We start from the raw sequence: 56,840 nt of genomic DNA on the forward strand, positions 1-56,840 counted from the left end.
CGGCCCCGGCCGGTGGTGGGCTTTTCCGGACAACCCCGGAAGCGGTCCTCGATCATCCGTTAGGGGAGAACGGGAGGGGTCCGTTTTCCGGGCGCCGCGCTCTCCTGCGGAAACGCGGAAAAGGATCTGAAGAATCCGTGCAAGGCGCCGCCGTGCCCGAAACGGGGGGTTCAGGCGTCTCTCGGCCGTGCGGCCGGAACCCCCTGGTACGGAATTCGCGTTCGTGCCATCGTCTTTCACCGGACCGGGGGGGGGCCGGCTCGGCGCGTGCCGCGCGGACAGTTGCGTCCCTCTCGGCCTGCACGACGATCTGTTGGCTCATCGAGAGGATGACAACGTGCGTCGCAAGGCAGTCAAGTTCCTGGCTCTCGCCCTTTCCACCGCCGCGTTCGGCATCGGAGCGGCCACCACCGCCCACGCCGGCGACTACCTGCAAGACGGGGTCCGCATCCGCGCGACCCCGTACACGAGCGACACCCGGGTCAACGGCCTCGGCTACAAGAGCCAGACGATCACGCCCATCTGCTTCACGGAGGGCACCACCGTCGACAACTGGAAGTACTGGACCAAGCACAAGAACAACAACACCGGCGTGGTCGGGTACAGCTCCGAGACCCTGCTCGCCAAGTGGGCCTCCACGCACTGCTGACCCACGGCCCGCTCGGTTCGACCAGCACCGTTCGACCAGCTCGGCGCACCTGGCGCCGGGGCCGCTGGAATCGGCCCCGGCGCCGGGTTCGCCCGGCAGTTTAAGGCCGCCCGCACACCACCGAAAGGTCGATCGTGCCGCGCTCCATCCGGCCCTCCCGCCGCCCGCTCGGGACCCTCGGCGCGCTGTTCCTCGCCGCCGCCCTGACCGCCTGCTCCGGCGGGTCGGCAGGCTCCGGCGACTCCGGCGGGAGAAACGCCGCGTCCCTGCCGGGCGGGGAGCCGAAGGTCTCCGTCACCCCGCAGCAGGACCCCGCGGGCGCCCGGCTTCCGCTCGACGCCTATGCGTTCGACAAGGACCAGATGAAAATCATGCAGCAGGCGCAGGACATTCTCACCGACGCCTGCATGCACCGGCTCGGATTCTCCGCATTCAAGAATGCGAACACCTATGTGAATGCCGGCGGCGGGCGGGGCAGTACCGGAATCGGCCTGGTCGACGCGGAATACGCGAAGAAGTACGGCTACCGGACGGGCTCCATGCCGGACCGCCCCAGGGACGCCCAAAAGCAGGACCCGAACGAAGCGGCAGCCCTTTACGGCCCGCAGGACGGTGCACCCGCGCGCCCCGGCGCCCCGGAGGGCGGCTGCTCGGGCGAGGCCACCCGCAAGCTGTACCCGCAGAGCGGCAAGGCCGGCACCCGGCTGCTCGACGAGCTGACCCAGCAGTCCAATGACCGGGCCCGCGGGGACAGCCGGGTCGTGGCCGCCATCAGGCAGTGGAGCGCCTGCATGCGCGACGCCGGGTTCCAGGTGAAGACCCCCTGGGAGCTGCAGGCCATGGAGGGCACCCGGTGGACCGGTCCGGTCACCGCCGAGGAGATCACCGCGGCCACCACGGACGTCGGGTGCAAGCAGAAGAGCAAGCTGACCGACACCTGGACCGCCGTGCTCGCGGCCTACCAGAAGACCGCCGTGGAGAAGAACAAGGAAGGGCTGGACCAGGAGAAGAAGCAGCTGGCCCAGCAGGTGGAGACCGCCGGGAAGGTCCTCGCGGAGGGCGCGGCGTGACGCGCCCCGCCGCGGCCCTGGCCACAGCGGCGGGGGCGGTGTGCGCCCTGCTGGCCCTCACGGCCACCGGGTGCACCTCGTCCGCCGCCGGTACCTCCCCCGCCGGAGGGACGTCGAGCGCGGCCACTCTGGTGGAGCCGTCCCCCGACGTGCGCCAGGCCTACGAGGCCTACTGGACGGGCCTGTTGGCGGCGGGGCAGAAGGCCGATCCGGACGACCCCTCGCTCGGGCAGATCGCCACGGGCGGCCAGCTGGAGAACGTACGCGCCATGCTGCGGCACTACAGCGAGGGCGGGAAGGTGCTGCGCGGCGAGGTCGGGCACCGCATCGACGGCATGAACGTCTCCGGCGAGCAGAGCCGCGTGCTCCAGGACTGCGTGGACCTCGACCGCTGGCTCATCCACGACCGCGCGAGCGGTGAGATCACCGACCAGCTGAAGGACAAGCCCTCCCAGCTGTCCGCGTTCACCCTCGTCCGCGAGCGGCTGGGCGCGCCCTGGAAGGTCACGTCGGTCTCGGTGCTCGGCACCTGCTGACCCCGGCCGCCGAACGGACGAAGTGAGTTTCACGTGAAACATCAAGAGCCGCCGCCGGAGCAGGAGTCGGACCCGGACGGCGAGCACGGCGGCGTACTCGGCTCCCTCGGTCGGCGGCGGCGGATCCTGGTGTGGGTCGTCGCGGGCGCCGTCGCCCTGACCGGGGCCGGGGTCGTGCTGGCGGCGACCATCCGCTCCCCCGCCCAGGTGGCCGCCGATGCCGCACCGCCGCCCGCGTCGGTCCTGGCCGACCGGGTCGAGCGCCGGGTGCTGACCTCCTCCGTGGTCGTACGGGGCACGGTCGCCGCCGAGCAGTCGCTGACGGTGTCGCCGGGAGGCGGCGCCGCCGCGGCCTCGGGAGCGGGCGGCAAACCCGTGGTCACCCGGGTCAACAAGCAGCCCGGCGCATCCGTACAGGCGGGCGAGGTGCTGGTGGAGGTGTCCGGCAGGCCGGTGTTCGCGCTGGCGGGGGCGCTGCCGGTGTACCGGGACCTCAAGCCCGGCGCGACCGGCAAGGACGTCGGGCAGTTGCAGGAGGGCCTCAAGGCGCTCGGCCACCCCGTCGGCAAGGATCCGGCCGGCACGTACGGCGCCGGCACCAAGGCGGCGGTCACCGCCCTGTACGCCGCCCTCGGCTACACCCCGCGGCCCGCCGATCCGGGCGACGCCGAGAAGCTCCAGGCCGCGGAGGACGCGGCCGACGCCGCCCAGCGGGCGGTGACCACCGCGAAGGCCGCGCTGGCCAAGGCGAAGGCGGGCGGCGGCTCCGACACCTCGGAGGCGCAGCAGCAGCTCTCCTTCGCGCAGGCGGACCTCGCCAAGGCCAACGGCCGCCTGGAGTCGGCCCGTTCGGCGGCCGGCCCGATGGTCCCGGCCGACGAGCTGGTCTTCGTGAAGGGCTTCCCGGCGCGGGTCGACGCGGTCAAGGCATCGGTGGGCGACCCCGTCCCGGACGGGTTGCTGACGCTGTCGGCGGGCGCCACGGTGATCCGCTCCTCACTCCCGGCCCACCAGAAGGACCTGGTCAAGGCCGGGATGAAGGTGGAGGTGCTGTCGGAGGCGACCGGCCTTTCCGCCACCGGGACCGTCGCCTCCGTGGCCACCGCCCCGACACCCGCGGCGGCCGGCCCGGCGGCCGGGGCCGGATCCGGGACGGGGGCCGGCGCCGGCGCCCAGGGCGGGGGCTCCGGCGAGAACCCGGCGGGCGGCGGGCAGGAGCCCGGCGGGTACGCGCTGACGGTAACCCCCGACCAGGCGCTCGACGCCCGGCTCGCCGGACAGGGCGTACGGCTCACGGTGACCGCGGCCTCCTCGGGCGAACCGGTGCTGGTGGTACCGCTGTCCGCGGTGTCCGCGGGCGCCGACGGCCGGACCACCGTCACGGTGCTCGGCAAGGACCCCGCGGCCGTGGACGGCCGGCGCCGGGTGGAGGTCCGGGCCGGGATGTCCGCCGACGGAATGGTCCAGGTCGAGCCGGTCGGCGGCGCGGCGCTGGGCGACGGCGACCGGGTGCTGGTCGCCCAGGCGAAGCCGTGAGCGAGGCAGCCGCGAGCGGGGCAGCCGCCGGCGAGGGAGCCGCGAGCGGAGGAGCCGCCCGCGAGGAAGCCGCGAGCGGGGCAGCCGCGAGCGGAGGCGCCCCGGTCGTGCGCTTCGAGGGCGTCGGCCTGACCTACCCCGGCCCGCCGCCGGTGCAGGCGCTGCGGCCGTGCGGGCTGACCGTGGAGCGCGGGGAGTACGTGACCGTCGTCGGGCCCTCCGGCTCGGGGAAGTCGACCTTCCTGAACGTGGCCGGGCTCATCGACGCCCCGACCACCGGCCGGTACCTGCTCGACGGGATCGACACCGGCGCCCTGCGCGACCGCGACCGGACCGCGCTGCGCGGGCAGCGCATCGGGTTCGTCTTCCAGTCCTTCCACCTGCTGCCGCACCGCAGCGCCCTGGAGAACGTCCTGCTCGCCATGGTCTACAACGGCATCCCGCGCGCGCAGCGCGCCGCCCGGGCCCGTACGGCACTGGAGCGGGTCGGCCTCGGCCACCGCAGCGGCCACCTGCCGACCCGGATGTCCGGCGGCGAGCGCCAGCGGGTGGCCATCGCCCGCGCCCTGGTCTCCGAGCCCTCGCTGCTGTTGTGCGACGAGCCCACCGGCAACCTGGACACGGCGACGGCCGGGGCGGTCCTGGCCCTGCTGGACGAACTGCACGCCGACGGGCTGACGCTGCTGGTCATCACGCACGACCCGCACGTGGCCGCCCGCGGCCGGCGCACGGTGTCCATCCGCGACGGCGTGCTGAGCGAGGTGGTCCCGGCATGAGGCGCGGCAACGGCGGCGACCGGGCTGCCCGCAACGGGATCACCCCGTCCCGGCTGTCGCTGCGCGACCTGCTGTCGGAGGCGCTCGCCGGGATGCTCCAGCGGCCGGCCCGCTCGGCGCTCACCGGGCTCGGCACCGTCCTCGGGGTCGGCACCTTCGTGGCGATCCTGGGGCTGACCGCCACCGCCTCCTCGCAGATCGACAGCCGCTTCAACGCGCTGACGGCCACCGAGGTCGGCGTCCAGGACACGGCGGGCGGGAGCGACCCCCAACTGGCCCGGCAGGTGCCGAACGCCTTCCCGCGCGATGCCGACGCCCGGGCGGGCGCCCTCAACGGGGTGCGCGCGGCCGGTGTGTTCTGGCCGGTGCCGCTCGGCGACACGACCGTACGCTCTGCCCCGGTCGCAGGGGCGGCCGGCGAGCGGATCCCGGTGGTCGCCGCCTCGCCGGGCCTGCTGCGCGCGGCCGGGCTCGCCCTGGGATCGGGGCGGGCGTACGACGGCTTCCACGACGGGCGCGCCGAGCAGGTCGCGGTGATCGGCGCGGCGACGGCGGCCCGGCTCGGCATCACCACGCTGGAGAGCCGGCCCGCGGTGTTCATCGGCGACCACCCCTTCACCGTGATCGGCATCGCGGCGGGCGCCGAGCGCAGGCCGGACCTGCTGCTGTCGGTGATCGTGCCGCGGGGCACCGCGGAGAAGCTGTGGGGCCCGCCGGACAACGCCCAGCGGGCCCGGATGCTGGTGGTGACCCGGCTGGGGGCGGCCCGGCAGGTCGCCGCCGAGCTGCCCCTCGCGCTGCGCCCGGACCACCCCGACTGGCTGACCCCGGCCCCGCCGCCGGATCCGCGGACCCTGCGCGCCGGGGTGACCTCGGACCTCGACCAGCTGTTCCTGCTGCTGGCCGCGATCTGCCTGGTCATCGGGGCGGTGGGGATCGCGAACACCACGCTGGTGGCGGTGCTGGAGCGGACCGGCGAGATCGGGCTGCGCCGGGCGCTCGGGTCGCGCGGGCGGCACATCACCGCCCAGTTCCTGGCGGAGTCGGCCGCGCAGGGGGCGGTGGGCGGCCTGGTCGGCACCACCCTGGGCACGCTGACCGTGGTCGGGGTGTCCGCGCTGCGGGACTGGACCCCGGTGATGTCGCCGCTGACGGTCGCCGTGGCGCCGCTGATCGGCCTGGTCACCGGGATCCTGGCGGGCCTGTACCCGGCCTGGCGGGCCTCGCGCACCCAGCCCGCCGAGGCCCTGCGCCGCTAGTGCTGTGGCCGGCTCAGAGGTCCAGGTCCTCGCCCAGGGCGGGGGTGAGGACGGTGTACGGCTCGTCGGCGGCCGCGTCGAGGAAGCGGGCCAGTTCGTCGGGCTCGGTGGCGTAGAACCCGTCGAGGTGGAAGCCGTCGTAGTGGATCGGTATCGCGGTCCTCGCCCCGAGCAGGCGCGCTGCCACGGCCGCCTGCCGGGCGTCGAGGGCGGCGGGGAAGGGGCTGGGCGGCTGGCAGTGCGGGAAGCAGACCGTCGGGCCGTTGATGGGTGTGAGCACCGCGTCGAAGGGGCCGTGGCGGTGGGCGGCGCGCCACCAGTAGCCGTGGAACATGCTGTCGCCCAGGTGGATCACCCGTTTGCCGTCGGCTTCGACCGCCCAGGAGACCTGGGGGTCGCCGAGGGTGTCGACGGCGGGGACGGCGGCGATGGTGAACGGGCCGATCCGGGTGGTCTCCCACAGCCCCATGGGCCGCCGGGGCAGGCCGTGGGCGGTGAGTTCGGCCTCCGCCTTGAGGGTCCACAGGTTCTCGTGGTCGTCGCCGCCGAAGGACTCGGGGTGCAGGACCGGGCCGCCCGGGCGCAGCGCCCGGGCCAGGGCGCCGGCGTCGGTGTGGTCGCGGTGGAGGTGGGTGCACAGTCCGGCGAGTACGTGGCCCTGTGCGCGCGGCGGCGTGACGGCGGGCAGCGGCGCGGAGAGCGCGGTTCCCTCCAGGACCCCTTCGGGCCGGCCGAGCAGGTCGATGACCAGGCTCTCCCCTTGGGATTCGAGTTCCACTCCGGCCCATCCCAGCCAGCGGATCCGCATGCGGTTGTCCTTTCCGTGGACGACTTGGCGTACGATCGTTCGCCAAAATAGCAGACGAGCGTTCGCTAAGATGAGAGCCATGAGGAAGTCAGCCGAAGAGGCGCAGCGCACCCGCGACCGCATCGTCGGCGCCGCGGTGACCCAGGCGTCCGGCCAGGGACTGGCCGGCTTGACCATCGGCTCGCTGGCCGAGGCGCTCGACATGAGCAAGGCGGGGGTGGTCGGCCCCTTCGGCTCCCGGGCCGCACTGCAACTGGCCGCCCTCACCCGGGCGGTGGACATGTTCACGCAGGCCGTGGCGGTCCCGGCCCGCGCCGCCGGTCCGGGCCTGCCGCGCCTGACCGCGGTGATCGACGCATGGTGCGGCTACCTGGCCGACAGCCCGTTCCCCAACGGCTGCTTCGTGACGGCCGTCTCCTGCGAACTGGACGGACAGCCGGGCGAGCTGCGCGACCACGTCCGCGAGGCGGTGGCCCGCTGGCGGCGCTTCCTGCGCGAGGAGGTCACGGCCGCCCAGGCCGCCGGGGACCTGGCCCCGGAGCTCGACGCCGACGACCTCGTGTCCACCCTGGCGGGCATCGCCATGGCCGCCAACCAGGAGATCCAGCTCCTCGGCGACGACGCGGCGGCCTCCCGCGCACGGCGCCTGATGCGCGCCGCCCTGGACCCGGCACCCCGCCGATAACGGCGAAGGCACGTCCCCGGCGGCGAGCGCAGAGCTCGCACCGGGAACGTGCCTCTTTCCTCGTGGTGGGTCCTCGCGGTGGCGGGAGGGCGATCCGGCCTTCCGGTCAGTCCTCCTCCACCGGGCCGGTGCCGCGGTGGCCCAGGCCCGTGCGGGCGGTCGTGGGGATGATCCCCAGGCGGCCCGCCTGGAAGTCGTCGAACGCTTGCTGCAGCTCCTGGCGGCTGTTCATGACGAACGGCCCGTAGTGCGCCATCGGCTCCCGGATCGGGCGCCCGCCGAGGAGGACGACCTCCAGGTCCGGGGTGTGGGAGTCCTGGGAGGCGTCGGCCCGCAGCGTGATCGAGCCGCCGTCGCCGAAGACCGCGGTCTGGCCGGTGTGGACGGGACGCCGCTCGGTGCCCACGCTGCCGCGGCCCGCCAGCACGTACGCGAGGGCGTTGAAGTCCTCGCGCCACGGCAGGGTGAGCTGCGCGCCCGGGGTGAGGGTCGCGTGGATCATCGTGATCGGGGTGTGGGTGATGCCGGGGCCGGCGTGGCCGTCGAGCTCACCCGCGATCACCCGGAGCAGGGCGCCGCCGTCCGGGGTGGTCAGCAGCTTGACGTTGCCGCCGCCGATGTCCTGGTAGCGCGGGGGCATCATCTTGTCGGAGGCCGGGAGGTTCACCCACAGCTGGAGGCCGTGGAAGAGCCCGCCGGACACGACGAGGGACTCCGGCGGGGCCTCGATGTGCAGCAGGCCCGAGCCGGCGGTCATCCACTGGGTGTCGCCGCCGTTGATGACACCGCCGCCGCCGTTGCTGTCCTGGTGGACGAAGGTTCCGTCGATCAGGTACGTGACGGTCTCGAAGCCGCGGTGGGGGTGCCAAGGGGTGCCCTTGGGCTCGCCCGGCGCGTACTCCACCTCGCCCATCTGGTCCATCATGATGAACGGGTCGAGGTACTGGTAGTTGATCCCGGCGAACGCACGGCGCACCGGGAATCCCTCGCCCTCGAAGCCGCCCGGGGCGGTGGCGACGGCCAGCACCTTGCGGGCGGCGGTCTCCGGGGTCGGCTCCGCGACGCGGGGGAGCGTCAGCGGGTTCTCCACAGTCACTGCAGGCATGTCGGGACCTCCTTCTGCCTCGAGTTTAGTTGAAACTCGAACTTCCTGCCACCCGTGCAGAACGGCGGGGGCCCCGGAGGAATTCCCCGGGGTCCCCCATGGGTCCGGAGCTGCCGTTACGGCGTGAGCACGAAGGAGTTGTACGGTCCGAGATCGGCCTCGGTGGCGGCGCCGGCCGACAGGAGCCAGTCGCACCGGTCGCCGTTGCTGCCCTTGCACAGCCAGAGCTTCCAGCCGTCGGTCTGGTTGTTGAAGACGGTGTGCACGCGTCTGGGAAGGCAGGGGGGCAGACCCCCCGTGGTGCGCCCCCTGCGGGGTCGATGGTGCGGGTGGGTGCGTGGGGGGCGCGATGCTTTCGGGCACGGCCGAAAGGTGGGGGCCGGCGCCGCCGCCGTTCCGTCCCGGCGGAAGGTCTGGCCCGGCGGGGCGGGGCCGCCGCCGTTCGGGCGCGGCAAAAGGTCGGGCCCGGCGGGGCGGGGCCGCTGCGCGGAGCTGCTCCCCCCCCCGCCCCTTCCCGAAACCGGGGCCTGCGGCCCCGGCCCCCGCCGGGCGCCCGGGCTCCGCCCGGCACCCCGTTCCGGGCGCTCCGCGCCCGGTGCGCTCAAACGCCGCGCGGGCTGGATTTGCCCGGCCTGCATGGGGTGCGCTCAAACGCCCGCGCGGCCGGATTTGCCCAGCCTGCATGGGGTGCGCTCAAGCGCCGCGCGGGCTGGGTTTGCCGGTTCGCGCGGCATTCGAAGTGGGGGTCCGGCCGATCCAGCCCCGCCGGCGATTGAGGCGCGGGTCTGGGGCGGAGCCCCAGAAGGCCGCCGGCACCGCCCGCGCCCGGGACGGGGGTCCGGCCAGTCCGGCCCCGCCGTCGGGCCTACCGACTAGCCGTACATGCGGCGCATCGCGAAGTCGACCATCTGCTCGACCGCCTTCGCGTCGAAGACCATCCGGTGGTCGCCCTCCATGTCGAGGACGAAGCCGTACCCGGTCGGCAGCAGGTCGATCACCTCGGCGCCGGTGATCACGAAGTACTTGGACTCCTTGCCGGCGTACCGGCGGAGCTCCTTGAGGGTGCTGAACATGGGGATGACCGGCTGCTGCGTGTTGTGCAGCGCCAGGAAGCCCGGGGTGTCGCCGCGCGGGCAGTAGACCTTCGAGGTGGCGAAGATCTGCTGGAAGTCCTCGGCGGACAGCGACCCGGTCGTGAAGGCCCGCACGGCGTCGGCGAGCGACGGCGGCGAGGGCTCGGGGTACAGCGGCTGTTCGCCGTACCCGCCGGCCGTCTGCTGCGGGGCGGCGTACTGCTGCCCTGCGCTCACGTTCTGGTCGTAGCCGTACATGGACCGAAGCCTACCGATCGCCCCGCGCCCCGTGGACACGCATTCCCGCCAGGCTTCCCCCGCTTGACGCTGGTCACAGTGATCGGGCAAGGGTTGCGTCTTATTACCGACGGGTAGCATCATGACGTTACCGATTGGTATGTACGAGGAACCCGTCTTCCCGAGCCTTAACGGAGCCGTCGCCATGGGGCACTACAAGTCGAATCTCCGCGACATCGAGTTCAACCTCTTCGAGGTGCTCGGCCGCGACAAGCTGTACGGCACCGGCCCGTTCGGCGAGATGGACACCGAGACCGCCAAGAGCATCCTGTCCGAGATCGCCCGTCTCGCCGAGAACGAGCTGGCCGAGTCCTTCGCGGACGCCGACCGCAACCCGCCGGTCTTCGACCCGGCCACCAACACGGCCCCGGTCCCGGCCTCCTTCAAGAAGAGCTACAACGCCTTCATGGAGTCGGAGTACTGGCGCCTCGGCCTGCCCGAGGAGATCGGCGGCACCACCTCGCCCCGCTCCCTGATCTGGGCCTACGCGGAGCTGCTGCTCGGCTCGAACCCGGCCGTCTGGATGTACTCCTCCGGCCCGGCCTTCGCCGGCGTCCTGTACGAGGAGGGCAACGAGGCGCAGAAGCGCATCGCCCAGATCGCCGTCGAGAAGCGCTGGGGCTCCACCATGGTCCTCACCGAGCCGGACGCGGGCTCGGACGTCGGCGCCGGCCGCACCAAGGCCGTCGAGCAGGCGGACGGCTCGTGGCACATCGAGGGCGTCAAGCGCTTCATCACGTCCGGTGAGCACGACATGGAGGAGAACATCCTCCACTACGTCCTCGCCCGCCCCGAGGGCCACGGCCCGGGCACCAAGGGCCTGTCGCTCTTCCTCGTCCCGAAGTTCCACTTCGACTGGGAGACCGGCGAGCTGGGCGAGCGCAACGGCGTCTACGCCACCAACGTCGAGCACAAGATGGGCCTGAAGGCCTCCAACACGTGCGAGATGACCTTCGGCGACCAGCACCCCGCCAAGGGCTGGCTGATCGGCGACAAGCACGACGGCATCCGCCAGATGTTCATGATCATCGAGTTCGCCCGCATGATGGTCGGCACGAAGGCGATCTCCACCCTCTCCACGGGCTACCTCAACGCCCTGGAGTACGCCAAGGAGCGCGTGCAGGGCACCGACCTGGCCAACTTCATGGACAAGACCGCGCCCAAGGTCACCATCACGCACCACCCGGACGTCCGCCGCTCGCTGATGACGCAGAAGGCGTACGCCGAGGGCATGCGCTCCCTCGTCCTCTACACGGCCTCCGTGCAGGACGAGATCGCGGTCAAGGAGGCGGCCGGCGAGGACGCCAAGGCCCTGCACGGCCTGAACGACCTGCTGCTCCCGATCGTCAAGGGCTACGGCTCCGAGAAGGGCTACGAGCAGCTCGCCCAGTCGCTCCAGACCTTCGGCGGCTCCGGCTTCCTGCAGGAGTACCCGATCGAGCAGTACATCCGCGACGCGAAGATCGACACCCTGTACGAGGGCACCACCGCGATCCAGGGCCAGGACTTCTTCTTCCGGAAGATCGTCCGCGACCAGGGCGCCTCCCTGAACCTCCTCTCCGAGGAGATCAAGAAGTTCCTGGCCGGCGCCGAGGGCGGCGAGGAGCTGGCCGGCGCCCGCGACGCGCTCGCCAAGGCCGCGGTGGACCTCGAGGGCATCGTCGGCCAGATGATCGTCGACCTCACCGCCACCGGCGAGGACGTCAAGAACATCTACAAGGTCGGCCAGAACACCACCCGCCTGCTGATGGCCTCCGGTGACGTCGTCGTCGGCTACCTGCTGCTCAAGGGCGCGGCCGTGGCCGCCGAGAAGCTGCCCACCGCCTCCGGCAAGGACGTCCCCTTCTACCAGGGCAAGATCGCGGCCGCGAAGTTCTTCGCGTCGCAGATGCTCCCGGGCGTCTCGGTCGCGCGCCAGCTCGCCGAGGGCGTCGACAACTCCCTGATGGAGCTCGACGAGGCCGTCTTCTAAGGCGCACGCTGCACCACCACCACGTACACGGGTACGACGGCGGCCGGATCCTCCGCTCGGGGATCCGGCCGCCGGTGTACGCGGCCGCGGCCTCGGCCACTGTCGGCGGTCCTGCGCGTGCACCCCGCTGACCTCGCGATTTCCCTCCTTGTCAGTCGTTCATGGGACGCTCGTAGGCATGAGTCCACAGGAGCAGCACGGCAACGGCAGGGGGTACTCCGTCCCGACGGGGCGGCCATACGCCCTCAAGGAGCTGCAGGCTGCCCTGGGCAGCCTCGGCGACCACCTGCGCGAGCTGTACGAGGGCGCCCACCCCGCGGAGTACGAGGCCGTGGCCGACGCCCTCTACACCGCGTTCCAGACCGCGGCCGGGCTGGCCCCCGCCAAGAGCTACACGGGCTGCCCCGAGCACCCCAACGGCGCCCTCGACCCCGAGGCGCCCGACGGCTGGGGCCGCTGCCTGATCTGCAACGACCGCCGCCGTCTCGGGCTGCGCGACCGGGGCCGGCGCGGGCTGCCCGCGGCCGCCGCCCCGCCGGCCGGGGAGCAGCGCCGGCTGGGGTATCCGGTGCCCGACCCGCCGTACACCCTCCAGGCGCTGCGGAAGCACCTGCAGGACGTGGAGGAGCGCCGCTTCCACCTGGGCTTCTCCTCCCCCGCGGACGACTTCGTACGGATCGCGGACGATCTGCACAAGGCGTTCATCGTGGCCCGCGAGCTGTCCCGTCCGCGGAACGCGACCGGCTGCTCGGAGCACCCCGGCGCCCCCGTCGATCCGGACGCGCCACCCGGTGAGGCCTGTATCTTCTGCGCCGGACGCAAGAGACGCGCGCAGCGCTCCGCGAGCGTCCCGGAGATGCTCCCGCGCATCCGCCGGGGCGAGCGCAGACAGCTGCAGCGCCGATTCGAGCGGCCGCCGGGCTGAGAAGCCGCCGGACCTGTGGACCACACAGCCCGCCGGACCGGCGTTTCGGCCATCCGCCGCAGTCCGGCCAAGGCGAACACGACCGTCGTTAAGGTGAACCACATGAGCTCTCCAGCCCGCTTCGACCGCGGCCACACCGACGATCTGATGACCTTTTTGACGGCCAGTCCGTCGCCGTACCACGCCGTGGCCAATGCGGCCGAGCGGCTGGAGAAGGCAGGGTTCAGGCAGGTGTCGGAAACGGACGCCTGGGACGCGGGCAGCGGGGGCCGGTACGTGCTCCGCGGCGGCGCGCTGATCGCGTGGTTCGTCCCGGAGGGCGCCGCCGCGCACACGCCCTTCCGGATCATCGGCGCGCACACCGACTCGCCCAACCTGCGGGTCAAGCCGCTGCCCGACACCGGGGCGGCCGGCTGGCGGCAGATCGCCGTCGAGATCTACGGCGGCACCCTGCTCAACACCTGGCTGGACCGCGACCTGGGCCTGGCCGGGCGGCTGACGCTGCGCGACGGCAGCGAGCGGCTGGTCAACGTGGACCGCGCCCTGATGCGCGTGCCGCAGCTGGCCGTCCACCTGGACCGGTCGGTCAACAGCGACGGCCTCAAGCTCGACAAGCAGCGCCACATGCAGCCGATCTGGGGCCTGGGCGAGGTGCAGGAGGGCGACCTCATCGCCTTCCTGGAGGAGGAAGAGGAGCTGCCTCAGGGCTCGGTGGCCGGCTGGGACCTGATGGTCCACTCGATCGAGCCGTCCGCGTACCTCGGCCGCGACCGCGAGCTCGTCGCCGGCCCGCGCATGGACAACCTGATCTCGGTGCACTCGGGCGTCGCCGCCCTGGCCGCCGTCTCGGCCTCCGAGCGGCTCGACCACATCCCGGTGCTGGCCGCCTTCGACCACGAGGAGAACGGCTCCCAGTCCGACACCGGGGCGGACGGCCCGCTGCTGGGGAACGTGCTGGAACGTTCCATCTTCGCGCGCGGCGGCTCGTACGAGGACCGCGCCCGGGCCTTCGCGGGCAGCATCTGCCTGTCCTCCGACACCGGCCACGCCGTGCACCCCAACTACGCGGAGCGGCACGACCCCTCGCACCACCCGCGGGCCAACGGCGGCCCCATCCTGAAGGTCAACGTCAACCAGCGGTACGCGACCGACGGCAGCGGCCGCGCGGTCTTCGCGGCGGCCTGCGAGCGGGCCGGGGTGCCGTGGCAGACCTTCGTCTCGAACAACTCGATGCCCTGCGGCACGACGATCGGCCCGATCACCGCCGCGCGGCACGGCATCCAGACCGTGGACATCGGCGTCGCGATCCTGTCCATGCACAGCGCGCGCGAGCTGTGCGGCGCGGAGGACCCGTACCACCTCGCGAACGCACTGCTCGCCTTCCTGGAGGGCTGAGGCGGGTATCGGCCGGGCGGGGGATCTCCGCCCGGCCCGCGGTGTGATGAAACGATGGTGACACCGCGTCATGTTGTTCTGGACTCTCCCGTCACGTGCCCGGCTGCCCGCCGGCCGAGAAGGAGAGTCCCGTGCTCCGTACCCCCGCCCCGGCCCTCGCCCTCGCCCTCGCCCTGCTCGCAGCGGCCCCCGCCCCGGCCCTGGCCTCGCCCCCGCCGCTCCCGGTGCCCTCGTCGGACTCGGCGCCGCCCGCGTCACCGACACCTCCCGAGGCCCCGACGCCCCTGCCGGCCCCGGTGTCCCCGGCGGCCCCCGTGTCCCCGGCGGCCCCGGTCTCCCCGCCGCCCTCGTCGGACCTGACGGACGCGGACTGGCTCCGGCTCTCGAACCCGCGCATCGCCGCGCACTCCGACTACGACAAGGGCGAGACCCCCGAGAACATCGCGTTGGAGCCCGACGGCTCCGCCGACCTGACCCTCGCCCTCGCCCACAAGGTCGTCCGGGTCGACAAGGACGGCACCACCCGCGACATCGCGACCCTCCCCGACGTGGCCGACGCCCACACGCCCGCCGGAGGGGCGATCGCCACCGGGATCGTGCGCACCCACGACGGCACCCTCTACGTCAACTACGTCACCGGCACGGAGGAGAACGGCGTCTACCGGATCGCGGCGGACGGCACGGTCTCCAAGTTCGCCGACCTGCCGCCGGACGCCTTCGCCAACGGTCTCGCGCACGACCGGCGCCTCGGCTTCCTCTACGCGGCCGACTCCGCCCTCGGCACGGTCTGGCGCATCTCCCTGAAGGACCGCACGGTGATCCCGTGGACCACCGGCCCCGAGCTCCAGCCGACCTCCTTCGCCGGCGCCAACGGCATCAAGCTGCGCCGCAACGCCGTGTGGGTCACCAACACCGACGCCGGCACGTTGCTGCGCATTCCGATCCAGGACGACGGGACGCCCGGGGCGATCGAGACCCGGGCATCGGGGCTGGCCGGGATCGACGACTTCACCTTCGCCGAGCACGACGAGACGGTGCTCGCCGCTCTGCACGCGCCGAACGAGGTGGTGCTCGTACGGCCCGACGGCACCCACACCACCGTGCTGACGGCGAAGGACGGCCTGTCCGGCCCGACGTCGGTGGCGATCCGCGGCCAGAAGGCGTACGTGCCCTCCGCGTCCTTCGTGGCGGAGGTGAAGGACCCCAACCTGCTGGTCGCCGACATCGACAAGGGCGCGGGAGCGTCCGTGAAGCCCGAGAAGGCGGACAAGCCGGCCGAGCCGGGACAGCCCGGGCTGCAGGCCGAGCCCCGACAGCCCGAACAGCAGGCCGAGCCCGGACAGCCCGGACAGCCCGAGCAGCCGGCCGAGCCCGGACAGCAGGCCGAGCCCGGACAGCCCGAGCAGCCGGCCGAGCCCGGACAGCAGGCCGAGCCCGGACAGCCCGGGCAGCCCGAGCAGCAGGCCGAGCCCGGCCGGCACGAGGACGCCAAGGGAGAGGAAGTCCGCGAGGCCCTCGGCGGCTGACCCACAGGGGACCGACCCGGCGCCGGCGGCATCGCACCCGGCGCCTGGTCGCCCGGCCCCCTCAGGCGTCGAGACCGGCGAGGACGAGCGGGAGCCGCTCCGCGCCGCCCGGGACGACCGTCACCGGCACGCCCCAGTCCTGCTGGTGCACGTGGCAGGCCGGGTACTCGTTCGCCGGGTCGTCGTCGCAGGACGCCGCCATGGCCGAGACGTGCAGGACGCCCTCGGTGACCTCCGGGTTCAGGGCCAGCTCGCGGAACAGGTCCGTGCCGGTCCCTTCCCCCGCCACCAGCAGCTCCGGCGGGGTCGACGAGACCAGCAGCCTCGTGGACGGCCCGTACCGGGTGTCGAGCTTCTGCCCACTCGGCGCCTGGAAGACCACGTCGAGCCGGATCGTGCCCGGGGCCACCTCGGTCGCGGCGCGCTGCGTGCGGTGGGCGACGGCGTCGACCCGTACGGCCTCCTCCGGCAGCCGCAGCCGGGTCAGCCGGTGCCGGGCGGACTCCACGACCACGATGTCCTCGCCGGCCAGCACCGCGTCGCTGGGCTCGCGCAGGTCGGTGGCCAGCGTGGTGACCTGGCCGGCCGCCGGATCGTAGCGGCGCAGGGCGTGGTTGTACGTGTCGCACACCGCGACCGAGCCGTCGGGCAGGGCGGTCACCCCGAGCGGGTGCTGGAGCAGGGCCTGGGCGGCGTCCCCGTCCCGGTGCCCGAAGTCGAACAGGCCGGTCCCGACGGCGGTCCGCAGCGCATACCCGCCGCCGTCCCCGTCGGGCTCGACGTAGCGCAGGGCGCTGTTCTCGGAGTCGGCGATCCACAGCCGGTCGCCGGCGGCGGCGAGGCCGGACGGCTGCGCGAGCCAGGCCTCCAGGGCGGGACCGTCGTGGAGGCCCTCGCTGGTGGTGCCGGCGCTGACCTCCACCGTCCCGGTCTCCGGGTCCCAGGTCCACAGCTGGTGCACGCCGGCCATGGCGATCCACACCCTGCCCTGCCACCAGGCCACGTCCCACGGCGAGGACAGGTCCACCTCAAGGGCCGGCCCGGACGTCGGCGACCCCTGCCACCACTGCCGGCCGGTCCCGGCGACGGTCTCGACGCCGCCGGTGGCGGGGTCGAACACCCGCAGCGCGTGGTTGACGGTGTCGGCGACGACGACCCGCCCGTCGGGCAGCAGCGCCAGCCCCTGCGGCTCGCTGAAGGCGTCCGGACCGAAGCCGCGCTCCCCGCTGCCGATGCGGCGTACGACGGTCTCGCCGTCGGCGGCGAGCTCCACGAGCTGGTGCCGGGTCGAGTCGGAGACCAGCAGGTTCCCGGACGGCAGGACGAGGGCCTTCCCGGGGAACCGCAGGTCGGTGGCGACCGGCTCGGGCGCCACGTACGGGCCGTCTCCGCGCCGCAGGGTGCCCTTGGCCTCGTGCTCGGCCTCCAGCTCCTCCACCAGGCGCTCGATGGCGTGGGCATGCCCCTCGCCGGCGTGCTGGGCGACGATGTACCCCTCGGGGTCGATCACGACGAGCGTGGGCCAGGCCCGTACGGCGTACTGCTTCCAGGTGGCCAGCTCGGGGTCGTCCAGCACCGGGTGGTGCACCTCGTACCGCTCGACGGCGTCGACGACGGCCGCGTGCTCGGCCTCGTGCACGAACTTCGGCGAGTGCACGCCGATGATCACCACGGTGTCGCGGTGCTTCTCCTCCAGCTCCCGCAGCTCGTCGAGGACGTGCAGGCAGTTGATGCAGCAGAAGGTCCAGAAGTCCAGGATCACAATGCGCCCTCGCAGCTCGGCGAGGGACAGCTCCTTGCCTCCGGTGTTCAGCCAGCCGCCCTTGCCGATCAGCTCGGGGGCACGGAGACGGGCACGGCGGGGCGCGGGCGCGGGGGTGGGCGCCGGGGCAGCATCGTTCATGTTTCAAGCTTGCCATCCGAGTGTGAACGGCAGATCAACCCGCATGCCCGGGGCACATCCACTCTCCGGGGTGACGACGCACCCGGCGCCCGCATGCGACTCTGGCCGCGGGGAGCGAAGGAGGCGTCCGATATGACCACCGCACACGGGCCCATCGACTACAGCGAGGGCATCGATCCCGAGCGAGCGTTGAAGTACGCCTTGCAGCGTCTGTGCGGAGACCGCGCCGAGCTGATCGAGGGGGTCGTCGCAAATGTGACGCCCAGCTGGGACCACGAGAACGCAGCGGAAGAGATCCGCGACCAGATCAAGCCTCGGGTCCGAGATCTGGGCTGTGTCACCGGTTCGGGCAACCTGGACCTTCCGGGGTCCGCCAACTGGTACGTGCCCGATCTGGCCGTCGTCCCGAAGGACCTGGTGAGGGGCGCTCAAGCCCTGCTCCCCGACCAGACGCTGCTGATCGTCGAGGTGGCGTCGGGCTCGAACGCAGAGACCGACCGGGTCGTCAAGCGCAAGCGGTACGCAGAGTACGGGGCGCCCCTGTACCTCCTGGTCGACCGGGTGGAGAAGACCGTCACGGTGTTCTCCGGGCCCGGGCGGCTCGGGTACACCGGGGTCGACGGCCCGCACTCGTTCGGAACGCCGGTGCGGCTGCCCGAGCCGTTCGGCATCGAGCTCGACACCAGCGGGCTCTAGCCGAACAAGGCGGTCAGGCGGGGGAGGCGGGTGGCGGTTTCGGTGGTGTCGTCGAAGTCGAAGGACCAGGCCGGGTCCAGGGGCGGGTAGCTGATGGTGAAGGAATCCGCCGGGAGTTCGCGGCCCGTGGCCTCGGTGTAGGCGGTCCAGGCGATGGACAGGGCCTCCTCGTCCCAGAGCTCCAGGCCCTCCGCCGCCGCCTCGCGCACGGCGGGGTGGTCGGCCAGGGAGTCCGGGTCGGCCAGGGCGCGGGTGAAGGCCTCCTCGCCCTGGGTCAGCAGCCAGCCGCGGAAGTAGTCGAAGCCGTCGTCCGAGCAGCCGCCGTTGATCACGTACGCGGCGGCCCACAGCGGGCTGCGGTAGGACTCGGCCAGCAGGTCCCACAGCACCTGCTGGGCTGCGGCTATCTCGGCCGCGGGACGGAGCGCCAGCAGCCGGGCCGCGTGCTCCGCGACCCGGTCCGGCTCGGCGTCCGCGCGGGCCGACTCGATCAGCTTCCAGAACGTCTGCTTGTCCATGACGGGAGCCTCGCACCCGCCTCTGACATCAGGCCGCCAGGAAGGCGTGCAGGGATCGGGCCAGCGCCGTGACGAAGGCGTCGCGGGTGTCGGGCGGGAGGAGGTCCAAGGAGAGGTACGGGTTGAGGTCCTCCAGTTCGACCAGGAGCAGCTCCCCGGACGGGGCCCGGCAGGCGTCGACCCGCTGGATGCCGTGGTCGAGGGTGTTCCAGGCGATGAAGGTGCGGGCGAAGTCCAGGTCGGCGGCGGTCGGCTCGTACGGGCGCAGCTCCCAGCGGCGGGCCGGGTCGGGCGCGTACAGGGCGTACTGGAAGGCGTCGTCGACGAAGTAGAAGGACACCTCGTACGTGAAGTCGATCTTCGGCTGGATCAGGACCTCGCCGGCCGGGCCGACTGGCTCGGCGGTGAAGGCGAGGCCGATGGAGTCGGCGCCCTGCTTGGGCTTCACCGCGTACACCGGGACCTGCGGGAGCCGGTCGAGGTGGGCCGGGTCGTCGACGGTCGGGATGACCGGCAGGCCGGCGGCGGTCAGGTCCAGGAGGTACTGCTTGCCCGCCATGTCGCCGCGGCCGCACAGGGGGTTGTAGACACGGGTTCCGGCGGCGAGGGCCGCGGCGCGGAAGTGGTCGTACGCCTCCTGGTGGTGCAGGACCGGGCCGCTGTTGCGGACGACGACGGCCTCGAAGCCGCCCATCAGGGCGGCCGCGTCCCGCGGGTGGCACAGGGCCAGCGGGAAGCGGTCGCGGAGCCGGGAGGTGAGGAATACGTCCTCGTCGCCGTACCGGCGGCCGCGCGCCGGGTACGCCAGGTCGGTCACGTAGAGCAGGGCCATGGAGGGATTAAATCCGGTCCCGGCCGGGATTCCGGTCCCGGCCGGGAATCCGCTCCGCCCCGTCCCGTCCGCCGGCCCACCGCTCCCGCGGTGTGCCGGCCGGAGCGGGGGCGGTTACAGGCGGCGGTCCTTCAGGGCCGGGAACTGGTCGCGGGTCTCGGCCACCTTCGCCGGGTCGAGGTCGACGGTGAGGACGTCCTCGCCGGGGCCCGCCTCGGCGAGGACCTCGCCCCACGGGTCCACCACCAGGCTGTGGCCGGCCTGTTCGACGCCCGCGTGGGTACCGGCCAGGGCGCAGGCCAGGACGTACGCCTGGTCCTCGACGGCGCGCGCCCGGTTGAGCAGCGTCCAGTGGGCCCGGCGCCGGGCGGGCCAGCCGGCGGCCACGACCAGCGTGGTGGCCCCGGCGTCGACCAGGCCGCGGAACAGCTCGGGGAAGCGCAGGTCGTAGCAGGTGGCGATGCCGAGGGTCTGCTCCGGCAGCGCCACCGTGGTCAGGGTGTCGCCGGCGGCCATCAGCACCGCCTCGCCCTGGTCGAAGCCGAAGCGGTGGATCTTCCGGTACGTGGCCGCCAGCTCGCCGGCCGGGGAGATGGTGAGGGCGGTGTTGTAGAGGGAGCCGTCGCCGGCGCGCTCCACGATGGAGCCGGCGTGCAGCCAGACCCCCGCGTCCCTCGCGGCCTTGGACATCGCGTCGAAGGTGGGGCCGTCCAGCGGTTCGGCCTCGGTCTCGAACTGCTCGTAGGCGAAGGCGCCCACCGTCCACAGCTCGGGCAGCACGACGAGGTCCGAGCCCGCCTGCTCCCGTACGAGATCGGCGACGCGGGACCGCCGGTGGGACACCGACTCCCCGTCCGTCACCGCGATTTGGATCAGTGAGGCGCGCACACTACCACCGTCCTGGCATTGAAGCCGTCAACTCGGCCTACGATCGTCACCCGAAAGCACTGCCGGGGTGCTCACCGGCAGCGTAGTTTGGGCATCAGTCCACACGCTTCCAAAAAAACGCGCCACTGAACAGCACGCGAGGGGTCCCGTTGACCGTCCATCCGCATCCCAGCCTCCAGCCCTATGCCGAAGCGTGGACGCACTCCATCGAGGCGATATCCGAGCTGGTCCTCCCCCTGACGGAGGGCGAGTGGAACCGGGCCACGCCGTGCCCCGGCTGGTCGGTGCGCGATGTGGTGTCGCACATCATCGGCATAGAGACCGAAATGCTCGGGGATCCGCGGCCGATCCACACGCTGCCTCGCGATCTGCGGCACGTGGTGGACGAGTTCACCCGGTACATGGAGGTCCAGGTCGACGTCCGGCGCCACCACACGGCGCCGGAGATGACCTCCGAGCTGGAGTACACGGTCATCCGGCGGTCGCGGCAGCTGCGCAACGAGAAGCGGGATCCGGCCACGCTGGTGCGGGGGCCGCTCGGCGACCAGATCACCCTGGAACTGGCGACCCGGCTGCGCGCGTTCGACGTGTGGATCCACGAGCAGGACCTGCGGACGGCGCTGGGCGTGCCGGGCAACTGGGACTCGCCCGGGGCGTACGTGGCGCGGGACATCCTGCTGGCGGGGCTGCCGAAGGTGGTCGCCAAGCTGGCGGGGGCGCCCGCCAGGTCCACGGTCGTCATCGACGTGCACGGGCCGGTGGAGTTCCTGCGGACGGTACGGGTGGATGCCGACGGGCAGGGCTCGATCGACTCCACGCCCTCGCTCGGCCCGGCCGTGACGCTGGCGATGGACTGGGAGACGTACGTCCGGCTGGCGGCGGGCCGGGTCCGGCCGCACGCGGTGGCCGACCGGGTGAAGGTGGAGGGCGACCAGGCGCTGGCGGAGGCGATCCTGGCGCACTTCGCCGTCACCCCGTAGGACGGCGGGGGCAGCCCCCTCGGCGCGTCCTGAGCCGAGAACCGCCGTGTGCCGCGCCGCGTCGTCCCTGTCATGGGCGGGACAAACGCCGTGCAGCAGAGGGGGTTCCCGGAACGTGTGGTCCAGACTGTCGTCCGCAGTCGTGCCGGAGGCGGAGCGGCTCGATTGGTTCACGGAGATCATCGCGCACGAGCTCGTGCCCACCGCGATCCGCAGTGAGCACGCCGGCAACTTCCGTGCCGACGCCGCCGTCCTCGACCTGGGCGGCGTGCAGGTGTCCACGTTCGGCTTCTCCTCGCTGTACTCACGCCGCACGGCCGCCCACGTCCGGCGCAGCGACCCCGAGCAGTACCAGATCGGGCTGGTCACCGAGGGCACGATGACCCTCGACCAGAACCGGTCCGGCACGGGCCTGTTCCACGGCGACATGGTGCTCTGGGACACCTCGCTGCCCATGGAGTCCATGGCGCTGCCCGGGGACGGCGGCCTGATCCGGGCCGTGACCCTGTCGTTCCCCCGCGAGGCGATGCCCCTGCGCGGGGCCCGGGTGCAGCGGCTGCTGGCGCAGCGCATTCCGGGCGGCCACGGCATGGGGGCGGTCCTCGCCCAGTACATGCGCACGCTCGCGGCGCACGGTTCGGACTGCGGGCCGGCGGAGCTGGAGCGGCTGGGGGCGGTGGCCCTGGACCTGGTGGGTGCCTGCCTCGCCGGGCAGCTGGGCGCGCTGGACGAGCTGTCCGCCGAAACCCGCAGCCGGGCCCTGCTGGAGCGGATCAACACCTTCGTCGACGACAACCTCGGCGATCCGGAACTGACGCCGGCCGCCGTCGCCGCCCGGCACGGGATCTCGCTGCGGCGGCTCCAGCTGCTGTTCCGGGAGCAGGGCGAGACGGTGGCGGCCGCGATCCGACAGCGCCGGCTCGAACGGTGCCGGGCCGATCTGGCGGACCCGGCGCTGCGGGGGCGGCCCGTGCATGCGGTGGCCGCGCGGTGGGGGCTGACCAATGCGTCGGTGTTCAGCCGGGCCTTTCGGGAGGCGTACGGGATGAGTGCGGGGGAGTATCGGCGGTGGGGGGCGGAGCGGGTGCCGTCTGCGCGGGCGCGGGCGTGTGCGTGCGCGTGCCCGTCTGCGTGCGGGTCTGCGTGCGCGTCTGCGTGCGCGTGTGCGCGGAACATCAACGAGCCGTGCGCGGAGTGCACACCCGGAGGCTCGGCCCGGCCATAGGCTCGGCATCAGTTGGCCGGATGTCGATGTTTCACCGGCGGCCGGTGCGGGATGGGACGGGGGTCCGTCCCGCGCCGGTCCCCGGCCACACCCTTTCCCCGGCCGGGCGGCGGATCCCTGCGGGCCGCTGCCTGTTGCCGCTGCGCGGAGCCTGCCCCCTCCCCACCCCTTCCCGAAACCGGGCTCCGCCCGGACCCTCCCCCAGCTACCGCTGGGGGTACCCCCAGCGCTCAAACGCCGCGCGGGCTTGATTCAGCCTCGCCGGCGTTTGAGGCGCGGAAGTCCGGGGGCGGAGCCCCCGGTTCGGGAAGGGGCGGGGTGGGGAAACGGCTCCGCCCAGCGGCAAGGGGTGGTTGCTGGCGCTCCCGTTCCCGGCCAAGGGCGCGGCCGCGCAGCCGCAGGATCTGGGCCAGGCCCAGCAGCTCGACCACGAAGACGGACGAGAAGGCGATCCGGTAGTCGTCGCCGGTGGCGTCCAGCAGGATCCCGACCGCCAGCAGCGTCGTCATCGAGGCGAGGAACCCGCCCATGTTGGTGATCCCGGAGGCGGTCCCCTGCCGCTCGGCCGGATTCGCGGGCCGCGCGAAGTCGAACCCGATCATCGAGGCGGGCCCGCAGGTGCCCAGCACCACGCACAGCGCGACCAGCAGCCACATCGGGGCCCGCTGCCCCGGATAGGCCAGCACCGAGCCCCACAGCGCGGCAGTGAGCCCGACGGTGCCGAGGGCCAGCGGGATCCGGGCGCCCTGGCGGCGGCCGATGATCTGGCCGTAGACCAGGCCGAAGCCCATGTTCGAGGCGACGATGAGGGTCAGCAGCCCGGCCGCGGTGGTCCGCTCCAGCCCCTGCGCCTCGACCAGGAACGGCATGCCCCACAGGAGCAGGAACACCATCGCCGGGAACTGGGTGGTGAAGTGCACCCACAGCCCGAGCCGGGTGCCGGGCTCCCGCCACGAGTCCCGTATCTGGCTGCGGACGAAACCCGCCCCGTCGCCGGCGGCCGCCGCTCGGACCGGGACCGGCTCGTGCCCCTCCGGGTGGTCTCGCAGGAACAGCACCAGCGGGACGAGCACCAGCAGCCCGGCCGCCGCACTGCCCGCGAACGCGGGGACCCAGCCGAGGCCGTGCAGCACGGGCGCGAGGACGAGGGTGGAGACCAGGTTCCCGGCCATGCCGACGAGACCGGCGAGCTGGGCCATCAGCGGACCGCGCCGCGCCGGGAACCAGCGGGTGCCCAGCCGCAGGACGGAGATGAAGGTCATCGCGTCGCCGCAGCCGAGCAGGGCGCGCGCGGCGAGCGCCACCCCGTACGTCGGCGACAGCGCGAAACCGACCTGCCCGGCGGTGAACAGCACCGCGCCGAGCGTCAGCACCCGCTTGGTGCCGAGCCGGTCGACCATCAGGCCGACGGGGACCTGCATGCCCGCGTAGACGAGGAGTTGAAGCAGGGAGAAGGTGGACAGGGCGGAGGCGTTGACGTGGAAGCGGTCGGCGGCCTCCAGTCCCGCCACGCCCAGGCTGGTACGGAAGATGACCGCGACGAAGTAGACGGCGACGCCGATGCCCCAGACGGCCACCGCCCGCCGGCCGCCCGGCGGGTCCTTCGGGACGGGCCCGAGCGACGGCCCCGTCACCGGACCGGCCCCCGCACCAGTTCCCCGACCCGGCCCACGTGCCCCCGTACGGCCGCGGCCGCCGCCTCGGCGTCGCCGGAGCGCAGGGCGTCGAGGATCCCGGCGTGCTCGGCGAGGGTCCGCTCGATCCGCTCGGGGTGGGCGTGCAGGAGGGCCACGCCCATGCGCAACTGCCGGTCGCGGAGCTGGTCGTACAGGCGGGCGAGGATCTGGTTGCCGGCGGCGCGCACGATCTCGGCGTGGAAGCAGCGGTCGGCGGTCGTCATCGCGGCGAGGTCGCCCTCGGCGGCGTGCCGGCGCTGCTCCTCCAGCAGGGCGGCGAGCCGCTCCAGCAGGCCGGGCGACGCGGGCACGGCCCCCCGAACGGTGAACTCCTCGACCAGCAGCCGGGTTTCGATGACGTCGGCGATCTCCTGCACGGAGACCGGCAGGACCAGCGCACCCTTCTTCGGGTACAGCTTCAGCAACCCCTCGGTCTCCAGCCGCAGCAGCGCCTCGCGCACCGGGGTGCGGGAGACACCGACCGCATCGGCGAGCCCGCCTTCGGTGAGGAGGGTGCCGCCCTCGTAGCGGCGTTCCAGTACGCCCTTTTTGACGTGCCGGTAGACGCGGTCGGCGGCGGTGGCCGCAGGAGCGGCGGCCAGGGGCGGGGCAGACATGCGCACAGCATAGATACATGAGAGATGCACGGTTTTGCGGGTCCAGGATGTGGACCCCGGGCCCCCGCCGCTGCATCCAAGGATGTACCGCGGCTTCGTCCGGCGGCAGGACGCAACCGCCGCGGTCCGCCCGGACGCTGGATCCATGGCCCACACCACCCTTCCCGGCAGCAGCGGTCCGGGCGCGGCCGCCGCCCGGCCCGCCGCGCACCGGATCCCGCTCCTCGACGTCCTGCGCGGCGCCGCCATCCTCGGCACGCTCATGACCAACGTCTGGATCTTCGCCTCGCCCGGCTCCGAGTGGAGCGTGCTCCAGGGCGCGATGGCCCTGCCCGACCCGCTCGCCGACCCCTCCGCGGCCGGCGTCGCCGAGGCCGTCTTCCGCTTCCTCGCCGACGGCAAGTTCCTCTCCCTCCTGACGGTCCTGTTCGGGGTGGGCCTGGCCATCCAGTACGACTCCGCCGCGCGCCGCGGCGAGCCCTGGCCCGGGCGCTATCCGCGGCGGGCCGCGTTCCTCTTCCTGGAGGGGACCGTCCACTTCGTCCTCGTCTTCGCCTGGGACGTGCTGATGGGGTACGCGGTCACCGCCCTGCTCACGGCCTGGCTGCTGGCCCGCTCCGAGCGGGTGCGGCGGGTGGCGATGTGGGTCGCGGGCAGCCTGCACCTGGCCCTCATCGGCCTGGTCACCCTCGGCGACCTGGCCACCCCCGACTCCGGCCCCGAGACCCCCGATGCGGCCGCCGTCGGGCTCTACGCCCACGGCGGCTACCTCGACCAGATCCGGTTCCGGCTCGACCACGCCCTCGCCCTGCGCATCGAGCCCGTCTTCTCCTTCGGCCTGCTCGTCCTCCTCTTCCTCCTCGGGGTGAGGCTGTTCCGGGCCGGCGCCTTCGCCCCGACCGCCGACGGGCACCGGATCCGGGTCCGGCTGACCGCCTGGGGGCTCGGCCTCGGCCTGCCGCTGGGCGCCGCCGCCGCGCTCGGCGGGCCCGACTTCTTCGTCCTGGGCCGCTACGGCATCGCCCCGCTGATCGCCCTCGGCTACATCGGCCTGATCGGCTGCCTCCTCGACCGCTTCCCGGCCGTCCGCGGGGCCGCCGCCCTCGGCGCCATCGGCCGCACCGCCCTCTCCGCGTACGTGGGCCAGAACCTGCTGTGCATGCTGCTCTGCTACGGGATCGGGCTGGGCCTGGCCGACCGGCTCGCCGGGAGCGGCCCCTGGTGGGTGATGGGGCTGTGGGCGGCGGTCTCGCTCGCCCTGGCCGCCGGGTCGGCGCTGTGGCTGCGCCGGTTCGAGCGGGGGCCGCTGGAGTCCGTACAGCACCGCGTGCTCACGGCCCGGCGGCGGGTGCGGCCGGGCCGGGGGTGACCTCCACCTCCAGGACGAGCTCGTCGTACGGGGTCTCCAGGGGGTAGGGCGGGCGGATCTGCGCGAAGCGGATCCGGGCCCGCCCGCCCGCGCGGCGGCCCGTGACCACGTACGTCCGCTCCAGCGGGGCGCCGGGCAGCAGGGGCGGGCCGGGGGCGGGGCCGGGGCCGGGGGCCGGGGCCACCTCCACCGCGGCCGCGTCACCGGTGACCTGCCAGGTCCACACGTAGCCGAGCGCGCCACGGCCGGCGAGCCGCACCTCGTACGACGCGCCGGCGGCGAGGACCACCCTGCGCTGCTCCACCCGCTGCGGCTCCTTCCGCCACCCCGCTCAGGCGGGCCCGATCACGGCCCCCTCGTGCCAGCCCGCGCCGTCGCGCCAGTAGTGCTGGAGCTTCCGGTCGGTGCGCAGTACGACGACCTCCAGGTTGAACCCGAAGCTGCCCTGCAGCATCCCGGTCACGGCGAGCACGTCGTGACCGAAGACCGCGCTGCGGCTCCACGCCGCGCCCGAGGCGTTGCCCCGCCACCAGTGCTCGACCCGCCCGCCGGCGACCGCCACGCACAGCTCGTAGTTCCCGGCGGTGTCCTCGTCCGCGGCGCCGTACTGCGCCTCGATCAGGCAGGGCGCGGAGGTGGCGCCGCTGCCGAAGACCTCACCGGCCCGCCAGGCGAAGCCGTTCGGGTCGTCGCGCCACCACAGCTGCATCCGGCCGTCCGTACGGGTGGCGACCAGGTCGAGGTGGCGGCTGCGCGTCTGCACGAGGGCGGGCCCGAAGTGGGCGATGCCCGAGGCGAAGCGGCCGCCGTCGTTCCAGGTCCAGGGGGCGCCGTTGATGCGCCACCAGTGGTTCAGACGGCCGTCGGCGGTGCGGACGACCACCTCGAAGTTGCCCGGCTTGCCGTAGTCGCTCTGGATGAACGCCGGGGTCGAGCCGACCGCCGCGTCGCCCGTGCCGAAGACGCCGCCGTCGCGCCAGGTGCCGGCGGACTGCTCGTAGAACCAGTGGCGCAGCCGGCCGCCGGTCGTCACGTGCAGGGACTCCATGTTGCGGTTGTACGTGGTCCCGGTGAAGGCCGGCTGGCCGGAGGCGTCGGCGGCGAACACCGCGGCACGCGCCCAGGCGAAGGGGGCGTCGCCCTCGCGCCACCAGTGCTGCAGGCGGCCGCCGCCTCCGGCGGTGGCGAGCAGCTCGAAGTTGCGGTGGGCGCGGCCGTTGCCGCTCTCGTACACGTTGCCCGCGTGCAGGCGGCGCTTGCTCCAGGGGTCGATGTTGGTGCCGCGCAGGCCGCACTTGGCCCAGTGGTCGATCTTGACCTCGCCGTAGGCGATCCGGCCGTAGCCGCCCACGTGGTAGCCGGTGCCCCAGGAGTTCTTGAACAGCCAGCAGCCGGCCGCGTCGTCGTAGCCGGTGATCAGCACGCAGTGGCCGCCCGCGAGGCGGTCGCTGGTGCGGTGGTAGACGCCCGAGCCGAGGCCGAAGAAGTCGTCGTACACGTCGAAGCAGGCGGTGAGCGGGCCGACGGTGTCCAGCCAGACCTTCTGCTGCTCCACGTCGCCGAGCCGGACGTAGTCGGCGATGCGGACGGTGCGTCCGGAGCGGTCCCAGCTCGGGGTGTACTCGGCGCGCCAGCCGTCGCGGCGGTCGGCGGGCACGGAGGGCGGGGGCGGGGAGTACGGCCAGCAGTCCGGGTCGGCGAGGCCGCCGTTGGCCTTGATCCAGTCGAGCGCCGTCTCCGGGTTGGAGCCCTGGCCGCAGGTGAAGCGCAGCCCGTCGTGCACGTCGCCCTCGGAGCGCTCGGCCCAGACCCCGTGCTCGATCCGGGCCATGGACTCCACCAGGCCGGCGGCGCCGAAGGCCCAGCAGGAGCCGCAGGGGTTCTGGTCCTTGACCCTCGTGATCCAGGGCCAACCCCAGCGGACCCGCCAGTCCACGGCGGCCGGCCGGGCCGTGACGCCCGCGGTGGTCTCGGGCAGCAGGCCGTGGGCGGCCCGGCGGCGGGTCAGGTGCGGATTGCCGCTCGGGTGCCCGAGGAGCGCGCGCAGGTCGACCGCGGGGGCCTCGTGCGCGGGCGTCAGATTCGCCCCCGGTTCCATGCCGAGCGGAGGGCGGGGCACGGGGTCGTCGTCGGCGAGGTGCTCGACGACCGTCCAGCGCGCCCCCTGCTGCGCGAGCTGTGCGCGCAGTTCCCCTGCGGTTTGGATCGACTCGGCTGACTGCTCCGGCATGGCGGCCCCCCAGCTGCACCCGTTGGATCGAGACCGCGGGAGCGTCCACCTGGCGCGGCGGCGCGTCAAGGGGGTCGGCACGGTCGCGCGGTCGCACGGGGGTCGTACGGCGGCGGGACCCCCCGCCTCCCCCTCGCCGCCGCCTGGGGCGCCGCCCCAGAAGCAGCCGGCTCCGCCGACGGGGTCCGGCAAATACAGGCCCGCCGGCGATCGAGGGGCGGGTCCGGGCAGAGCCCGCTACCCGGCGGAACCGGGCTCCCTGGGGCTCCGCCGCCAGACCCCGCGCCTCACACGCCGGCGAGGCTGGATTCTGCCGACCCTCGGCTGCGAAGGGCCACCGAAGGGCAATCACGGCTCCGCCGAACCCTGGGACGGGGGCCCGGCAAATACAGCCCCGCCGGCGATCGAGGCGCGGGTCCGGGCAGAGCCCGGTACCCGGCGGAACCGGGCTCCCTGGGGCTCCACCCCAAACCCGGCGCCTCACACGCCGGCGAGGCCGGGATGGGCTCAGGCCGGGGTGGAGGAGCGTTCCGCCGGGCGGCCGGAGACGGGGGCGGGTTCCGCGGCCCGGCGGGTCGGGGCGAGGCCGTATACCGCCAGGGCGATGGCCAGCACGAACACCCCGCAGGCCGCTTCGAAGGCGAAGGCGTATCCGCCCGTCGCCGCGGCCGGATCACCGGCGGCCAGGAGCGAGGCGGTGCGCGCATCGGCGGCGGATGTGATCAGCGCGAGGCTGATGGTCGGCCCGGCCAGGATCGCGGTGTTGACCACCGCACCGGCGAGGGCGGACTGCTCCTCCGGGACCCCGGCGACGGCGCCGACCACCGCCGCGGACATCAGTGTGCCGATCCCGGCGGACAGCACGATCAGGCCGGTGAGGACCGCGGGCATCGAGCCGGTACGCAGCCCCACGGCCCCGATGAGGAACAGCCCGGCGGCGATGACCGCCAGCCCGCCCACCGCGACGGCGCGCACACCGTGCCGGGCGACGATCCGCCCGGCGACGAAGCCGACGCCCAGCAGCACCGCGCTGTAGGGGACGAAGGCGAGGGCGTTCTCCAGTGCCGAGTAGCCGCGCTCCTGCTGGACGTACAGGGCCAGCAGGAAGGCGGTGCTCGCCCCGATCGCCGGGCCGAGCAGCGCGCAGACCAGGGCGGTCGCCCGGTAGCGCGAGGCCAGGAACCCCGGCGGCAGCAGCGGCGCGCGCACCCGGCGCTGTGCGGCGGCGAACACGCCGAGCAGGGTCCCGCCGAGCGCGAGCGGGGCGAGGACCTCCGGGGCGGCCCAGCCGTGCGGGCCGACCATCACGAGCCCGTAGCCGAGGGTGGACAGCGCGAGGGTGCCGAGGACGGCGCCGAGGACGTCGACCGGGACGCGGACGGGCGCGGGGCCGGACGGCAGGACCCGCGGGGAGAGCACCAGCACGGCCGCGGCGACGGCGGCGAGGACGCCGAAGCTCCACCGCCAGTTCAGCCAGGCCACCAGCACCCCGCTGAGCACGATGCCGACGGCGGCGCCGAGGCTGGCCAGCAGCCCCCAGCGGGCCAGGGCGGTGGCCCGGGCGCGGCCGCCGGGGAAGACGACCCGGAGCAGGGCCATGGCGGCGGGGGCGGCGAGCGCCGCGCCGCAGCCCTGCAGGAAGCGGGCGGCGAGGACGAACGGGGAGGTGGGCGCCAGGGCCGCGGCCAGCGAGGCCAGGGCGAACAGGGCGGTCCCGCGGGAGAACAGGCGGCGCTGTCCGACGCGGTCGGTGAGCCGGCCGCCGAGCAGCAGGAGCCCGCTGAAGGCGAGGCCGTAGGCGGCGCTGTCGAGGATGAGGTCGATGCGGCTGAGGCCGAGTTCCCGCTGCATGGCCGGGCCGGCGGCGAAGGTCACCGACACCGAGGCGTTCAGCAGCAGCTGCACGGCGCCGAGGAGTGCGAAGCGCGCCCCCGTGCCGGACGGTTCGGTCTCCACAGGGGCCGCGGTCTGCGGGAAGTCGTCCATGTCGCGCAGTCTGGCAGCCGCTGACGGGGGGCGGAGGGGGTCACCTGTCAGTCCGTCAGGTCGACGGCAGGAGGCGGGAAGAGGGGCGGGACGGAGGTGCGCAGGGGTTGGCGGGGGCGCGGTGCGTGCGGGCCGCGCGCCCCCGCCGGGCCGGTGCCCTAGGACTCCTTGGGCAGCAGGACGACGCGGCTGCCGTGGAGGTCGCCGTCCTCGATGCGCCGGTGCGTCCGGGCGGCCTGCGAGAGCGGGACCCGCTCGATGGAGCGGGCGCGCAGCCGGCCGTTCGCGAGCAGGCGGTTGATGGCGACGGCGGCCTCGGCGAGTTCGGCCGTGGTGGCGTGCGAGATGACGAAGCCGGCGACGGCGCCGTCCTTCATGTAGAGCGGGCCGGCGGGCAGCACGGGCTGGGAGCGGGCGCCGGCGAGGAGGACGATCCGGCCGCGGTGGGCGAGCACCTCGACGGCGGTGGAGAGGTCGTTGGTGCCGGAGGTGTCGATGTGGACGTCGATGCCGTGCGGGGCGGCCTCGCGTATCCGGGCGGCCAGATCCGGGTACTTGTAGTCGAGGACCTCGGCGGCGCCGAGGGCGCGGCAGTGCTCGGCGTCGCGGGCGCTCGCGGTGGCGATGACCCGGGCTCCGGCCTCGACGGCCATGGTGATCAGGGCGCTGCCCACGTTCCCGGCGGCGCCGGCCACGAGGACGGTCTCGCCGGGCCGCACCCGGCCGTGGGTGAACAGGGCGAGGTAGGCGGTGCCGGCCGGGTGCACGACGGCGACGGCCTCGGCCGCGTCGACGCCGGGCGGCAGGTGGTAGAGCCGGTCGACCGGGACCACGGCCTGCTCGGCGGCGGCGCCCTGGCGGCCGCCGTGGCCGAGGCTGTTGCACCAGACGCGGTCGCCGACGGCGAAGCCGGCCGCACCGGGGCCGGCGGAGACGACCGTGCCGACGAGGTCGCGGGAGACGACGAAGGGGAACTCGACCGGGGTGCGGAAGAGCCCGGAGCGGACGAAGGTGTCGACGGGGTTCACGGACACGGCCTCGACGTCGACCAGGACGTCGGTGGGGCCGGGGGTCGGAGGGGCCACGTCGCCGTACCGGATGTTCTCGGCGGGGCCCAGTTCTTCGATGAAGGCTGCACGCATGGCCCGATCCTCGCAAGGGCCCGCGGCGTGCGGGCAGCGCCCGCAGCAGGCTTCGTCACCTCCGGCGGGCGGGGGTGGAGGGCCGGGGTCCGGACATGCCGAAGGGCCGCTACGGGGGTGTGAGCGGCCCTTCGGAGAGGGGGAACAACAGGGAGCCGGCGACTCCGGCCGGGGGGCGGTGCGGTCCGGTGGGGGTCCCGCGGGACCGGCCCCGACCCCCGCGGACGGGGGACGGGCCGACGGGGACGGACCGCGGGGGTGCGGACCGGTGGATCAGACGGTGCCGTTGGCGATCGCGCGGGTCTCGCGGATCTTCTGGCCCAGCGTGGCGAGCAGCTGGTGCAGGATCTCGATGGTGGTCTCGTCCGTCAGGTTGCCGGACTCGTCGAAGCGCTCGTTGGCGCGGAAGATGCACAGCTCGGGCTTGCCGACGACCTTGGAGTCCGTCCACAGGAAGGACTGGCGCAGGGCCAGCTGAGCACGGACGGTGCCGAAGTTGGTCGGCGCGGCGCCGGCGATCGCGATCGGCTTGCCGGTCAGCGAGGAGTTGAGCGCCGGACGGCTCGCCCAGTCCAGGGCGTTCTTCAGAACGCCGGGGACGCCGTAGTTGTACTCGGGGGTGGCGATGAAGAGGCCGTCGGCCTCGATGATGCGGCGGCGCAGGTCGGCCACGGCGACCGGGGCCGGGTCGACGTCGTGGTCGGTGTCGTACGGCGGGATGTCGCGCAGGCCCTCGTAGCTCTCGATGTCGAGGTCACCGGGGGCGAACTTCTGCGCGGCGCGCACGAGGGCGGTGTTGTACGAGCCCTCGCGGAGGCTGCCGGAGATGGCGAGGATCTTGAGCTGAGACATGGACGGTCCTTCCGTAAAGGCTGCGAGGTGGGCGTCAGTGGATGACCAGGAGTCTGGCCGGGCGGGGCATGCGCCTACAACCGCGCGAGGCGGTATCTGTCAGCTGTGCGCGGGAGTTGGGACCGGGGGCGGGTTCCGGGGTTGGTGCCGGGGATCCGCCGGAGCCCTCTTCCCCTCCACCTGAACTGAACTGTATAGTTCACTGCAGCGACGGAACACGACCGCTCCGCACGACGAGAGAAGGCAGCATCATGACCACGCTCGGCTCTGCCATCGCCACCCCCGCCACCGCCGCGGCCCGCTCGGTGGTCGACGTCCTCCAGCCCCTCCACACCCTGGAGGGCGAGGGCTTCCCGGTGCGCCGGCCCTTCCCGACCCCGCAGATCCCACAGCTGGACCCGTTCCTGATGGTCGACCAGGTCGGCCCGGTGGACCTCGGCCCGGGCGAGCCCAAGGGCGCCCCGGACCACCCGCACCGCGGCTTCGAGACCATCGCGTACGTCCTGGAGGGCGACATCGAGTACGCCGACTCCACCGGCAACCGGGGCGTCGTGCCGCCGGGGGCCGTGCAGTGGCTGACGGCGGGCGCGGGCGTGGTCCACTCCGCCCAGCCCACCGACGCCTTCCGGGCCCGCGGCGGCCTCCAGCACAACCTGCAGATCTGGGTGAACCTCCCGGCGGCGCTGAAGGGGCTGCGCCCGCGCACGCAGAACGCCACCGCGGCGCAGATCCCCGTGGTCCGCAGGCCCGACGGCTCCTGGTTCAAGGTCATCGCGGGCACGGCGCACGGCGCCACCGGTCCCTTCGAGACGCAGGTCCCGGTGACCGTCGTCCACGCCTCCATCGCGCCGGGCGAGAGCGCCGAACTGCCGGCCCCGGCCGGGCGCAACGCGGCCGTGTACGTCCTGTCCGGCAGCGGCAGCGTCGGCTCGGCCGAGGTCACCGACGGCGAGCTGGCCGTCCTCGCCGACGACGGCGACACGGTCACGGTGGCGGGCGGCCCGGTGGGCGCCGACCTCCTCTTCCTGAGCGGCGAGCCGATCGGCGAACCGGTCTTCCGCAGCGGCCCGTTCGTGATGAACACCGCCGAGGAGATCGAGCAGGCCTTCGACGACTACGCGGCGGACCGCCTCGGCCGCTACGAGGACTGACCCGCCCGCACCCCCTGCCACCGCCCAGCCCCGCGCCGTACGCACCACGGCGCGGGGCGGTCGGCGTGCTCCCCGGGCCCGGACACGCCTAGCTGCCGAGCAGCTCGATCACCCGGGCCACGGCGTCCACGACGGACTGGCCGAGCGGCCCCACCACGGCGGCGATGCCGGCGATCGACATGAGCGCGCTCTGCCGCGACTCCGCGGGAACCTCCGCATCACCGGTGGCGGCGGGCAGGGCGGCGTCCAGCACCTGCGCGCTCGCCGGCGGCAGCTGCCCGCGCAGCTCCTCGATCCGGCTGCGGAGCTCCCCGATCGCCTCGAGCAGCGCCGGGTCCGCCGCGGGGGCGGCGGCCGGGGCGCCCACGTTCTTGACCATGCCGGTGTTGTTGGCGCCCCCGGTCATGTTGACGTTGTCGCCGAAGTAGAAGTTGTCGCCGCTCACCGGGTGCCCATCCCCACGTTGTTGGAACCGCCGTACATGTTGACGTTGTCGCCGAAGTAGTAGTTCCTCGGGCTGATGTTGACGGTGTCCACGCGCACCCCCTGCAGCTCGACCGCAGGATTGTCGATCGCGTGGGTGATCTGCCCGACGAGCTGGTGCAGGACGCCGTGGTCCTTGCTGGTGACCACCGCGATGGACGGGCCCGAGGTCTCGACCGCCAGCACGTAGTGCGACGGGGACGTGAGGACCGCGATCCACTCCACGAGGGACCACACCAGTGCGGCTCCGGCACCGAGCCAGACGAAGCTGAGGATGCTCGACGCCGCCTCGCGGTTCGCGAGCGAGGTCAGCCCGGCGAGGATGGTCAGGGCGAAGGCCCCGGACAGGATGAGGCCGAGGTTCTTCAGGAAGCGGACGGTGGCGTCCTTGCGCCGCGGGTGCAGGGTGAAGGTGTAGACGCGGGCGATGTTCTCCAGCGGATAGGCGGCGCCGCCCACCCACAGGATCCGCCGGCTGATCCGCAGCTCGATCCCGAAGGTCGGCGGCGGCGCGGAAGGCGCTGCGGAAGCGTGAGCGGAAGGCGGTGCGGAACGGGGGACGGAAGGCGGTGCCGAGGGCGGCGGAGGCGGGGCTCCGGGACCCTCGGGTAACCCCCCGCCCACCTGTCCGACGGTCGGCGGCGCCGCGCCCGGCACCCCCGCGGCCCCACCCCCCGCCGCCTGCGACGCCCCACCGGCCGGCTGCGCATGCTCCATGTACGGTCTCCTGACTCTCGGGTGACGCGGTGTCACACCCAGGCGACCATTAACCCCGCCCCCCGCCCTGGGAGCAACATCCCGTCCCGCACAAGTGCACCCGTACCGCACCGAGTTGACGGCGGCCGGGACCGGCTACGGGTTGACGCCGTACTGGTTCAGGAACATGTCCACGCCGCCCTGGAGGAGCCGTTCGCGGAGGTCCTCGTCCAGGGTGGTGCCGTAGACGCCGTAGACCAGGTGCGGGGACAGGACCAGGCCCGAGAGCTGGAGCACGGCCAGTTCCATGTCCGGGATGCGCAGGAGGCCGCGCTCGTCCAGGCGGCCGAGGGCTGCGGCCAGGGCGGCGTGCTGGCGGCCCGGGCCCTCCTCCTGCCAGGTGTGGCCGAGTTCGGGCATGCGGTGGCGTTCGCCGGCGATGACGTTGCGCAGTGCGAGGACGTCGGGGGTGGTCAGGCCGGCGACCCAGGTGCGGCAGGCCTCCAGGAGGTCGGTGCGGACGTCGTCGGACTCGGCGAGCTTGGCCTGGATGACCGACTGGGCCACCTCCAGGGCCTCGTCGAGGGTCTGTCCGATGACGGCGTTGAACAGGTTCTCCTTGCTGCCGAAGTGGTTGTAGACGGTGACCTTGGAGACGCCGGCCTCCGCGGCGAGCTGGTCGACGCCGGCGCCGAAGCCCTCGCGCAGGAAGACCGTCCGGGCCGCGGCGAGGATGGCCTGCCGCTTGCGGGCGGCGCGCGCACCGGTGGGGACGGGCTGGGTTTCGGCGGGGCTGGTCCGTGCGGTCATGGCGATCGATCCCTACTTCCTCGGCTGCGGGCCCCAGTCTAGAACCCAACTGAACTGTACCGTTGCGTTCAATTGAACTGAACTGTATGGTTCATCTAGCCGGGCCGACAAGAACGAGGCAAGAAGCAGGCACCGGAAGACATTCCATTGGCCACCCCGCAGCAGCGCAGGAGGAACACCCCATGAGCGGCACCCAGACCCCCCTCTTCCGGTCCCGGGCCCAGATCCACGTCGCCGCCACCCCGGCCGAGGTCTACGCCGTCGTCAGCGACCTCGCCCGCAGCGGCGAGTGGAGCCCGGAGTGCCTCGGCGGCGAGTGGACCACCGGCGCCCCCGGCGCGGTCGGCTCGGTGTTCCGCGGCGAGAACGAGCGCAGCGAGAACGTGGTCGCCTGGGCGCCGGTGGTCCGCGGCCGCTGGACGACGTACGCGGAGGTCGTCGCGGCGGTCCCCGGCGAGACCTTCCAGTGGGCCATGCACAACAGCTCGGGCGAGAAGCAGGACAGCGTCTGGGGCTTCACCATCGAGGCCGACGGCGACGGCAGCCTCCTGGTCCACCACTTCCGCATGGGCACCCCCACCGAGGGCATCCGCGGCATCACCTCCGAGATGGACGACGCGCAGAAGCAGCAGTTCTTCGCCGAGTGGGGCGACAAGGTCGCCGGCGACCTCGCCGAGACCCTCGGCCGGATCAAGGCCGTCATCGAGAAGGACCTCGGCCGCAAGTAGGACCCCGCCGAAGGCGGTTCGGCGCGCCTGATCCGGAAGAACCCGCACCACGCCCACCGGCGCCGGACGACCGGCCCCACCACCCCGTGACGCGAGAAAGGCAAGGCGATGATTCTTCAGCGCATCGGCAACAAGGGCATACGCCTCGGAACGCTCTTCGAGCGGGCCGCGAAGAAGCACCCGGCGAACGTCGTGATCCTCGACCACGACCTCGACATAGCCCCGAGCCTCGGCCGCCGGGCCACCGTGGCCGAGGTCGCGGACCTGATCGACGACATGGCCGCCCGGCTCTGGGCCGCGAACGTCCGCCCCAGCCGCCGCGTGGTGATCTACAAGTCCGACGGTTTCGACATCACCCTGCTGGCCTGCGCGGTGGTCCGCATCGGCGCCGTACCGGTCCTGCTGTCGCCGAAGCTCGACGGCGAGACCGTCGCCGAGCTGGTGCGCCGTACCGACCAGCCCTACCTGCTCACCGACCAGGACAAGCTCGAGACCGAACTGCCCGCCTCCGTCTTCGAGGAGGCCGAGCAGGTCCTGCTGACCTCCGGCAGCTACGGCAACGCCACCGAGCTCGCCTCGCTCGCCGGCTCCCCCCGCGTCCCGGCCGTGACCATGCCCCCCGAGCACCCGACCCTGATCACGCACACCTCCGGCACCACCGGCACCCCCAAGCTCGCCGTCCACACCGGCGCCACCCTCCAGGCCCGCTACCGCCCGCAGGCCGCGATCACGAAGCCGCTGCTCCCGGGCCGCGAGACCATCGCGATGCACGTCTCCTTCGTGCACTCCCGCCTGATCACCGCCCTCGCCATCTCCCTCTTCCGCGGCTACCCGATCGCCGTCCTCGCCGACGGCGACCCCAAGAAGGCCGCCGACCTCTTCGCCCGACTGCGCCCCGGCATCCTGGAGGCCCACCCCAACTCCTTCATGGAGTGGGAGGAGCTCGCGGACGACCCCCGCAAGCCGCTCGCCAACGTCAAGCTGTTCAGCAGCACCTTCGACGCCATCCACCCGCGCACCGTGCAGCGGCTGCTGGCCGCCACCGAGCGCACCGCCCCGATCTTCGGCCAGCTGTACGGGCAGAGCGAGATCGGCCCCGCCGTGGCCCGCTCCTTCTCCAAGCGCCGAGGCCTCGACGCCGACGGCCGCTGCGTGGGCATGCCCTTCCCCGGCATGACCGACGTCCGCGTCGTCAGCCGCAACGGCCTGCCGGTCTCCGAGACCAACCCCGGGTTCATCGAGGTCAGGAGCGACGGGCGGATCGTCACCTACCTCGGCGAGCAGGAACGTTACGACAAGCAGGTCAACGACGGCTGGTGGCGCATGGGCGACGTCGGCTACCGCACCAAGTGGGGCTGCGTGCACCTGCTCGACCGCGAGGTCGACCTCATCGAGGGCTTCGGATCCACCCTCGCCGCCGAGGACACCCTCTTCACCCGGCTCGACGAGCTCGCCGAGGTCATCATCATCCCCGACGAGACCGGCCGCGCCGTCCCCGTCGTCTGCACCAAGGACGACAAGCCCCTCGACCCCGCCGCCTGGAAGGCCGCCACCACAGGTCTCCCGCCGATGGCCGACCCCGTCCAGTGGCGCCAGTCCGACCTGCCGCAGACCGCCACCACCAAGATCAAGCGTCTCGAACTCGCCCGTCTGATCGCCTCCGGCGCAAGCGCCGGCGCCGGCTCGCAGCTCACCGAGGAGAAGGTCTGATGTCGAAGCTCATCATCGTCGGCGGCGGAATCGGCGGCCTGGCCGCGGCCCTGGCCGTCGCCCGGCAGGGCCACGAGGTCCTCGTCCTGGAGCGCGCCCCCCAGTTCGCCGAGATCGGCGCGGGCATCCAGCTCGCCCCCAACGGCCTGCACGCCCTCGACCGCCTCGGACTCGGCGAGGCCGTCCGCTCCACCGCGGTGCAGATGGACGAGCTGCGCTTCATGGACGGGGTCACCGGCGAGCACGTCACCAGCCTCGACCTGACCGAGCACTACCGCGAGCGCTTCGGCAACCCGTACGCCGTCGTCCACCGCGCCGAGCTCCACACCAAGCTGCTGGAGGCCTGCCGGGCCGTCGAGACCATCGAACTGCGCAGCGCCGCCACCGCCGTCGGGTACGAGCAGGACGCCGCGAGCGCCACGGTCCTCCTGGAGGACGGCGAACGGATCACCGGCGACGCCCTCATAGGCGCCGACGGCATCCACTCCGCCATCCGCGCCCAGCTCGTCGGCGACGGCGCGCCCCGCAACTCCGGGATCACCGTCTACCGGGCCCTGATCCCGATGGAGCAGATCCCCGAGGAGCTGCGCCACCTGACCTCGGTCACCTGGTGGACCGGACCCGGCTGCCACTTCGTGCACTACCCGATCGCCGGCGGCAAGTACCTCAACCTCGCCGCCTCCAGCGACAACAAGGCCACCGAGGCGATCGCCGGCGTCCCCGCCACCGAGGGCGACGTCCGCCGCGAGTTCGCCTCGCTCGGCGAGGACGCGCAGCGGCTCCTCGCGCTCGGCGAGGGCTGGAAGTCCTGGGTCCTGGTCGACCGCGACCCGGTCGACACCTGGACCGACGGCCGGGTCGCCCTGCTCGGCGACGCCGCCCACCCGATGCTCCACTACGTCGCCCAGGGCGCCTGCCAGGGCCTGGAGGACGCGGTCGTCCTCGGCGACCTCCTCGACTGCCGCAGCGACGAACTGCCCCAGCGCTTCGAGAAGTTCAGCGCCGAACGGCGCGAGCGGACCGGCCGGATCCAGCTCCTGGCCCGTGAGTCCATCAAGCTCTGGCACACCTCCGGCGCCGCGGCCACGGACCGCAACGCCGTGCTGAAGGGCTTCACCCGCGACGAGCTCCACGACTACGTCGCCTGGATGCACGGCCACCGCACCACGGACGCCGACCGCACGGCCCCCGTTGCCGCCACCGCCACCGCCGCCACCGTCGCCACCGCCCCGAACGGAGAGAAGTGATGAACACCGCCATCGCGACCGCCCCCGCCACCACCGCCTCAGCCCTGCAGGTCGCCATCATCGGCGCCGGCCCCCGCGGCCTCTCCGTCCTGGAGCGGCTGTGCGCCAACGAGCGCCACAGCCCCTCCCACGCCTCGGTCACCGTCCACGTGGTCGACCCCTCGGCGCCGGGCGCCGGCCAGGTCTGGCGCTCAGACCAGTCCCAGCACCTGCTGATGAACACGGTGGCCTCCCAGATCACCGTCTTCACCGACGACAGCGTCCGCACCGAGGGCCCCATCGAGCCCGGCCCGAGCCTGTACGAGTGGGCCCAGGAGGTCGCCGCCCTCGGCGCCGCGGACGAGGCCACCACCGCCGAGGCCCGCCGCCTCGGCCCGAACACCTACCCGACCCGCGCCTTCTACGGCAGCTACCTGCGCGCCACCTTCGAGCACGTCGTCGCGAACGCCCCCGCCCACGTCACCATCGAGGTCCACCGCTCCCGCGCCGTGGCCATGGCCGACACCCAGGGCGCCCCGGGCGGCCGGCAGGGCATCCGCCTGGAGAACGGCACCCGCCTGAACAACCTGGACGCGATCGTCATGGCCCAGGGCCACGTCCCGGCGCGGCTGACCCCCCGCGAGGCGAAGACCGCGAGCATCGCCCGCATCCACCACCTCACCTACATCACCCCCGCCAACCCCGCCGACCTCGACCTCCACACCGTCAAGCCCGGCGAGAACGTGCTCCTGCGCGGCCTCGGCCTGAACTTCTTCGACCACATGGCGCTCTTCACCGCCGGCCGCGGCGGCACCTTCGACCGCGGCGAGGACGGCCGCCTCGTCTACCGGCCCTCCGGCAACGAGCCGAAGCTGTACGCCAGCTCGCGCCGCGGCATCCCGTACCACGCCCGCGGCGAGAACGAGAAGGGCGCCTACGGCCGCTACCTGCCGCGCCTGCTCACCCCCGAGGCCATCGCCGGGATGCGCGAGCGCTCCGAGGGCGGCGAGGGCATCAGCTTCAGCGAAGACCTGTGGCCGCTGATCTCCCGCGAGACCGAGAGCGTCTACTACGGCACCCTCCTGCAGAGCCTCGGCCGCGGCGACGAGCGCGAGGAGTTCACCACCCGCTACCTCTCCCGTGAGCACGAGGCCGACCGGCTCTCCCTGCTGGACGTCTACGGCATCGGCGAGGAGCTGCGCTGGGACTGGCAGGCGCTCTCCCGCCCGTACGGCGACCGCGTCTTCGCCGACCGCGAGGACTTCCAGGCCTGGCTGGTCGCGTACCTGGAGCAGGACGTCAAGGAGGCCAGGGCCGGCAACCTCAGCGGCCCGCTCAAGGCGGCCCTGGACGTCATGCGCGACCTGCGCAACGAGATCCGCCTCGCCGTCGACCACGGCGGCCTCGACGGCGACTCCCACCGCGACGACCTCGAAGGCTGGTACACGCCGCTCAACGCCTTCCTCTCCATCGGCCCGCCGGCCTCCCGCATCGAGGAGATGATCGCCCTGATCGAGGCCGGGGTGCTCGTCCTGACCGGTCCCGGGACCGAGATCCGCGTCGACACGGCCGCCGGCGACCGGGCCACCTTCATCGCCCGGTCCCGTACGGTGCCCGGCCCCGCGGTCCGCTCCACCGTGCTGATCGAGGCCCGGCTGCCCGAGCCCGACCTGCGGCGCACCGACGACCCGCTGCTGCGCCACCTCCTCGACACCGAGCAGTGCACCACCTACCGGATCTCCGGCCCCGGCGGCACCTCGTACGAGTCCGGCGGCCTGGCGGTCACCGAGCGCCCGTACCGGCTGCTCGACGCGCGCGGCCGGGCCCACCCGCGCCGGTTCGCGTACGGGATCCCCACCGAGTCCGTGCACTGGGTCACCGCGGCCGGCATCCGCCCGGGCGTCGACTCGGTCACCCTCGGCGACTCCGACGCCATCGCCCGCTCGGTGCTGGCCCTGGGGCCCGCCTCGGTCGTCCCGGCCGGTGTGGCGCCGCTGCCGGCCGAGACCGACCTGACGGGCGTGCTGGTATGAGCGCCGCCGACACCGCGAGGCATGGGGCGCAGGGGACCCACGAAGCGAACGGGGCGTACGGGGCCTACGGGCCGCTCGCCGACGCGGGACTGCTCTCGCCGGTACGGGCCGGCACCCCCGCCGAGGAGGCCGTCTCGGACCTGGCCTGGCTGCAGGCGATGCTCGACGCCGAGGCCGCCCTGGCCCGCGCGCAGGCCGGGCTCGGCACCCTCCCCGAGGCCGCCGCCGCGACCATCACCCGGCTGGCCCGCGCCGGGAACCTGGACCTGCGGCAACTGGCCCTGGCCGCCCGGGAGACCGCGAACCCGGTGGTCGGCCTGGTCCAGGCGCTGACCCGGGTGGTCGCGGCCGAGGACGCGGAGGCCGCCGAGTACGTGCACCGCGGCTCCACCAGCCAGGACATCCTGGACACCGGCGCCATGCTGGTGGCCGCCCGCACGCTGCGCCTGATCCGCGCCGACCTGGGGCGCACCGCCGAGGCCCTGGCCCGCCTGGCCGCGGAGCACCGGGACACGGCGATGGCCGGCCGGACCCTCGCCCTCCAGGCCGTCCCCACCACCTTCGGCCTGAAGGCGGCGGGCTGGCGGCAGCTGGTGCTCGACGCGGACGAGCGGCTGGCCCGTGTCGCGGACGGCGGCCTGCCGGTGTCCCTCGGCGGGGCGGCCGGGACCCTGGCCGGGTACCTGGAGTACGCACGGATCGACGGCGGCGCCCACGGCGCAGACGAGGCAGACGACGCAGAGGACGCAGACGGCCTCCGCGACCCCGGCGCGTACCTCGAAGAGCTGGTCGGGGCCTTCGCCGCCGAGACCGGGCTCGCCCGCCCCGCCCTGCCCTGGCACGCGCTGCGCACCCCGATCGCCGACCTGGCGGCCGCGCTCGCCTTCACGGCCGGCGCCCTCGGGAAGGTCGCCGTCGACGTCCAGAACCTGTCCCGCACCGAGGTCGGCGAGGTCGCCGAGCCCGCCGCGGCCGGCCGCGGCAGCTCCTCGGCCATGCCCCACAAGCGCAACCCGGTCCTGAGCACGCTGCTGCGCAGCGCCGCGCTCCAGGTGCCTGCCCTGGCCACCGGGCTGGTGCAGTGCCTGGTCTCGGAGGACGAGCGCTCGGCCGGGGCCTGGCACGCCGAGTGGCAGCTGCTGCGCGAGGCCCTGCGGCTCGTCGGCGGCGCGGCCCACACCGCGGTGGAGCTCGCCGAGGGGCTCACCGCCCGGCCCGAACGGATGCGGGCGAACCTGCTGCTGACCGGCAGCCAGGTCGTTTCGGAACGAATCGCGGCGGTGCTGGCTCCTGCGTTGGGCAAGGCTCAGGCGAAGCAGCTGCTGACGGAGGTCTCCGCGGCGGCCGAGGCGAGCGGCAGGCCACTGCCCCAACTCCTCGCCGAACACCCGGGGCTGAAGGGTCTCTGGAGTGCGGGGGAGCTCGCGAGGCTGTGCGACCCCGGCACGTACACCGGCGGCGCGGGACCGCTGGTGGACGGGGTGCTGTTGCGAAACTGAACGCTTGAGTTCAACTGAACTGAACTGTATAGTTCAAGCCAGTTGAGCCCATCGAACAGAAAGCCGAGGAGCCATGACGTCGCCCGCAGCACGTCCCGCAACCGGACGCTGGATCGAGGACTGGGACCCCGAGAACGAGGAGTTCTGGCAGCGGACCGGCAGGCGGACCGCGCGCCGCAACCTGATCCTCTCGGTCCTCTCCGAGCACATCGGCTTCTCGGTGTGGAGCATGTGGTCCGTCCTGGTGCTCTTCATGTCCCCGGCGATCGGCCTCGGCTTCACCCCCGCCGAGAAGTTCCTCCTCGTCGTCGTCCCCACGCTCGTCGGCGCGGCCCTGCGCCTGCCCTACAGCTACGCGGTGACCCGCTTCGGCGGCCGCAACTGGACCGTGTTCGCCTCGTCCGTCCTGCTCGTCCCCGCCCTCGCCGCCTTCTGGTTCGTCCAGCAACCCGGCACCGAGCTGTGGGTCTTCCTGGTGATCGGCGCGCTCGGCGGAGTCGGCGGCGGCAACTTCGCCTCCTCGATGACCAACATCACCGCCCTGTTCCCGCAGCGCCTGCAGGGCTGGGCCCTCGGCCTCAACGCGGGCGGCGGCAACCTCGGCGTCGCCGCGATCCAGCTGGTCGGCCTGCTCGTCATCGCCACCGCCGGCAGCACCCATCCCGCGTACGTCGTCGGCGCCTACCTCCCGCTGATCGTGCTCGCCTCCCTCCTCGCCGCCTGGAAGATGGACAACTTCGCCGCCGTGCGCAGCGCACCCGGCGCGCAGCGCGAGGCCGCCCGCAATCCGCACACCTGGGTCATCTCCCTCCTCTACGTCGGCACGTTCGGCTCGTTCATCGGCTACGGCTTCGCCTTCGGGCTGGTCCTGCAGAGCCAGTTCGGCGCCACCCCGCTCCAGTCCGCCTCGTACACCTTCCTCGGCCCGCTGCTCGGCTCGCTGTTCCGGCCGGTGGGCGGCCTGCTCTCCGACCGGTGGGGCGGCGCCCGCGTCACCCTCGCCGCCTTCTGCGCGATGGCCGCCGGCACCGGTGTGCTGCTGCTGGCCTCCGCGCAGGGCTCGTACGGGCTGTTCGTCGGCGGCTTCACCGCGCTGTTCGTGCTGACCGGCATAGGCAACGGCTCGACGTACAAGATGATCCCGGCGGTCTTCGCCCGGCAGGCCCAGGACGCGGTCACCTCCGGCCGCGACGCGCAGGAGGCCTTCGCCCGGGCCCGCCGGCTCTCCGGCGCGGTCATCGGCATCGCCGGCGCGGTCGGCGCCCTCGGCGGGGTCGGCATCAACCTGGTCTTCCGCAGCGCCTACAGCGGGCCCGTGAAGTCCGGCGAGCCCGCCTTCCTCGCCTTCCTCGGCTTCTACGTGGTGTGCGTCCTGGTCACCTGGGCGGTCTACCTGCGGCGCAGACCCGCCGCGGCGGCCGCGGAGCCGGCTGCCGGCTACGCCGGTGACCCTGCCGCTGCGGCCCGGACGGAGGCCTCCCGTGTCTGAGACCGTCACAGCAGCCGCAACTGCCTCCGCAGCCACCACTGTCACCGCACCCGCCGCTCTCGCCGCCCTCACCGCACCCGCCACAGCCTCCGCACTCGCCGAGGCCACCACCCACTGCCCCTACTGCGCCCTCCAGTGCGGCACCCGCCTCACCCACGCCGAAGGCCGTACCACCGTCGCCCCCACGCAGTTCCCGGTGAACCAGGGCGGCCTGTGCCAGAAGGGCTGGACGGCCCCCGCCCTCCTCGACACCCCCGGCAGGCTCACACAGCCCCTGGTCCGCGGCGCCGACGGCCGGCTCGCCCCCGCCACCTGGGACGCGGCCCTCGACCTGATCGCCGACCGGCTGACGCGGATCCGCGCCGAGCACGGCCCGGACGCGGTCGGCGTGTTCGGCGGCGGCGGCCTCACCAACGAAAAGGCCTACCAGCTCGGCAAGTTCGCCCGGATCGCGCTCGGCACCAGCCAGATCGACTACAACGGCCGGTTCTGCATGTCCTCGGCGGCCGCCGCCGGCTCCGCCGCCTTCGGCCTCGACCGCGGCCTGCCCTTCCCCGTCACCGACCTCGCGAACGCCGACGTCGTCCTGCTCGCCGGCGCCAACCCCGCCGAGACGATGCCGCCGCTGATGCGCCACCTCGCCCCCGCCTCCCTCATCGTCATCGACCCGCGCCGCACCCCCACCGCCGAGACCGCCGCCCTGCACCTGCAGCCGACGCCCGGCACCGACCTCGCGCTCGCCCTCGGCCTGCTGCACCTCGCCGTCACCGAGGGCCACACCGACCGGGAGTACGTGGAGCAGCGCACCACCGGCTTCGACACCGCCTGGCGGCGCGCCGCCGCCTGGTGGCCCGAGCGCGTCGAACGGGTCACCGGCGTCCCCGTCGCCGACATGCGCGAGGCCGTCCGGCTGCTCGCCGGCGCCCGGCGCGCGTACGTCCTGACCGGGCGCGGCGCCGAACAGCACAGCAAGGGCACCGACACCGTCGCCGCGTTCATCAACCTCGCCCTCGCCCTCGGCCTGCCCGGCCGCGAGGGCAGCGGCTACGGCTGCCTCACCGGCCAGGGCAACGGCCAGGGCGGCCGCGAGCACGGCCAGAAGGCCGACCAGCTGCCCGGCTACCGGATGCTCACCGACCCCGCCGCGCGCGAACACGTCGCCGCCGTGTGGGGCGTGGAGCCCGACTCCCTGCCCGGCCCCGGCCGCAGCGCGTACGAACTCCTCGACGCCCTCGGCACGGACGGCGGGCCGCGCGCCCTGCTCGTCTTCGGCTCCAACCCGGTGGTCTCCGCCCCGCGCGCCGACCGGATCGGAGCCCGGCTGGCCTCCCTCGACCTGCTGGTCGTCGCCGACTTCGTGCCCTCGGAGACGGCCGAGCTCGCCGACGTCGTCCTGCCCGTCACCCAGTGGGCGGAGGAGGAGGGCACCATGACCAACCTGGAGGGCCGGGTGCTGCGCCGCCGCCGGCTGCTGGCCCCGCCCGGCGCGGCCCGCAGCGACCTCGAGGTGCTCCGCGGGCTCGCGGTCCGCCTCGGCCAGGACCCCGGCCGCTTCCCCGTCGCGCCCCGCGAGGTCTTCGAGGAGCTGCGCCGGGCCTCGCGCGGCGGGCGCGCCGACTACTCCGGCATCAGCTACGAGCGCCTCGACGCCGGCGAGGCCCTGCACTGGCCCTGCCCCGCGGCCCCCGAGGACGCCGCCCCGCACCCCGGCACGCCGCGGCTCTTCCTCGACGCCTTCGCACACCCCGACGGGCTCGCCCGCTTCGCCGAGGTCGAGCACCGCGACGCCGCCGAGACCCCGGACGAACGGTTCCCGCTGTACGCCACCACGGGCCGGGTGCTGGCCCAGTACCAGTCCGGCGCCCAGACCCGGCGCGTCCCCGAGCTGGCCGCGGCCGCGCCCGAGGCCCACGTGGAGGTCCACCCCGACACGGCGGGCCGGCTGGGGCTGGCCGAGGGGGCCGCCGCCCGGGTGACCTCGGCCCGCGGCAGCACGGTCGCGCGGGTCCGGCTCGTCGACTCGCTGCGCACGGACACGGTGTTCCTGCCCTTCCACTTCGCGGCGGCCGGGCGGGCCAACCTGATCACCTCGGCGGCGCTGGACCCGCGCAGCCGGATGCCGGAGTTCAAGGTGTGCGCGGTACGGGTCGAGCCGGTGGAGGCGGTGGACGCCGCTGTGGTGACCGGGGCGTTCGAGGGAGCCGGGCGGTGAGCGCGGGCGAGGTGCTGGTCGTCGGCGGCGGCGCCGCTGCGCACCGGTTCGCGGAGCGGCTGCACCACCACGGCCACCGGGGCCCGATCACGCTGCTCGCCGCCGAGCCGCAGACCCCGTACCACCGCACGCTGCTGACCTCCGTCCTGGACGGCACCCTGCCGGCCGGAGCCCTCGCCCTGCCCGAACTCCCGGCGGGCGTGCGGCTGCACACCGGCACCGCCGTCACCCGCATCGACCGCGCCCGGCGCCTCGCCCACACCGCCGACGGCTCCGTGCACCGCTACGACACCCTCGTCCTGGCCACCGGCTCCCGCCCGGCCCTGCCGCGCCTCCCCGGGGCCGCCGGGCTCGGCCCCGCCGACGGGGTCGTGGCCCTGCGCACCCTCGCCGACGCCGAACACCTGCGCCGGACCGCGCCCGACGCACGCCGCACCGTCGTACTGGGCGGCGGGCTGCTCGGGGTGGAGGCGGCCGCCGCCCTGCGCCGGGCCGACCACGAGGTGGCCCTCGTCCACCGCGGGCCGCACCCGCTGCGCCGGCACCTGGACGCGGCCGCGGGGGAGCTGCTCGCCCGGCGCCTGACCGGCCTGGGCATCGAGCTCCACGCGGACCGCGAGGCGGCCGGGTACTGCTCCGGAAAGCTCACCCTGGACGACGGCACCGTGCTCGCCGCCGACACCCTGCTGCTGTGCACCGGGGCCGTGCCCGAGACCGGGCTCGCCCGGCGGGCCGGGCTCGCCGTCCGCACCGGCATCCTCGTCGACGGCTCCCTGCGCACCACCGACCCGCACGTCCACGCCCTCGGCGACTGCGCCGAGCACCCCGGCGACGCGGCCGGGCACCTCGAACCCGTTTGGGAGCAGGCGGAGTCCCTGGCCCGACAGCTCACCGGGGCCGGCGGGGAGCACCACGGCACCCGCCGGGTGACCAGGCTGCGGGTCCCCGGCATCGACCTGGTCCGCCTCGGCCGCGCCGGGGCCTCCCCCGGGCCGGCGCAGGACGCGCCCGGCGGCGAGGTGGTCACCTTCTGCGACCCGGCGGGCGGGCGCTACGCCCGGCTGACGCTGCACGGGCAGCGCATCACCGACGCGGTCCTGCTGGGGATGCCGAAGGCGATCGCCGCCGTGACCCGGCTCCACGAGCGCGACCTCCCGGTGCCCGCCGGGCGGCTGGAGTTCCTGCTCGGCATCGCACCGGCCGGGCCGGGCGCCGGCGAGCTGCCCGACGACGCCGTCGTCTGCCGCTGCAACAACGTCACCAAGCACGCCATCACCGAGGCCTGCCGCACCGGCGCCGCCGACGTGGCCGCGGTCGCCGCGGCCACCCGTGCCACCACCGGCTGCGGCGGCTGCACGGGCGCCGTCCGCGCCCTGTGCGGCGCCCCCGCCCGAACCGAAGGGAGCACGCAGTCGTGAAGACGCTCGTCGTCGCGGGCCACGGGATGGCCGGCCACCGCCTGGTATCGGAGCTCCGCTCCCTCGACACGGCCGGCTCCTGGCGGGTGGTGGTCCTCGCGGAGGAGCCGCACCCCGCCTACGACCGGGTCGCGCTCTCCTCGTACCTCGACGGCCGCAGCGCCGCCGACCTGGCCCTGTCCGGACCGGACGCGGACGCGGACGCGGACCCCATGGTCGACCTGCGCCTGAACACGCGGGTGACGGCCGTGGACCGCGACACCCGCACCGTGACCACCACGACCGGGGAAGCGATCCGCTACGACGCCCTCGTCCTGGCCACCGGATCGAAGCCGTTCATCCCGCCGGTGCCGGGCCACGACCTGCCCGGCTGCTTCGTGTACCGCTCCCTCACCGACCTCGACGCGATCCGCGGGGCGGCCGTACCGGGCCGCCCGGGCGTGGTCATCGGCGGCGGGCTGCTCGGCCTGGAGGCCGCGAACGCGCTGCGCCTGCTCGGCATGGAGCCGCACGTGGTGGAGCTCGCCCCGCGGCTGATGCCGTTGCAGGTGGACGCGGCCGGCGGGGGCGTCCTCGGCCGGCGCGTGGAGGAGCGCGGGCTGCACGTCCACTGCGGGGTCGCGACCGCATCGGTCCAGGCGGGCCCCGACGGCCGGGCCTCGGCGGTGGCCCTGGCCGACGGCACGGCCCTGGAGGCGGCGGTGGTCGTCTTCTCGGCGGGCGTCCGCCCCCGCGACGAACTGGCCGCCCCGGCCGGCCTGCCCACGGGCGAACGCGGCGGCTTCCTCACCGACCCCCTGTGCCGCACCCCCGACGACCGCATCTGGGCGATCGGCGAATGCGCAGCGGTCTCCGGCCGCACCTACGGCCTGGCGGCCCCCGGCTACCGCATGGCGGAATCGGTGGCCCGCCAGCTGTCGGCCCGCCCGGCCGAACCGTTCACCGACCCCGACATGTCGACCAGCCTGAAACTCCTGGGCGTGGAGGTGGCCAGCTTCGGGGACGCCCACGCGCACACGGAGGGCTCGATGGCCCTCACCCGCCTGGACGCCTCCGCGGGCACCTACGCCAAGCTGGTCCTCTCCCCCACCCACACCCTCCTCGGCGGCATCCTGGTGGGCGACGCCCGGGCCTACGCCACTCTCCACCCCTTCGTGGGCCACCCCCTCCCGCCCGCGGCCCACCACCTCCTCGCAGCCCCGGCCCCGGCCGCCTGACGGCGGGCCGCGCCGGGGAGCGCCGGGCGGTCAGCGCAGCCGGGCGGCCAGTTCGGCGAGCCACGCCCCGGGGCCGTACGGCACGGGCGGGTCCACCTCCATCCCCAGTTCGGCGAGGGCGAGCGCGTAGTCCGACTCGTCCAGCGGCAGGGTCAGCAGGTCGTGCAGCTCTCCGCTGAGCTGGGCCACCAGGCCCGCGTCCGTGCCGTCCAGGTAGTCCTGCAGGGCCGCGTCGTGGTCCTCGAACTCGTCCGGCATGTCCTGCGAGAACCAGCCCCCGAGCAGCTGCCCGAGTTCGGGGAAGCGCGCCTGCCACTCCCAGTGGGTCTGCGGGGTGGCGGGCGACGGGGCCGTGCCCGTCTCGATGCTCTCCCTGAGCCGGTCGGCCAGCGTCCGCAGCCAGTCCTGGATCTCCGCATCGGGCAGGCCGACGTCGGGCACCGGATAGAACTCGCCGAGGCGCAGCCGGAGCCGGCCCGGCGGGTTCTGCGCGTACGTGCGCAGCTGGTGTTCGGCGATGGCGATGGCCCAGGGGCGGGTGCGCCAGCAGTGGCGGAGGTAGGCGGTGAGGGCCTCCTCGTCGTCGGCGGTGCGGCCCACGTACGCGCGGATCACCTGGTCGAGTTCGCCGTACTTCTGGTCGTACTCGAGGGGCTTGAGGGACACGGGCTGCCTCTAGAGATAGATCGGGAACGTGCCATGGACGCTGAAGCCGTGCGGGCTCGCCGGATTCCGCTTCAGTACGACGCGGGCGGCATGCACCTCGACGGGCTCCCGGCCGGCCAGCATCATCGCCTGGAGCAGCACGCGGCCCACGGGCTCGGGCCGCGAGGGCCAGGAGGCCTCGATGGTGAGGCGCTGCCGGGTGGACTGCGCCAGCCAGCGGTGGATCACCTGCTCGTTGCGGGTGACGACCTGCTGGGTGGCCCACTGCGCCGTCTCGCGGTCGGGGTAGGTGGCGGCACGGTTCGGGGCGGGAGCCGCGCTCTCGGCAGGGGTCATGAGTGCTCTCGCTGCATGTGGTCGTCGAGGGTGTCGATGATCTCGCGCAGGCCCGTGCGGGTCGCCCACACGAGGCGGTCCGCGAGACAGCGCTCACCGGGGAAGAGGACGAGGGCGCGCTGCGCCTCCGTGGTGTAGGCCGCGGCCAGGTCGCGGCAGTAGGGGTGCTCGTTGGTCACGGCGGTCAGGACGGCCTGCGAGAGGCCCGAGGCCGCGCCCTCGTCCATGAGGATGGCGTCGAATCCGAAAAGGTGGGGGAATGTCTGCAGGAATTCCCAGCCGGCCATGGCGAGCTCTTCGTACTCGGGTGCCGGTTCACGGTCGATGATGCGCAGCAGCTCGGCGAGCATGCGCAGGTATTCCGCGGGGTCCATTCCGTCCGCGGCGCGCGCCACTTTCCCCCTGAATTCCGGCGGACAGACCGCGAGCCCTTCTGGCCCCGCGACGAAATCGCCGGCCAGCTCCAGCAGGGCCGCCGCGACGCGGACCGGGCAGTTCCAATCCGCGGTCCGGTTCTTTCCGACCACCCGGACGTACCGCCTGAGCTCGTCGTCCAGGGAGAGCTTCCCGTCCGAGCCCTGGACCGACAGGGCGAGATCGACGAGCCGGACCACCGGGCCGCCGCTGAACAGCGCCACGGGGGGTTTCTGCACGTACTCCACCTTCCTAGGGTCCCTTGTGCGGCATCGCAGTGAGCACGATGAACGGCGGGTGCAGGCCGTCCTTGTAGATGAGCCGCACCTGGACCCAGTTCTTGTCCGTGGCCTTGGCGTTCATCCCGTCCGTATCATAGTCGTCCCGCGAAACACTGCGCCCGGTCGTCTCGTTGGGGAATTCCAGATAAACCGGCGGCTGGATCTCCGATTTGTTCGGATCGTAGCCCGGAACGTTCTGCTTCTTCTTCTCGACGCTGTCGATCCACTTGGCGATGCGGTCCGCGTTGTCGATGTCCTCGAGCGCCGCCTCCGTGTACCGCTGGGCGGAGGCGAGGTCCTTGAAGGACGAAGCGGCGGGCACACCCGGCTGGTCGCGCAGGCGCATCCTGAGCTGGTCGTCGGTGAGGCCGACGTGCTTGTCGATGGGGTGGCTGTCGTAGAGGCCTTCCTGGTTGGCCAGGTCCAGCGGGTAGAACATGTTGTCCGGGTCCTTGCCCGGAATGGTGTAGCGGTGCTCCGGCTTGAAGTCGTTGAGCGACCGCGCACCGAACGCCTGCGCCCGCGCCTCCTCCGACTTGTACGTCGGCGCGCTCCGGTACGCCTCGTCCAGGGCCGGCAGCAGCGCGTTGAGCCGACTCTCCACGCCGCGCAGTTCGCCCTCGTACACCGACACGGCCCGGTTCATCGCGGCCGTGTCGATCTTCAGCGTGATGTTGAGGGCCACTTCCTTGCCGATCCCGAGCAGCTTCTTGCCCACGCTCTTCACATCGTCGAGGTCGATGTGCTTGAGATCGGAGATGGCGTCGAGGATGGCCTTCTTGTAGATCCGCCAGATCTCGTTGCGCATCTTCTCGGCGGACTCGGCGAAGGCGCGCATCGCCTTGCTGACTTCCTGCGTGGTGTCGAAGAGCACGCTCATGACGGGATGGCTGCCCGTGCCCTGGCCGCCCGCGGTGTCGTGCTTCCACTGGTAGCCCGCGGTCGAGGTGCCCCAGGCGGTGGTGCCCCACAGGGAGCTCACGAACTGGCGCATCGCGGCCTGCCACTCGCCGTTGTTCGGGTCCGAGACGGAGCCGACCGCGCCGGTCAGGGCGCTGTCCACCTGGGTGACCGCGAACCCGGGCTGCAGCCAGGCCAGGGCGATCTTGTCTATCTCCAGGTAGTCGGGAAGGGGCAGGATGTCGGCGGCCTTGCCCCAGCGGGCGACGTGGTGCAGCAGCTGCCGCACGATGTCCATCGCCCAGTCGGGCACGCCCTCCAGCAGCCAGGAGATGAGGTTGCTGCTGTAGTCGTCCATGTCGCCCCAGCGCAGATCGGTGATCTGCTGGTACTTCGGGGGCGAGTCGATGACCTTGGGTACGGGGAACTGGACGGGCTGCGCGGTGCCCGACGGGTGGCTGGCGGCCTCGGCGCGGGAGTAGTTGTTCGCCGTCGTGACGAATCCGACCGCTACGCCGCCGACGCTGGCGACGCTCCTGGCCCACACTTCGAGGAAACGATTCCCCACCTTCACGTACGCGGTGGACACCGCCTGCGCGGCAGTTCCGTACCCCCCGCAGTCCATGTACTTCATGAGTTCGAGGAGGAAGTCGTTCGCCGCCTTGTGCAGCATGCCCTGCTGCAGGACCACGTTCCCGGCGACCCCGTTGAGCTGTGTCGGCGTGACGTCGAAACCGCCGCCCTGGGCGGGCGCCGAAGGGCCGGCCATCAGGCGGCCCCCCATCCGCGCAGGACCGCCCGGTGGGCAGCGCCGTAGTTGGTCTGGCCGGTGGTGACGACCTCGTGGAGCCACTTCTGGGCCGCCTGGAGGTCCTGCATCTGGCGGTCCCACCGGTCGAGTTCGTCCACGAACGTGTCGCGCGCCTGTCCCTCCCAGCCGAGCACCACCTTCTCGGTGCGCTGGTAAAGCGTTTCGAGCCCCTCGTTGAGCTCCTTGAGGATCTCCTCCAGCTCCCCGGCAAGCCCTTGGAGAGTGCCGAAGCTGACCCCTATGTGGTCACCGGACACGAGCGTCGTCCTTCCCCCGAAGTACGCATGGATCAGATGTCGAGCAGGCCGCTGTGCGGCCCGGGCGGCGCGGTGCCCTCGGAGAGCCGGTCCACCTCGCGGGCGATGTCGACCTCGCTGCGGACCTTGCGGAACGCCTGGAGCGTGTCCAGCTCCTGCTGGGTGAAGCCGTTGCGGCTCATCCGCACGGCCTCCTCCAGGAGGACGAGGATCTCCCGGATGCGGACGGCGTCCTTCGCGGCCGCCCGGTGCAGGTCCCGGTACGCCTTGGCCGTCTCGCCCTTCCACCCCGCCTCGATGCGGTCGACGAGCGCATCCATCCGCCGCACCTGGCGGTCCAGATGGCGCTGCATCGTGTCCATGTCGTCGGCGAGCTTCGTCAAGTCGCCTTCGGCCACCTGGAGATCAGCATCGGATGCCATGTTCATCGCCCCCGTTTCACGCCTTTGGGAACCCTAACAGCCGGTGCTGTCAACCAGCAGGAAGGGCGGAGCCCCCGTCCCGGGTGGGGGGCGGGGGCCCGGCGCTTGGGGGCGTACGGCTCGTGGTGGGCCGGGTCAGACCTTTTCGGCGAGCTTGGCGGGGTCCGCCGTCGCGGAGGCCGGGGTGGCGGCTGTGGCCGCTGCGGCGGCCCGGGCCGCCTTCGCCTTGCGGGACGTCGAGAAGCGGCGGGTCAGGGGGGCCTCGACCCAGGCGTACAGGGCCCAGGAGAGGAGGACGGCCACCACGGCCTGGGCGGCGATCAGGGCGATGCCGACCGGGGTGGAGAAGAGCCGGTCGCCCAGGAGGTCCCGGGAGTAGGCCAGCACGATGTAGTGCAGCAGGTAGAAGGCGAAGGAGATCTCGCCGAGCCAGATCATGAAGCGGTTGTTGAACGGCGTCGGCCTGCTCTCCGCATCGCGCGAGGCGACGGCCGCGATCAGCAGGACGATCGGCACCAGGGTGACCGCGCGCTGCCCGTACAGGTGCTCCACGTTCATGGCGACCGCGTAGCTGACGGCCAGCAGCAGCGCCGACCAGGTCATGCCGATGTTGCGCCAGCGGCCGGCCATCACGGCGCGCGCGACGAGGATGCCGAGGGCGAAGTCCAGCAGCCGCACGGGCGGCAGGACGTACGCGAACCAGTACTGCACGGTCGAGGTGCCGTCGGCGCCGGGCATCTGCATCCCGCCGCCCGGGATGACCGCGTAGGTCAGGGTCGGCGTGAGGACGACGGCGGCGATGGTGCCGGCGATCCAGAACTTCAGCTTGGCGGGATCGATCTTCTTGATGAGCAGGTAGAGCAGCGGGAAGGAGAGGTAGAAGATCGCTTCGGCGCCGAGGGACCAGCTGGGCGGGTCCACGCTGAAGTTGGTCGCGAAGTCGGGCACCCACACCTGGACCATCAGCAGGTTGACCACGGCCTGCCAGGGCTTGGTCATGACGGCGGCGAACGTGAGCAGGGCGAGCGCCCAGGTGATCACGTAGTTGGGGTAGATCTTCACGAAGCGGCGGCGCCAGAAGGCGCGGAAGGTGTCCTTCTCACGGGCCGACCACGTCAGGACGAAGCCGCTGAGGACGAAGAAGAAGGTGACGCCGAGCGCGCCGGCCTGGGAGACGTACTTCGCGAACCCGTCGTTGGCCGCGTCGGACTCGAAGAGCCGGATCCACGGGACGCCGAGGGAGGCGTGGAAGAGGAAGACCAGGAGGGCCGCGGGAAAGCGCAGCCCGGTCAGCGAGTCGAGTCTGGGGAGCTTGCCGGGTCTGGGACCGGCTCCTCCGATTCCGATTCCGCTGTCGTGCGTGGCCTTGGCAGGCATGACGGGTGTGCCCTTCTCGGGAGGTCGGTGGGTGGGACGTGCCGCGTGGGGCGTGACGTGGGTGTGCGTACGCCGCTGCGGGCCGCGGTGGGCGTCGGCGGCCGCGGCCCGCAACGGTTCCGGCGGTTCAGTCGCGGATGACGGTCTTGGTCCGCATCAGGAACTCGCCGAGGTAGCTGTCGTGCGGGACGCCCGGCCGGATCCAGTAGGTCGGGTGGTCGCCCAGGTAGACGTTGCTGATCGTGGGCTCCTGGAGCAGCTCGTCGATCAGCGCCTCGTCGTCCGTGAACGCGGTCAGCACCAGCGAGTTGCGCAGCGGCCCGATCCCGTCGGCCGGGGACCACGGGGCCACCCACACGCAGGGGAAGGGCAGTTCGATGCCGGCCTGGTCGGCGTCCGGCCGCTCCAGCCGGTGCACCGCGGGGCGCAGTACGGCGCTGCCGTCGCCGAGCTCCTCCACGATGCCCTCGCCGCCGAGGTGGGCCACGGTCCCCGCGGCCCGGGCGAGCAGGAACTTCTCCAGCTTGCGCGCGCCCTCCACGGGCTGCACCGCGAGCACGGCCTTCTCGTCCTGCGGCGGCAGGCTCGGGATGGTCGCGAGCCGCTCGGCGATGGCGTCGGCCAGCGGCGCCGGGTCCCCGTCGACCAGCACGGTGGTGGCGTTGATGCAGGCCACGCCGCCCTGGTGGCTGATGGAGTCGACGATGGTGTCGAGGTGGTCGCGCCAGTCGGTGCCCGCCGGAACGAGGATCTTCGAGCGGCCGGGGCCCTGGGGCAGCACCCGGGTGCCCGCGTACTTGCGGACGACCTCGTCGCCGCCGTAGACGAGCCCGTAGTCGGCGCTGCGCAGGATCTCGTCGGCCGCCTCGTAGTCGGTGGGCAGCAGCACGACCTGGTCGTTGCCGAAGCCCGCCGCGCGCAGGGCGGAGATCAGGCGGTGCGGGGTGAACGGCTCGCGGCGCGAGGGCCGTACGGCGACCCGGTAGCCCATGGCGAGGGCCTCGACCCACAGCGAGTGCGGGCCGGGGTGGTTGCCGGCGGCGTGCACCGCGAAGACGTCGCCCTTGCGGGTCCACACGGCGCTGCCGGAACGGGTGCCGTCCGCGCGCCAGTCGTCCACGGCGCCGACCGGGCGGGCCTGGTACGCGGCGACCGGCGCGACCTCGGTGGCCTCGATGATGGCGGCGGTCGCCGCCTGCACGACGCCGATCGGCACGCCCGAGACGCGGGCGACGGTGCGCTCGTACTCGGCGAACGTCAGGCCGTCGATGGTCTCCTCGGCGAAGATCCGCCCGGCCCGGGCCAGGGCCTCGGTGCGCTCGGCGGCCGGCATGGTGCGGGCCTTGCGCAGGGCGTCCATCGCGCGGGTGACGAACAGCTTGGGGACCAGGCTGAGTTCTGCGACGGGTGCGCCCGTCACATCGGTCACCGTCATGCGCTTGCGCGCGCGGAAGGGTCCGGCGGGCCCGAGCGCGTCGAGCGTGATCAGGCCGTCGCCCATTAGTACACCCCCTCGATGACCGTCTCGTTGTCGAACTCCTGGACCGGGGCGATGTCCGCGACGGAGTCGCCGATCTGCCACACGCCCTCGGGGGCGGGGACGCGCGTCGCGTAGTCGCGCTCGAGGTTGTTCGGCATGAACAGCGCCTTGCTGACGTGGTGCATGACGACCTGGCCGCGCTCGCCGTACGCGACGGTCTCGCGGGTCTGGGGGTCGACCACGTCGAAGACCATGTGCGGGGCGAACGGGTCGTAGATGCACGGGTCGTCGTCGGTCAGGCCGGGGCGCTCGCTGGCGTTGCCGAGGATCATCGTCGAGCCGTACCCGCTGTACAGGTGGGCCTTGGGGAAGACCTCGGTGCGGTACAGGTAGCGGGTGTCGGCGTCCATCTGGGTGCCGACCCAGTTGATCGCCTTGACCTTCTCGTCGATGAGCTTGGCCAGGTCCTCGCGCCGGGCGAGGCGCTCCAGGATCGGCGGGGTGCACATGAGGACGCCGATGTCCTGGGTCTGGAGCAGGAAGGCGACCTGGTCGACGATGTGCTCGGCGTAGGCTCCCGCCTCGGCGCCCTTGCCGTCGGCGATGAGCTTCTTGACCCAGCGCGGGTCGAGGTCGACGGTGAAGGCCAGACCGCCGCGGAAGGCGGTCTGCCGCTTGATCACGTCACCGACCATGTG

General features: G+C 73.3%; 52 protein-coding genes (1 of these 52 cut by a window edge). 25 read left to right on the forward strand and 27 right to left on the reverse strand.

Annotated features, from left to right (window positions below; all coding sequences use genetic code 11):
• Positions 1–337: 337 nt before the first annotated feature.
• From AB0F11_RS03000 to AB0F11_RS03025, 6 genes are all read left to right on the forward strand, one after another.
• Positions 338–649, forward strand: coding sequence for a hypothetical protein (locus tag AB0F11_RS03000; RefSeq protein WP_362167624.1), 312 nt, complete (start codon positions 338–340; stop codon positions 647–649).
• Positions 650–783: 134 nt separating this feature from the next.
• Positions 784–1,719 (forward strand): hypothetical protein, encoded by a 936-nt coding sequence (locus AB0F11_RS03005; protein WP_362167627.1) that lies wholly within the window; start codon positions 784–786, stop codon positions 1,717–1,719.
• On the forward strand, positions 1,716–2,255 hold the full coding sequence (locus AB0F11_RS03010) for a hypothetical protein (protein ID WP_362167629.1): 540 nt from the start codon (positions 1,716–1,718) through the stop codon (positions 2,253–2,255). Before AB0F11_RS03005 ends, AB0F11_RS03010 begins: the two co-directional genes overlap by 4 nt.
• Before the next feature lie 33 nt (positions 2,256–2,288).
• Positions 2,289–3,791 (forward strand): peptidoglycan-binding protein, encoded by a 1,503-nt coding sequence (locus AB0F11_RS03015; protein WP_362167631.1) that lies wholly within the window; start codon positions 2,289–2,291, stop codon positions 3,789–3,791.
• Between the two features lie 107 nt (positions 3,792–3,898).
• Positions 3,899–4,567 carry an ABC transporter ATP-binding protein gene (locus AB0F11_RS03020; protein WP_362167792.1) on the forward strand — a complete coding sequence of 223 codons (669 nt, stop codon included), beginning with the start codon at positions 3,899–3,901 and terminating at the stop codon, positions 4,565–4,567.
• On the forward strand, positions 4,564–5,826 hold the full coding sequence (locus AB0F11_RS03025) for an ABC transporter permease (RefSeq protein ID WP_362167633.1): 1,263 nt from the start codon (positions 4,564–4,566) through the stop codon (positions 5,824–5,826). Before AB0F11_RS03020 ends, AB0F11_RS03025 begins: the two co-directional genes overlap by 4 nt.
• A gap of 13 nt (positions 5,827–5,839) precedes the next feature.
• Here the strand turns inward: AB0F11_RS03025 and AB0F11_RS03030 are convergent, their stop codons facing one another.
• Positions 5,840–6,634 (reverse strand): MBL fold metallo-hydrolase, encoded by a 795-nt coding sequence (locus AB0F11_RS03030; protein ID WP_362167636.1) that lies wholly within the window; start codon positions 6,632–6,634, stop codon positions 5,840–5,842.
• A 79-nt stretch (positions 6,635–6,713) separates the two neighbouring features.
• Here AB0F11_RS03030 and AB0F11_RS03035 point away from each other — a divergent pair, with 79 nt between their 5' ends.
• Positions 6,714–7,319: a TetR/AcrR family transcriptional regulator gene (locus tag AB0F11_RS03035; protein ID WP_362167638.1), complete on the forward strand. Its 606-nt coding sequence runs from the start codon at positions 6,714–6,716 to the stop codon at positions 7,317–7,319.
• A 106-nt stretch (positions 7,320–7,425) separates the two neighbouring features.
• Here the strand turns inward: AB0F11_RS03035 and AB0F11_RS03040 are convergent, their stop codons facing one another.
• The 3 genes from AB0F11_RS03040 to AB0F11_RS03050 form a co-directional block, all read right to left on the reverse strand.
• Entirely contained in the window at positions 7,426–8,424 is a 999-nt protein-coding gene (locus tag AB0F11_RS03040; RefSeq protein ID WP_362167641.1) for a pirin family protein, read from the reverse strand.
• Positions 8,425–8,540: 116 nt separating this feature from the next.
• Positions 8,541–8,690 carry a hypothetical protein gene (locus tag AB0F11_RS03045; protein WP_362167643.1) on the reverse strand — a complete coding sequence of 50 codons (150 nt, stop codon included), beginning with the start codon at positions 8,688–8,690 and terminating at the stop codon, positions 8,541–8,543.
• A gap of 606 nt (positions 8,691–9,296) precedes the next feature.
• The gene (locus AB0F11_RS03050; RefSeq protein WP_362167645.1) at positions 9,297–9,755 is read right to left on the reverse strand and encodes an SseB family protein; all 459 of its coding nucleotides are present in this window, start codon (positions 9,753–9,755) and stop codon (positions 9,297–9,299) included.
• A 184-nt stretch (positions 9,756–9,939) separates the two neighbouring features.
• On the opposite strand from AB0F11_RS03050, the gene AB0F11_RS03055 reads away from it, so the two are divergent.
• From AB0F11_RS03055 to AB0F11_RS03070, 4 genes are all read left to right on the forward strand, one after another.
• Positions 9,940–11,766 (forward strand): acyl-CoA dehydrogenase, encoded by a 1,827-nt coding sequence (locus AB0F11_RS03055; protein WP_362167795.1) that lies wholly within the window; start codon positions 9,940–9,942, stop codon positions 11,764–11,766.
• A gap of 178 nt (positions 11,767–11,944) precedes the next feature.
• Entirely contained in the window at positions 11,945–12,691 is a 747-nt protein-coding gene (locus AB0F11_RS03060; protein ID WP_362167647.1) for a hypothetical protein, read from the forward strand.
• Positions 12,692–12,793: 102 nt separating this feature from the next.
• Positions 12,794–14,086, forward strand: a complete 1,293-nt coding sequence (locus AB0F11_RS03065; protein WP_362167649.1) for a M18 family aminopeptidase — start codon at positions 12,794–12,796, stop codon at positions 14,084–14,086.
• A 131-nt stretch (positions 14,087–14,217) separates the two neighbouring features.
• On the forward strand, positions 14,218–15,612 hold the full coding sequence (locus AB0F11_RS03070; RefSeq protein WP_362167652.1) for a hypothetical protein: 1,395 nt from the start codon (positions 14,218–14,220) through the stop codon (positions 15,610–15,612).
• A gap of 61 nt (positions 15,613–15,673) precedes the next feature.
• On the opposite strand, the gene AB0F11_RS03075 is transcribed toward AB0F11_RS03070, so the two are convergent.
• The gene (locus tag AB0F11_RS03075) at positions 15,674–17,515 is read right to left on the reverse strand and encodes an NHL domain-containing thioredoxin family protein (protein WP_362167654.1); all 1,842 of its coding nucleotides are present in this window, start codon (positions 17,513–17,515) and stop codon (positions 15,674–15,676) included.
• 132 nt (positions 17,516–17,647) lie between these two features.
• Between AB0F11_RS03075 and AB0F11_RS03080 the strand changes: the two genes are divergently transcribed.
• Entirely contained in the window at positions 17,648–18,211 is a 564-nt protein-coding gene (locus AB0F11_RS03080) for a Uma2 family endonuclease (protein ID WP_362167656.1), read from the forward strand.
• Here AB0F11_RS03080 and AB0F11_RS03085 read toward each other — a convergent pair.
• From AB0F11_RS03085 to AB0F11_RS03095, 3 genes are all read right to left on the reverse strand, one after another.
• Positions 18,208–18,729: a DUF4240 domain-containing protein gene (locus AB0F11_RS03085; RefSeq protein ID WP_362167658.1), complete on the reverse strand. Its 522-nt coding sequence runs from the start codon at positions 18,727–18,729 to the stop codon at positions 18,208–18,210. The two genes, AB0F11_RS03080 and AB0F11_RS03085, sit on opposite strands and share 4 nt — an antisense overlap.
• A 28-nt stretch (positions 18,730–18,757) precedes the next feature.
• Positions 18,758–19,561 carry a hypothetical protein gene (locus AB0F11_RS03090; RefSeq protein WP_362167661.1) on the reverse strand — a complete coding sequence of 268 codons (804 nt, stop codon included), beginning with the start codon at positions 19,559–19,561 and terminating at the stop codon, positions 18,758–18,760.
• Positions 19,562–19,675: 114 nt separating this feature from the next.
• Positions 19,676–20,449, reverse strand: coding sequence for a carbon-nitrogen family hydrolase (locus tag AB0F11_RS03095; RefSeq protein WP_362167662.1), 774 nt, complete (start codon positions 20,447–20,449; stop codon positions 19,676–19,678).
• Positions 20,450–20,598: 149 nt separating this feature from the next.
• Between AB0F11_RS03095 and AB0F11_RS03100 the strand changes: the two genes are divergently transcribed.
• Both AB0F11_RS03100 and AB0F11_RS03105 read left to right on the forward strand, forming a co-directional pair.
• Positions 20,599–21,429 (forward strand): maleylpyruvate isomerase family mycothiol-dependent enzyme, encoded by an 831-nt coding sequence (locus tag AB0F11_RS03100; protein ID WP_362167665.1) that lies wholly within the window; start codon positions 20,599–20,601, stop codon positions 21,427–21,429.
• A gap of 115 nt (positions 21,430–21,544) precedes the next feature.
• Positions 21,545–22,654 (forward strand): helix-turn-helix domain-containing protein, encoded by a 1,110-nt coding sequence (locus AB0F11_RS03105; protein ID WP_362167667.1) that lies wholly within the window; start codon positions 21,545–21,547, stop codon positions 22,652–22,654.
• Between the two features lie 230 nt (positions 22,655–22,884).
• On the opposite strand, the gene AB0F11_RS03110 is transcribed toward AB0F11_RS03105, so the two are convergent.
• Complete coding sequence (locus AB0F11_RS03110; RefSeq protein WP_362167670.1) at positions 22,885–24,288, reverse strand: MFS transporter; 1,404 nt, start codon at positions 24,286–24,288, stop codon at positions 22,885–22,887.
• Complete coding sequence (locus AB0F11_RS03115) at positions 24,285–24,947, reverse strand: GntR family transcriptional regulator (RefSeq protein WP_362167672.1); 663 nt, start codon at positions 24,945–24,947, stop codon at positions 24,285–24,287. Before AB0F11_RS03115 ends, AB0F11_RS03110 begins: the two co-directional genes overlap by 4 nt.
• Positions 24,948–25,092: 145 nt before the next feature.
• Here AB0F11_RS03115 and AB0F11_RS03120 point away from each other — a divergent pair, with 145 nt between their 5' ends.
• Positions 25,093–26,316: a DUF418 domain-containing protein gene (locus AB0F11_RS03120; RefSeq protein ID WP_362167675.1), complete on the forward strand. Its 1,224-nt coding sequence runs from the start codon at positions 25,093–25,095 to the stop codon at positions 26,314–26,316.
• Here the strand turns inward: AB0F11_RS03120 and AB0F11_RS03125 are convergent.
• From AB0F11_RS03125 to AB0F11_RS03145, 5 genes are all read right to left on the reverse strand, one after another.
• Entirely contained in the window at positions 26,279–26,620 is a 342-nt protein-coding gene (locus AB0F11_RS03125; protein WP_362167677.1) for a hypothetical protein, read from the reverse strand. The two genes, AB0F11_RS03120 and AB0F11_RS03125, sit on opposite strands and share 38 nt — an antisense overlap.
• 27 nt (positions 26,621–26,647) lie before the next feature.
• The gene (locus AB0F11_RS03130) at positions 26,648–28,546 is read right to left on the reverse strand and encodes a C1 family peptidase (protein ID WP_362167680.1); all 1,899 of its coding nucleotides are present in this window, start codon (positions 28,544–28,546) and stop codon (positions 26,648–26,650) included.
• Positions 28,547–29,053: 507 nt separating this feature from the next.
• Positions 29,054–30,532 carry an MFS transporter gene (locus AB0F11_RS03135; RefSeq protein ID WP_362167683.1) on the reverse strand — a complete coding sequence of 493 codons (1,479 nt, stop codon included), beginning with the start codon at positions 30,530–30,532 and terminating at the stop codon, positions 29,054–29,056.
• Between the two features lie 158 nt (positions 30,533–30,690).
• Positions 30,691–31,674, reverse strand: a complete 984-nt coding sequence (locus tag AB0F11_RS03140; protein WP_362167685.1) for an NADPH:quinone reductase — start codon at positions 31,672–31,674, stop codon at positions 30,691–30,693.
• A gap of 273 nt (positions 31,675–31,947) precedes the next feature.
• Complete coding sequence (locus AB0F11_RS03145) at positions 31,948–32,526, reverse strand: NADPH-dependent FMN reductase (protein WP_362167688.1); 579 nt, start codon at positions 32,524–32,526, stop codon at positions 31,948–31,950.
• Positions 32,527–32,777: 251 nt separating this feature from the next.
• Between AB0F11_RS03145 and AB0F11_RS03150 the strand changes: the two genes are divergently transcribed.
• Complete coding sequence (locus AB0F11_RS03150) at positions 32,778–33,677, forward strand: pirin family protein (RefSeq protein WP_362167690.1); 900 nt, start codon at positions 32,778–32,780, stop codon at positions 33,675–33,677.
• 88 nt (positions 33,678–33,765) lie between these two features.
• On the opposite strand, the gene AB0F11_RS03155 is transcribed toward AB0F11_RS03150, so the two are convergent.
• From AB0F11_RS03155 to AB0F11_RS03165, 3 genes are all read right to left on the reverse strand, one after another.
• Complete coding sequence (locus tag AB0F11_RS03155) at positions 33,766–34,122, reverse strand: hypothetical protein (RefSeq protein WP_362167692.1); 357 nt, start codon at positions 34,120–34,122, stop codon at positions 33,766–33,768.
• Positions 34,119–34,652: a DUF6232 family protein gene (locus AB0F11_RS03160; RefSeq protein ID WP_362167798.1), complete on the reverse strand. Its 534-nt coding sequence runs from the start codon at positions 34,650–34,652 to the stop codon at positions 34,119–34,121. Before AB0F11_RS03160 ends, AB0F11_RS03155 begins: the two co-directional genes overlap by 4 nt.
• A gap of 360 nt (positions 34,653–35,012) precedes the next feature.
• Positions 35,013–35,666: a TetR/AcrR family transcriptional regulator gene (locus tag AB0F11_RS03165; protein WP_361916928.1), complete on the reverse strand. Its 654-nt coding sequence runs from the start codon at positions 35,664–35,666 to the stop codon at positions 35,013–35,015.
• A gap of 182 nt (positions 35,667–35,848) precedes the next feature.
• Here AB0F11_RS03165 and AB0F11_RS03170 point away from each other — a divergent pair, with 182 nt between their 5' ends.
• From AB0F11_RS03170 to AB0F11_RS03210, 9 genes are all read left to right on the forward strand, one after another.
• Positions 35,849–36,394: an SRPBCC family protein gene (locus AB0F11_RS03170; RefSeq protein WP_362167694.1), complete on the forward strand. Its 546-nt coding sequence runs from the start codon at positions 35,849–35,851 to the stop codon at positions 36,392–36,394.
• Between the two features lie 108 nt (positions 36,395–36,502).
• Positions 36,503–38,104 (forward strand): AMP-binding protein, encoded by a 1,602-nt coding sequence (locus AB0F11_RS03175; protein ID WP_362167697.1) that lies wholly within the window; start codon positions 36,503–36,505, stop codon positions 38,102–38,104.
• Positions 38,104–39,351, forward strand: coding sequence for an FAD-dependent monooxygenase (locus AB0F11_RS03180; RefSeq protein WP_362167699.1), 1,248 nt, complete (start codon positions 38,104–38,106; stop codon positions 39,349–39,351). The genes AB0F11_RS03175 and AB0F11_RS03180 overlap by 1 nt, the downstream gene beginning before the upstream one ends.
• On the forward strand, positions 39,351–41,363 hold the full coding sequence (locus tag AB0F11_RS03185) for an FAD/NAD(P)-binding protein (RefSeq protein ID WP_362167701.1): 2,013 nt from the start codon (positions 39,351–39,353) through the stop codon (positions 41,361–41,363). Before AB0F11_RS03180 ends, AB0F11_RS03185 begins: the two co-directional genes overlap by 1 nt.
• Entirely contained in the window at positions 41,360–42,862 is a 1,503-nt protein-coding gene (locus AB0F11_RS03190; RefSeq protein ID WP_362167703.1) for a lyase family protein, read from the forward strand. The genes AB0F11_RS03185 and AB0F11_RS03190 overlap by 4 nt, the downstream gene beginning before the upstream one ends.
• Before the next feature lie 73 nt (positions 42,863–42,935).
• Positions 42,936–44,351: an MFS transporter gene (locus AB0F11_RS03195; protein WP_362167706.1), complete on the forward strand. Its 1,416-nt coding sequence runs from the start codon at positions 42,936–42,938 to the stop codon at positions 44,349–44,351.
• Positions 44,344–46,563: a molybdopterin oxidoreductase family protein gene (locus AB0F11_RS03200; RefSeq protein WP_362167708.1), complete on the forward strand. Its 2,220-nt coding sequence runs from the start codon at positions 44,344–44,346 to the stop codon at positions 46,561–46,563. Before AB0F11_RS03195 ends, AB0F11_RS03200 begins: the two co-directional genes overlap by 8 nt.
• Positions 46,560–47,981 (forward strand): FAD-dependent oxidoreductase, encoded by a 1,422-nt coding sequence (locus AB0F11_RS03205; protein ID WP_362167710.1) that lies wholly within the window; start codon positions 46,560–46,562, stop codon positions 47,979–47,981. The genes AB0F11_RS03200 and AB0F11_RS03205 overlap by 4 nt, the downstream gene beginning before the upstream one ends.
• A complete protein-coding gene (locus AB0F11_RS03210; RefSeq protein WP_362167712.1) occupies positions 47,978–49,198 on the forward strand; it encodes an FAD-dependent oxidoreductase in 1,221 nt (406 codons plus the stop codon). Before AB0F11_RS03205 ends, AB0F11_RS03210 begins: the two co-directional genes overlap by 4 nt.
• A gap of 30 nt (positions 49,199–49,228) precedes the next feature.
• Here the strand turns inward: AB0F11_RS03210 and AB0F11_RS03215 are convergent, their stop codons facing one another.
• From AB0F11_RS03215 to AB0F11_RS03255, 9 genes are all read right to left on the reverse strand, one after another.
• Entirely contained in the window at positions 49,229–49,864 is a 636-nt protein-coding gene (locus tag AB0F11_RS03215; RefSeq protein ID WP_362167714.1) for a contact-dependent growth inhibition system immunity protein, read from the reverse strand.
• Between the two features lie 9 nt (positions 49,865–49,873).
• Positions 49,874–50,200: an RNase A-like domain-containing protein gene (locus AB0F11_RS03220; RefSeq protein ID WP_362167716.1), complete on the reverse strand. Its 327-nt coding sequence runs from the start codon at positions 50,198–50,200 to the stop codon at positions 49,874–49,876.
• A complete protein-coding gene (locus tag AB0F11_RS03225) occupies positions 50,197–50,853 on the reverse strand; it encodes a hypothetical protein (RefSeq protein WP_362167719.1) in 657 nt (218 codons plus the stop codon). The genes AB0F11_RS03220 and AB0F11_RS03225 overlap by 4 nt, the downstream gene beginning before the upstream one ends.
• Positions 50,854–50,866: 13 nt before the next feature.
• On the reverse strand, positions 50,867–52,564 hold the full coding sequence (locus tag AB0F11_RS03230; protein WP_362167722.1) for an RNase A-like domain-containing protein: 1,698 nt from the start codon (positions 52,562–52,564) through the stop codon (positions 50,867–50,869).
• Entirely contained in the window at positions 52,564–52,863 is a 300-nt protein-coding gene (locus tag AB0F11_RS03235) for a WXG100 family type VII secretion target (RefSeq protein WP_362167725.1), read from the reverse strand. Before AB0F11_RS03235 ends, AB0F11_RS03230 begins: the two co-directional genes overlap by 1 nt.
• Before the next feature lie 32 nt (positions 52,864–52,895).
• On the reverse strand, positions 52,896–53,285 hold the full coding sequence (locus AB0F11_RS03240) for a WXG100 family type VII secretion target (protein ID WP_362167728.1): 390 nt from the start codon (positions 53,283–53,285) through the stop codon (positions 52,896–52,898).
• Positions 53,286–53,420: 135 nt separating this feature from the next.
• Entirely contained in the window at positions 53,421–54,662 is a 1,242-nt protein-coding gene (locus AB0F11_RS03245) for an acyltransferase (RefSeq protein WP_362167730.1), read from the reverse strand.
• Between the two features lie 127 nt (positions 54,663–54,789).
• The gene (locus AB0F11_RS03250) at positions 54,790–56,163 is read right to left on the reverse strand and encodes an aldehyde dehydrogenase family protein (protein WP_362167733.1); all 1,374 of its coding nucleotides are present in this window, start codon (positions 56,161–56,163) and stop codon (positions 54,790–54,792) included.
• Positions 56,163–56,840: the 3' portion of a phenazine antibiotic biosynthesis protein gene (locus AB0F11_RS03255; protein WP_362167736.1), read on the reverse strand. 426 nt of this gene lie beyond the right edge of the window; only the last 678 of its 1,104 coding nucleotides appear in the window; its start codon lies off the right edge, out of view — the gene reads right to left on this strand; it ends in the stop codon at positions 56,163–56,165. Before AB0F11_RS03255 ends, AB0F11_RS03250 begins: the two co-directional genes overlap by 1 nt.

This window comes from Streptomyces sp. NPDC032472 (assembly GCF_040636955.1).
GTDB lineage: Bacteria > Actinomycetota > Actinomycetes > Streptomycetales > Streptomycetaceae > Streptomyces.

Coding starts and splice junctions, on each gene's coding strand:
- AB0F11_RS03025 (WP_362167633.1), top strand. CDS start 4,564: ATGAGGCGCGGCAACGGCGGCGACCGGGCTGCCCGCAACGGGATCACC.
- AB0F11_RS03030 (WP_362167636.1), bottom strand. CDS start 6,634: ATGCGGATCCGCTGGCTGGGATGGGCCGGAGTGGAACTCGAATCCCAA.
- AB0F11_RS03035 (WP_362167638.1), top strand. CDS start 6,714: ATGAGGAAGTCAGCCGAAGAGGCGCAGCGCACCCGCGACCGCATCGTC.
- AB0F11_RS03040 (WP_362167641.1), bottom strand. CDS start 8,424: ATGCCTGCAGTGACTGTGGAGAACCCGCTGACGCTCCCCCGCGTCGCG.
- AB0F11_RS03050 (WP_362167645.1), bottom strand. CDS start 9,755: ATGTACGGCTACGACCAGAACGTGAGCGCAGGGCAGCAGTACGCCGCC.
- AB0F11_RS03055 (WP_362167795.1), top strand. CDS start 9,940: ATGGGGCACTACAAGTCGAATCTCCGCGACATCGAGTTCAACCTCTTC.
- AB0F11_RS03060 (WP_362167647.1), top strand. CDS start 11,945: ATGAGTCCACAGGAGCAGCACGGCAACGGCAGGGGGTACTCCGTCCCG.
- AB0F11_RS03065 (WP_362167649.1), top strand. CDS start 12,794: ATGAGCTCTCCAGCCCGCTTCGACCGCGGCCACACCGACGATCTGATG.
- AB0F11_RS03075 (WP_362167654.1), bottom strand. CDS start 17,515: ATGAACGATGCTGCCCCGGCGCCCACCCCCGCGCCCGCGCCCCGCCGT.
- AB0F11_RS03080 (WP_362167656.1), top strand. CDS start 17,648: ATGACCACCGCACACGGGCCCATCGACTACAGCGAGGGCATCGATCCC.
- AB0F11_RS03085 (WP_362167658.1), bottom strand. CDS start 18,729: ATGGACAAGCAGACGTTCTGGAAGCTGATCGAGTCGGCCCGCGCGGAC.
- AB0F11_RS03090 (WP_362167661.1), bottom strand. CDS start 19,561: ATGGCCCTGCTCTACGTGACCGACCTGGCGTACCCGGCGCGCGGCCGC.
- AB0F11_RS03115 (WP_362167672.1), bottom strand. CDS start 24,947: ATGTCTGCCCCGCCCCTGGCCGCCGCTCCTGCGGCCACCGCCGCCGAC.
- AB0F11_RS03120 (WP_362167675.1), top strand. CDS start 25,093: ATGGCCCACACCACCCTTCCCGGCAGCAGCGGTCCGGGCGCGGCCGCC.
- AB0F11_RS03130 (WP_362167680.1), bottom strand. CDS start 28,546: ATGCCGGAGCAGTCAGCCGAGTCGATCCAAACCGCAGGGGAACTGCGC.
- AB0F11_RS03135 (WP_362167683.1), bottom strand. CDS start 30,532: ATGGACGACTTCCCGCAGACCGCGGCCCCTGTGGAGACCGAACCGTCC.
- AB0F11_RS03140 (WP_362167685.1), bottom strand. CDS start 31,674: ATGCGTGCAGCCTTCATCGAAGAACTGGGCCCCGCCGAGAACATCCGG.
- AB0F11_RS03145 (WP_362167688.1), bottom strand. CDS start 32,526: ATGTCTCAGCTCAAGATCCTCGCCATCTCCGGCAGCCTCCGCGAGGGC.
- AB0F11_RS03150 (WP_362167690.1), top strand. CDS start 32,778: ATGACCACGCTCGGCTCTGCCATCGCCACCCCCGCCACCGCCGCGGCC.
- AB0F11_RS03165 (WP_361916928.1), bottom strand. CDS start 35,666: ATGACCGCACGGACCAGCCCCGCCGAAACCCAGCCCGTCCCCACCGGT.
- AB0F11_RS03170 (WP_362167694.1), top strand. CDS start 35,849: ATGAGCGGCACCCAGACCCCCCTCTTCCGGTCCCGGGCCCAGATCCAC.
- AB0F11_RS03175 (WP_362167697.1), top strand. CDS start 36,503: ATGATTCTTCAGCGCATCGGCAACAAGGGCATACGCCTCGGAACGCTC.
- AB0F11_RS03180 (WP_362167699.1), top strand. CDS start 38,104: ATGTCGAAGCTCATCATCGTCGGCGGCGGAATCGGCGGCCTGGCCGCG.
- AB0F11_RS03185 (WP_362167701.1), top strand. CDS start 39,351: ATGAACACCGCCATCGCGACCGCCCCCGCCACCACCGCCTCAGCCCTG.
- AB0F11_RS03190 (WP_362167703.1), top strand. CDS start 41,360: ATGAGCGCCGCCGACACCGCGAGGCATGGGGCGCAGGGGACCCACGAA.
- AB0F11_RS03195 (WP_362167706.1), top strand. CDS start 42,936: ATGACGTCGCCCGCAGCACGTCCCGCAACCGGACGCTGGATCGAGGAC.
- AB0F11_RS03220 (WP_362167716.1), bottom strand. CDS start 50,200: ATGACCCCTGCCGAGAGCGCGGCTCCCGCCCCGAACCGTGCCGCCACC.
- AB0F11_RS03230 (WP_362167722.1), bottom strand. CDS start 52,564: ATGGCCGGCCCTTCGGCGCCCGCCCAGGGCGGCGGTTTCGACGTCACG.
- AB0F11_RS03240 (WP_362167728.1), bottom strand. CDS start 53,285: ATGGCATCCGATGCTGATCTCCAGGTGGCCGAAGGCGACTTGACGAAG.
- AB0F11_RS03245 (WP_362167730.1), bottom strand. CDS start 54,662: ATGCCTGCCAAGGCCACGCACGACAGCGGAATCGGAATCGGAGGAGCC.
- AB0F11_RS03250 (WP_362167733.1), bottom strand. CDS start 56,163: ATGGGCGACGGCCTGATCACGCTCGACGCGCTCGGGCCCGCCGGACCC.